The organism is Niallia circulans NBRC 13626 (assembly GCF_001591585.1).
GTDB lineage: Bacteria > Bacillota > Bacilli > Bacillales > Cytobacillaceae > Niallia > Niallia circulans.
Window position 1 is genome coordinate 1 of the sequence record NZ_BCVE01000023.1, and the last position, 56367, is coordinate 56367.

At 37.5% G+C, this 56367-nt stretch carries 71 protein-coding genes and 1 other annotated feature (1 of these 72 only partly in view); of the genes, 5 read left to right on the top strand and 66 right to left on the bottom strand.

Translation table 11 applies throughout. From position 1 onward, the window contains the following. Nucleotides 1-150: 150 nt before the first annotated feature. A complete protein-coding gene (locus BCI01S_RS20320) occupies nucleotides 151-390 on the bottom strand; it encodes a hypothetical protein (RefSeq protein ID WP_047943748.1) in 240 nt (79 codons plus the stop codon). A 140-nt stretch (nucleotides 391-530) separates the two neighbouring features. On the opposite strand from BCI01S_RS20320, the gene pdaB reads away from it, so the two are divergent. Then, on the top strand, nucleotides 531-1280 hold the full coding sequence (pdaB, locus tag BCI01S_RS20325) for a polysaccharide deacetylase family sporulation protein PdaB (RefSeq protein WP_047943747.1): 750 nt from the start codon (nucleotides 531-533) through the stop codon (nucleotides 1278-1280). Between the two features lie 175 nt (nucleotides 1281-1455). Beyond that, entirely contained in the window at nucleotides 1456-2025 is a 570-nt protein-coding gene (gene gerD, locus BCI01S_RS20330) for a spore germination lipoprotein GerD (protein WP_047943746.1), read from the top strand. Nucleotides 2026-2068: 43 nt separating this feature from the next. On the opposite strand, the gene salA is transcribed toward gerD, so the two are convergent. The 5 genes from salA to BCI01S_RS20355 form a co-directional block, all read right to left on the bottom strand. After that, on the bottom strand, nucleotides 2069-3124 hold the full coding sequence (gene salA, locus BCI01S_RS20335) for an iron-sulfur carrier protein/transcriptional regulator SalA (protein WP_047943745.1): 1056 nt from the start codon (nucleotides 3122-3124) through the stop codon (nucleotides 2069-2071). Nucleotides 3125-3267: 143 nt separating this feature from the next. After that, complete coding sequence (gene cwlD, locus BCI01S_RS20340; RefSeq protein ID WP_047943750.1) at nucleotides 3268-3987, bottom strand: N-acetylmuramoyl-L-alanine amidase CwlD; 720 nt, start codon at nucleotides 3985-3987, stop codon at nucleotides 3268-3270. Between the two features lie 121 nt (nucleotides 3988-4108). Then, complete coding sequence (locus tag BCI01S_RS20345) at nucleotides 4109-4549, bottom strand: DUF2521 family protein (RefSeq protein ID WP_047943744.1); 441 nt, start codon at nucleotides 4547-4549, stop codon at nucleotides 4109-4111. Between the two features lie 92 nt (nucleotides 4550-4641). Next, nucleotides 4642-6144, bottom strand: a complete 1503-nt coding sequence (locus BCI01S_RS20350; RefSeq protein WP_061800902.1) for a PH domain-containing protein — start codon at nucleotides 6142-6144, stop codon at nucleotides 4642-4644. Beyond that, nucleotides 6144-6638, bottom strand: coding sequence for a PH domain-containing protein (locus BCI01S_RS20355; RefSeq protein ID WP_061800903.1), 495 nt, complete (start codon nucleotides 6636-6638; stop codon nucleotides 6144-6146). The genes BCI01S_RS20350 and BCI01S_RS20355 overlap by 1 nt, the downstream gene beginning before the upstream one ends. Before the next feature lie 225 nt (nucleotides 6639-6863). Here BCI01S_RS20355 and BCI01S_RS20360 point away from each other — a divergent pair, with 225 nt between their 5' ends. Together BCI01S_RS20360 and BCI01S_RS26480 are read left to right on the top strand one after the other, a co-directional pair. Then, the gene (locus BCI01S_RS20360; RefSeq protein ID WP_061800904.1) at nucleotides 6864-7136 is read left to right on the top strand and encodes a hypothetical protein; all 273 of its coding nucleotides are present in this window, start codon (nucleotides 6864-6866) and stop codon (nucleotides 7134-7136) included. Then, complete coding sequence (locus BCI01S_RS26480) at nucleotides 7069-7263, top strand: YdeJ family lipoprotein (protein ID WP_488168462.1); 195 nt, start codon at nucleotides 7069-7071, stop codon at nucleotides 7261-7263. The genes BCI01S_RS20360 and BCI01S_RS26480 overlap by 68 nt, the downstream gene beginning before the upstream one ends. A gap of 505 nt (nucleotides 7264-7768) precedes the next feature. Here BCI01S_RS26480 and BCI01S_RS20365 read toward each other — a convergent pair. From BCI01S_RS20365 to BCI01S_RS20380, 4 genes are all read right to left on the bottom strand, one after another. After that, nucleotides 7769-8692 (bottom strand): YobF C-terminal domain-containing protein, encoded by a 924-nt coding sequence (locus tag BCI01S_RS20365; protein ID WP_095259485.1) that lies wholly within the window; start codon nucleotides 8690-8692, stop codon nucleotides 7769-7771. A 778-nt stretch (nucleotides 8693-9470) separates the two neighbouring features. Further along, nucleotides 9471-10877, bottom strand: a complete 1407-nt coding sequence (locus BCI01S_RS20370; RefSeq protein WP_061800906.1) for a M24 family metallopeptidase — start codon at nucleotides 10875-10877, stop codon at nucleotides 9471-9473. A 204-nt stretch (nucleotides 10878-11081) separates the two neighbouring features. Then, nucleotides 11082-12470: a serine hydrolase domain-containing protein gene (locus BCI01S_RS20375; protein WP_061800907.1), complete on the bottom strand. Its 1389-nt coding sequence runs from the start codon at nucleotides 12468-12470 to the stop codon at nucleotides 11082-11084. A gap of 104 nt (nucleotides 12471-12574) precedes the next feature. Then, nucleotides 12575-13348 (bottom strand): MerR family transcriptional regulator, encoded by a 774-nt coding sequence (locus BCI01S_RS20380; RefSeq protein WP_061800908.1) that lies wholly within the window; start codon nucleotides 13346-13348, stop codon nucleotides 12575-12577. 553 nt (nucleotides 13349-13901) lie between these two features. Here BCI01S_RS20380 and BCI01S_RS20385 point away from each other — a divergent pair. Next, the gene (locus BCI01S_RS20385) at nucleotides 13902-14105 is read left to right on the top strand and encodes a hypothetical protein (protein ID WP_061800909.1); all 204 of its coding nucleotides are present in this window, start codon (nucleotides 13902-13904) and stop codon (nucleotides 14103-14105) included. Between the two features lie 158 nt (nucleotides 14106-14263). On the opposite strand, the gene BCI01S_RS20390 is transcribed toward BCI01S_RS20385, so the two are convergent. From BCI01S_RS20390 to rlmB, 56 genes are all read right to left on the bottom strand, one after another. Further along, on the bottom strand, nucleotides 14264-14641 hold the full coding sequence (locus tag BCI01S_RS20390; protein ID WP_061800910.1) for a VOC family protein: 378 nt from the start codon (nucleotides 14639-14641) through the stop codon (nucleotides 14264-14266). A 161-nt stretch (nucleotides 14642-14802) separates the two neighbouring features. After that, nucleotides 14803-15180 (bottom strand): iron chaperone, encoded by a 378-nt coding sequence (locus tag BCI01S_RS20395; protein ID WP_047943738.1) that lies wholly within the window; start codon nucleotides 15178-15180, stop codon nucleotides 14803-14805. Between the two features lie 169 nt (nucleotides 15181-15349). Beyond that, a complete protein-coding gene (locus BCI01S_RS20400) occupies nucleotides 15350-16165 on the bottom strand; it encodes a CPBP family intramembrane glutamic endopeptidase (RefSeq protein ID WP_061800911.1) in 816 nt (271 codons plus the stop codon). 989 nt (nucleotides 16166-17154) lie between these two features. Next, entirely contained in the window at nucleotides 17155-17547 is a 393-nt protein-coding gene (rpsI, locus tag BCI01S_RS20405) for a 30S ribosomal protein S9 (RefSeq protein WP_047943731.1), read from the bottom strand. Nucleotides 17548-17569: 22 nt separating this feature from the next. Continuing rightward, nucleotides 17570-18007: a 50S ribosomal protein L13 gene (gene rplM / locus BCI01S_RS20410; protein ID WP_047943730.1), complete on the bottom strand. Its 438-nt coding sequence runs from the start codon at nucleotides 18005-18007 to the stop codon at nucleotides 17570-17572. Between the two features lie 329 nt (nucleotides 18008-18336). Next, nucleotides 18337-19074 carry a tRNA pseudouridine(38-40) synthase TruA gene (truA, locus tag BCI01S_RS20415; RefSeq protein WP_305781558.1) on the bottom strand — a complete coding sequence of 246 codons (738 nt, stop codon included), beginning with the start codon at nucleotides 19072-19074 and terminating at the stop codon, nucleotides 18337-18339. Nucleotides 19075-19085: 11 nt separating this feature from the next. Then, entirely contained in the window at nucleotides 19086-19880 is a 795-nt protein-coding gene (locus tag BCI01S_RS20420; protein ID WP_047943728.1) for an energy-coupling factor transporter transmembrane component T family protein, read from the bottom strand. Beyond that, entirely contained in the window at nucleotides 19880-20752 is an 873-nt protein-coding gene (locus BCI01S_RS20425; RefSeq protein ID WP_047943727.1) for an energy-coupling factor ABC transporter ATP-binding protein, read from the bottom strand. Before BCI01S_RS20425 ends, BCI01S_RS20420 begins: the two co-directional genes overlap by 1 nt. Continuing rightward, nucleotides 20728-21567 carry an energy-coupling factor ABC transporter ATP-binding protein gene (locus BCI01S_RS20430; RefSeq protein WP_047943726.1) on the bottom strand — a complete coding sequence of 280 codons (840 nt, stop codon included), beginning with the start codon at nucleotides 21565-21567 and terminating at the stop codon, nucleotides 20728-20730. The genes BCI01S_RS20425 and BCI01S_RS20430 overlap by 25 nt, the downstream gene beginning before the upstream one ends. Before the next feature lie 495 nt (nucleotides 21568-22062). Continuing rightward, on the bottom strand, nucleotides 22063-22425 hold the full coding sequence (gene rplQ, locus BCI01S_RS20435) for a 50S ribosomal protein L17 (protein ID WP_016204582.1): 363 nt from the start codon (nucleotides 22423-22425) through the stop codon (nucleotides 22063-22065). Between the two features lie 64 nt (nucleotides 22426-22489). Continuing rightward, entirely contained in the window at nucleotides 22490-23434 is a 945-nt protein-coding gene (locus tag BCI01S_RS20440; RefSeq protein WP_016204581.1) for a DNA-directed RNA polymerase subunit alpha, read from the bottom strand. A 172-nt stretch (nucleotides 23435-23606) separates the two neighbouring features. Next, entirely contained in the window at nucleotides 23607-23996 is a 390-nt protein-coding gene (rpsK, locus tag BCI01S_RS20445; protein WP_016204580.1) for a 30S ribosomal protein S11, read from the bottom strand. 22 nt (nucleotides 23997-24018) lie between these two features. Further along, complete coding sequence (gene rpsM, locus BCI01S_RS20450) at nucleotides 24019-24384, bottom strand: 30S ribosomal protein S13 (protein ID WP_016204579.1); 366 nt, start codon at nucleotides 24382-24384, stop codon at nucleotides 24019-24021. Nucleotides 24385-24406: 22 nt separating this feature from the next. Further along, the gene (gene rpmJ, locus BCI01S_RS20455; RefSeq protein ID WP_000868344.1) at nucleotides 24407-24520 is read right to left on the bottom strand and encodes a 50S ribosomal protein L36; all 114 of its coding nucleotides are present in this window, start codon (nucleotides 24518-24520) and stop codon (nucleotides 24407-24409) included. A 37-nt stretch (nucleotides 24521-24557) separates the two neighbouring features. After that, entirely contained in the window at nucleotides 24558-24776 is a 219-nt protein-coding gene (infA, locus tag BCI01S_RS20460; protein ID WP_016204578.1) for a translation initiation factor IF-1, read from the bottom strand. 834 nt (nucleotides 24777-25610) lie between these two features. Further along, nucleotides 25611-26261, bottom strand: coding sequence for an adenylate kinase (locus BCI01S_RS20465; protein WP_061800912.1), 651 nt, complete (start codon nucleotides 26259-26261; stop codon nucleotides 25611-25613). A gap of 61 nt (nucleotides 26262-26322) precedes the next feature. Then, the gene (gene secY, locus BCI01S_RS20470; protein WP_047943724.1) at nucleotides 26323-27618 is read right to left on the bottom strand and encodes a preprotein translocase subunit SecY; all 1296 of its coding nucleotides are present in this window, start codon (nucleotides 27616-27618) and stop codon (nucleotides 26323-26325) included. Beyond that, on the bottom strand, nucleotides 27618-28058 hold the full coding sequence (gene rplO, locus BCI01S_RS20475) for a 50S ribosomal protein L15 (RefSeq protein ID WP_047943723.1): 441 nt from the start codon (nucleotides 28056-28058) through the stop codon (nucleotides 27618-27620). Before rplO ends, secY begins: the two co-directional genes overlap by 1 nt. A gap of 32 nt (nucleotides 28059-28090) precedes the next feature. Beyond that, nucleotides 28091-28273, bottom strand: a complete 183-nt coding sequence (gene rpmD, locus BCI01S_RS20480) for a 50S ribosomal protein L30 (RefSeq protein WP_016204574.1) — start codon at nucleotides 28271-28273, stop codon at nucleotides 28091-28093. A gap of 13 nt (nucleotides 28274-28286) precedes the next feature. Further along, a complete protein-coding gene (gene rpsE, locus BCI01S_RS20485; RefSeq protein WP_047943722.1) occupies nucleotides 28287-28787 on the bottom strand; it encodes a 30S ribosomal protein S5 in 501 nt (166 codons plus the stop codon). 24 nt (nucleotides 28788-28811) lie between these two features. Continuing rightward, nucleotides 28812-29174, bottom strand: a complete 363-nt coding sequence (gene rplR, locus BCI01S_RS20490; RefSeq protein ID WP_047943721.1) for a 50S ribosomal protein L18 — start codon at nucleotides 29172-29174, stop codon at nucleotides 28812-28814. Nucleotides 29175-29206: 32 nt separating this feature from the next. Continuing rightward, a complete protein-coding gene (rplF, locus tag BCI01S_RS20495) occupies nucleotides 29207-29743 on the bottom strand; it encodes a 50S ribosomal protein L6 (RefSeq protein WP_047943720.1) in 537 nt (178 codons plus the stop codon). 31 nt (nucleotides 29744-29774) lie between these two features. After that, entirely contained in the window at nucleotides 29775-30173 is a 399-nt protein-coding gene (gene rpsH, locus BCI01S_RS20500) for a 30S ribosomal protein S8 (protein WP_016204570.1), read from the bottom strand. A gap of 30 nt (nucleotides 30174-30203) precedes the next feature. Next, nucleotides 30204-30389: a 30S ribosomal protein S14 gene (rpsN, locus tag BCI01S_RS20505; protein WP_009499044.1), complete on the bottom strand. Its 186-nt coding sequence runs from the start codon at nucleotides 30387-30389 to the stop codon at nucleotides 30204-30206. A 25-nt stretch (nucleotides 30390-30414) separates the two neighbouring features. Further along, nucleotides 30415-30954 (bottom strand): 50S ribosomal protein L5, encoded by a 540-nt coding sequence (gene rplE, locus BCI01S_RS20510; RefSeq protein ID WP_047943719.1) that lies wholly within the window; start codon nucleotides 30952-30954, stop codon nucleotides 30415-30417. Between the two features lie 27 nt (nucleotides 30955-30981). Beyond that, entirely contained in the window at nucleotides 30982-31293 is a 312-nt protein-coding gene (gene rplX, locus BCI01S_RS20515; RefSeq protein ID WP_016204568.1) for a 50S ribosomal protein L24, read from the bottom strand. A 36-nt stretch (nucleotides 31294-31329) separates the two neighbouring features. Further along, the gene (rplN, locus tag BCI01S_RS20520; protein ID WP_016204567.1) at nucleotides 31330-31698 is read right to left on the bottom strand and encodes a 50S ribosomal protein L14; all 369 of its coding nucleotides are present in this window, start codon (nucleotides 31696-31698) and stop codon (nucleotides 31330-31332) included. Nucleotides 31699-31736: 38 nt separating this feature from the next. Continuing rightward, the gene (gene rpsQ / locus BCI01S_RS20525; RefSeq protein ID WP_031537905.1) at nucleotides 31737-32000 is read right to left on the bottom strand and encodes a 30S ribosomal protein S17; all 264 of its coding nucleotides are present in this window, start codon (nucleotides 31998-32000) and stop codon (nucleotides 31737-31739) included. A gap of 20 nt (nucleotides 32001-32020) precedes the next feature. Further along, nucleotides 32021-32224 (bottom strand): 50S ribosomal protein L29, encoded by a 204-nt coding sequence (gene rpmC / locus BCI01S_RS20530; RefSeq protein WP_003351417.1) that lies wholly within the window; start codon nucleotides 32222-32224, stop codon nucleotides 32021-32023. Then, complete coding sequence (gene rplP, locus BCI01S_RS20535; RefSeq protein WP_016204565.1) at nucleotides 32214-32648, bottom strand: 50S ribosomal protein L16; 435 nt, start codon at nucleotides 32646-32648, stop codon at nucleotides 32214-32216. Before rplP ends, rpmC begins: the two co-directional genes overlap by 11 nt. A 1-nt stretch (nucleotide 32649) precedes the next feature. After that, nucleotides 32650-33306 carry a 30S ribosomal protein S3 gene (gene rpsC, locus BCI01S_RS20540; RefSeq protein ID WP_047943718.1) on the bottom strand — a complete coding sequence of 219 codons (657 nt, stop codon included), beginning with the start codon at nucleotides 33304-33306 and terminating at the stop codon, nucleotides 32650-32652. A 3-nt stretch (nucleotides 33307-33309) separates the two neighbouring features. After that, nucleotides 33310-33651: a 50S ribosomal protein L22 gene (gene rplV, locus BCI01S_RS20545; protein WP_047943717.1), complete on the bottom strand. Its 342-nt coding sequence runs from the start codon at nucleotides 33649-33651 to the stop codon at nucleotides 33310-33312. Nucleotides 33652-33669: 18 nt separating this feature from the next. Further along, the gene (rpsS, locus tag BCI01S_RS20550) at nucleotides 33670-33948 is read right to left on the bottom strand and encodes a 30S ribosomal protein S19 (protein WP_016204562.1); all 279 of its coding nucleotides are present in this window, start codon (nucleotides 33946-33948) and stop codon (nucleotides 33670-33672) included. Nucleotides 33949-34008: 60 nt separating this feature from the next. Next, entirely contained in the window at nucleotides 34009-34839 is an 831-nt protein-coding gene (gene rplB / locus BCI01S_RS20555) for a 50S ribosomal protein L2 (protein ID WP_016204561.1), read from the bottom strand. 30 nt (nucleotides 34840-34869) lie between these two features. After that, nucleotides 34870-35154, bottom strand: a complete 285-nt coding sequence (rplW, locus tag BCI01S_RS20560; RefSeq protein ID WP_016204560.1) for a 50S ribosomal protein L23 — start codon at nucleotides 35152-35154, stop codon at nucleotides 34870-34872. Then, nucleotides 35154-35777: a 50S ribosomal protein L4 gene (gene rplD, locus BCI01S_RS20565; RefSeq protein WP_047943716.1), complete on the bottom strand. Its 624-nt coding sequence runs from the start codon at nucleotides 35775-35777 to the stop codon at nucleotides 35154-35156. Before rplD ends, rplW begins: the two co-directional genes overlap by 1 nt. A 28-nt stretch (nucleotides 35778-35805) precedes the next feature. Further along, a complete protein-coding gene (rplC, locus tag BCI01S_RS20570) occupies nucleotides 35806-36432 on the bottom strand; it encodes a 50S ribosomal protein L3 (RefSeq protein WP_047943715.1) in 627 nt (208 codons plus the stop codon). A 39-nt stretch (nucleotides 36433-36471) separates the two neighbouring features. Beyond that, on the bottom strand, nucleotides 36472-36780 hold the full coding sequence (gene rpsJ, locus BCI01S_RS20575) for a 30S ribosomal protein S10 (RefSeq protein WP_009336571.1): 309 nt from the start codon (nucleotides 36778-36780) through the stop codon (nucleotides 36472-36474). A gap of 544 nt (nucleotides 36781-37324) precedes the next feature. Continuing rightward, the gene (gene tuf, locus BCI01S_RS20580) at nucleotides 37325-38512 is read right to left on the bottom strand and encodes an elongation factor Tu (RefSeq protein ID WP_047943714.1); all 1188 of its coding nucleotides are present in this window, start codon (nucleotides 38510-38512) and stop codon (nucleotides 37325-37327) included. Between the two features lie 117 nt (nucleotides 38513-38629). After that, the gene (gene fusA / locus BCI01S_RS20585) at nucleotides 38630-40705 is read right to left on the bottom strand and encodes an elongation factor G (RefSeq protein ID WP_047943713.1); all 2076 of its coding nucleotides are present in this window, start codon (nucleotides 40703-40705) and stop codon (nucleotides 38630-38632) included. 47 nt (nucleotides 40706-40752) lie between these two features. Continuing rightward, nucleotides 40753-41223, bottom strand: a complete 471-nt coding sequence (gene rpsG, locus BCI01S_RS20590; protein ID WP_016204554.1) for a 30S ribosomal protein S7 — start codon at nucleotides 41221-41223, stop codon at nucleotides 40753-40755. A gap of 40 nt (nucleotides 41224-41263) precedes the next feature. Then, a complete protein-coding gene (gene rpsL / locus BCI01S_RS20595) occupies nucleotides 41264-41686 on the bottom strand; it encodes a 30S ribosomal protein S12 (RefSeq protein WP_047943712.1) in 423 nt (140 codons plus the stop codon). Nucleotides 41687-41786: 100 nt separating this feature from the next. Continuing rightward, nucleotides 41787-42035 carry a 50S ribosomal protein L7ae-like protein gene (locus BCI01S_RS20600; protein ID WP_047943711.1) on the bottom strand — a complete coding sequence of 83 codons (249 nt, stop codon included), beginning with the start codon at nucleotides 42033-42035 and terminating at the stop codon, nucleotides 41787-41789. A gap of 216 nt (nucleotides 42036-42251) precedes the next feature. Then, complete coding sequence (rpoC, locus tag BCI01S_RS20605; RefSeq protein WP_061800913.1) at nucleotides 42252-45851, bottom strand: DNA-directed RNA polymerase subunit beta'; 3600 nt, start codon at nucleotides 45849-45851, stop codon at nucleotides 42252-42254. Between the two features lie 205 nt (nucleotides 45852-46056). Then, a complete protein-coding gene (gene rpoB, locus BCI01S_RS20610; protein WP_047943709.1) occupies nucleotides 46057-49617 on the bottom strand; it encodes a DNA-directed RNA polymerase subunit beta in 3561 nt (1186 codons plus the stop codon). A 248-nt stretch (nucleotides 49618-49865) separates the two neighbouring features. After that, complete coding sequence (locus BCI01S_RS20615) at nucleotides 49866-50471, bottom strand: class I SAM-dependent methyltransferase (RefSeq protein WP_061800914.1); 606 nt, start codon at nucleotides 50469-50471, stop codon at nucleotides 49866-49868. A gap of 270 nt (nucleotides 50472-50741) precedes the next feature. Then, the gene (rplL, locus tag BCI01S_RS20620) at nucleotides 50742-51101 is read right to left on the bottom strand and encodes a 50S ribosomal protein L7/L12 (RefSeq protein ID WP_047943707.1); all 360 of its coding nucleotides are present in this window, start codon (nucleotides 51099-51101) and stop codon (nucleotides 50742-50744) included. 54 nt (nucleotides 51102-51155) lie between these two features. Further along, entirely contained in the window at nucleotides 51156-51656 is a 501-nt protein-coding gene (rplJ, locus tag BCI01S_RS20625; protein ID WP_047943706.1) for a 50S ribosomal protein L10, read from the bottom strand. Between the two features lie 32 nt (nucleotides 51657-51688). Further along, nucleotides 51689-51840: a sequence feature (ribosomal protein L10 leader region), on the bottom strand. A 56-nt stretch (nucleotides 51841-51896) separates the two neighbouring features. Then, nucleotides 51897-52586, bottom strand: coding sequence for a 50S ribosomal protein L1 (rplA, locus tag BCI01S_RS20630; RefSeq protein ID WP_047943705.1), 690 nt, complete (start codon nucleotides 52584-52586; stop codon nucleotides 51897-51899). Nucleotides 52587-52700: 114 nt separating this feature from the next. Beyond that, complete coding sequence (rplK, locus tag BCI01S_RS20635; RefSeq protein WP_031537888.1) at nucleotides 52701-53126, bottom strand: 50S ribosomal protein L11; 426 nt, start codon at nucleotides 53124-53126, stop codon at nucleotides 52701-52703. 167 nt (nucleotides 53127-53293) lie between these two features. Further along, the gene (gene nusG / locus BCI01S_RS20640) at nucleotides 53294-53827 is read right to left on the bottom strand and encodes a transcription termination/antitermination protein NusG (RefSeq protein ID WP_016204544.1); all 534 of its coding nucleotides are present in this window, start codon (nucleotides 53825-53827) and stop codon (nucleotides 53294-53296) included. Between the two features lie 171 nt (nucleotides 53828-53998). After that, nucleotides 53999-54181 carry a preprotein translocase subunit SecE gene (secE, locus tag BCI01S_RS20645; protein ID WP_047943704.1) on the bottom strand — a complete coding sequence of 61 codons (183 nt, stop codon included), beginning with the start codon at nucleotides 54179-54181 and terminating at the stop codon, nucleotides 53999-54001. Between the two features lie 43 nt (nucleotides 54182-54224). Beyond that, nucleotides 54225-54368: a 50S ribosomal protein L33 gene (gene rpmG / locus BCI01S_RS20650; RefSeq protein WP_047943703.1), complete on the bottom strand. Its 144-nt coding sequence runs from the start codon at nucleotides 54366-54368 to the stop codon at nucleotides 54225-54227. Nucleotides 54369-54470: 102 nt separating this feature from the next. After that, on the bottom strand, nucleotides 54471-55130 hold the full coding sequence (gene sigH, locus BCI01S_RS20655; RefSeq protein ID WP_047943702.1) for an RNA polymerase sporulation sigma factor SigH: 660 nt from the start codon (nucleotides 55128-55130) through the stop codon (nucleotides 54471-54473). A 70-nt stretch (nucleotides 55131-55200) separates the two neighbouring features. Beyond that, nucleotides 55201-55710: an NYN domain-containing protein gene (locus tag BCI01S_RS20660; protein WP_061800915.1), complete on the bottom strand. Its 510-nt coding sequence runs from the start codon at nucleotides 55708-55710 to the stop codon at nucleotides 55201-55203. 2 nt (nucleotides 55711-55712) lie between these two features. Further along, on the bottom strand, nucleotides 55713-56367 hold the 3' portion of the coding sequence (gene rlmB, locus BCI01S_RS20665; protein WP_047943700.1) for a 23S rRNA (guanosine(2251)-2'-O)-methyltransferase RlmB. 89 nt of this gene lie beyond the right edge of the window; 655 of the gene's 744 nt are visible here — the last part of the coding sequence; its start codon lies off the right edge, out of view; the stop codon is at nucleotides 55713-55715.

Consider the following 56367-nt stretch of genomic DNA (forward strand, 5'->3'; position numbering starts at 1 on the left):
GATTGGCCGCTCAACAAGCGACTTTATTAATTTAACACACCCAAACCTAAGAGTCAACTACTTTTTTATTTTCTTATTCATTGATTTCTCTCATGTCGAAGTGACGTTTATTAATATACCAAGATAACTATTATTCGTCAACAGTTTTTTTCACATTTTATATTTTTCATCCAACAGTTTACTTTCTGGCAGGATATATGCCAGACATTCTTTAGGGGAAGCCACTCTTTTAAGTAAAATAAATAAATTCTTATACCTTTCAACCATCGCCTTTTTCACAGCAAGATCAATTCTTTTATCTCCTAAATCTAATAAAATTTCATCCAATTCCCTTTTTATTAGATATTCAATCTCTTTTATTTCCTTTTTATTTAATAATAATCCAATCATTACTAATCCTCCTGCTGCATCCATATTTTGGTCTCTGTATTATGTACTAGTTTTTCTTTTTTTATAAAAGTTTTGTCATTATTTTTTTCTTTTCAACATAAATATGAGACGAGCAGTAAAGTGGACGAGGTGACAAACAGATGAATATTTTCTATGTTCTTAACAGTAAATCCTTAAAACAAATGGCATTGATAGTTGTAGTATCCTTCTTCACAGCCTGGTTTTTGTATGTGGAAAATATTGTCCAAATCCCTGTATTTTCTTCAAAGGATGGACCAAAGGCTGTTTATAAAGGGGAAAAGGGAGTTGCACTCACCTTTAATATTGGATGGGGTGACAAAAAAGCAGAACCAATTCTTGATATCTTGAAAGAAAAGAAAGTGAACGCAACATTTTTTCTTGCTGGTTCATGGGCAGAAAGGCATCCTGAATTAGTCAGCAGAATGGTAAAGGAAGGACATGAAATTGGAATACTAGGTTATGACTATGTGGACTATTCTGAAGTAAAAGAAGAAAAAATTCGCCAAGACATATCTAAAGCAAAAACGGCATTTCAAAAATTAAAAGTCGAAAATATTTTATTAGCTAGAGCCCCAACTGGTCATTTCAGCCAATCTACCTTAACTATTGCAGACCAATATGATTATACATTAGTCCACTGGAGCATCGACTCTAAGGATTGGACCAATCCCGGAGCACAACAAATCATTAAAAAAGCTGCTTCAGCTAAAAAAGGGGACATTGTTTTATTACATGCTTCTGATTCTGCCAAACAAACTGCAAAAGCCCTACCAGAGATTATTGGTAAATTACAAAAAAAGAACTTAAAGTTTGTTACTGTTTCAGAAATGATTTCCAACGCTGATTCCAAATCGAAAGAAGTACATTAAATCAAAAAAGCTGTGCCTTAAGTTAGAGGGAATCGATTGAATAAAGATCGAGAAACTCTTTTAGGGTCAGTTTTTTTCTTTCTTATTTCATTATCTTTTCCTTACCATCAGGAATAAAAATTCAAAAAGAATCCATTCTACTTAATAGATATCTTTAATGAAAGAGGTAATTATCATGCTAAAAAAAGGGATTACCCTCCTGCTAGTCATTTCTTTATTAAGCGGATGCTCAGAAAGTGAAAATTCTCAACAAATGGACTATGATCAAACGAAAAAAATGATTGTGGATATATTAAAAACAGATGAAGGGAAAAAAGCTATTCGTGAAGTAATGAACGATGAAGAAATAAAACAAAACTTGGTTATGAATGAAAAAGCAGTAACAAACACAATAGAAAAAACACTTGTTTCTGACAAGGCGGCTGAATTTTGGCAAAAGAAATTCAAAGATCCTGAGTTTGCTGAAACAATGGCAAAAAGCATGAAATCCGAAAATGAAAAATTGATCAAAGACCTAATGAAGGATCCAGGATATCGGAAAATGATGGTCGAGTTGCTGCAAGATCCTTCACTAGAATCAGAAATGAAGAACATTTTAAAAAGCACAGAATATAGAGAGCATGTAGAACAAATCCTCCAAGAAACAATGGAAACACCTGAATTCAAGTCCAAATTTAAAGAATTACTAGATAAAGCTGCGAAAGAAGCCTCTTCCTCTTTATTATCTGAAGAAAATAAAATATAAAAAGAGGTACCTTCAAAGGAAGGTACCTCTTTGCTATCAGCAGTTAGTTTTCTACTCTATCTACTGCCATCTCTAACACTTCTACTATTTGTTCAGCAATCCCCTTATATCTTTCACCAATAGGATGCGTTTCTTTATAGACGGATGGAGCAAAATCCTCTTCATTCCAATCTGGCTGCCCCAATGGCAGTTCTCCAAGTAAGGGTACCTCCAAATCCTTTGCTAATTTCTTTCCTCCCCCCTTGCCAAACACATATTCCTTTTCCCCTGTTAAACGGCTTTCAAAATAAGACATATTTTCTATGACACCTAATATCTCATGTTCTGTTCTTAATGCCATCGCTCCAGCACGTGCTGCAACAAACGCAGCAGTTGGATGAGGTGTTGTTACGATAATTTCTTTACTTGTCGGCAGCATAGAGTGGACATCTAGGGCCACATCACCTGTTCCTGGTGGTAAATCTAATAGGAGATAATCAAGCTCTCCCCATTCTACTTCATCCATAAAGCTTGTCAGCATTTTACCAAGCATTGGCCCTCTCCAGATAATAGGCGTATTATCTTCAACAAAGAATCCCATCGAAATAACTTTAACCCCAAAACGCTCAACCGGAATAATACGCTCCTTTATTACTTCTGGTCTATTCGTGATCCCCATCATATCTGGAACACTAAAACCATAAATGTCAGCATCCAGTAACCCAACTTTTTTCCCCATCCTTGCTAAAGAGACAGCTAAATTTACGGAAACCGTTGATTTTCCTACTCCACCTTTCCCACTAGCAATGGCAATATAAATTGGCTTCTTCTCTTCAGATTCTGTTTCCTTTATTATTTCCTCTACAAGCGCACTAGATAATTCCGTAAAACGTAACCCAACACTTTCTACTCCTCTTTCTTTAAGCGCGCTGACAATTTGATTTTGCAACTCGATTTGATAGGCGGAACCAAGCTTTGCTACAGCAACCTTTAAACTGGCATGCCCTTTTTCTTCATTCCATTTGACATCTTTCACTGCGCTCAGTTCAAGCAATGATTTATGTAAAAAAGGATCGATCATATTCTCCACTATCTTCTCAATTTCTTCTTTTGTTATCATGACGCAATCCCCTTTCCTATTTTTACTAACAGTATAGCATAAAAATAGTTATCGTTTACATTCTGAAGATTCAAACGTTATTACCAGCATTTATTTCCCGGGAATAGAATCGACAAAAATAAGAATAGAGACATGATTCGTCTCTATTCTTGAATTTCAAGTTCCTCTTCATTTGTAAAAAAGCGATTAACCCCTTTATAAATAGACGCTGCTATTTTCTCCTGATAGTCTTCTTTCATAAGATTTGCCTTTTCTTGTGGATTTGATAAGAAACCTACCTCCACTAGCACTCCTGGTCTCTCGGCATATTTAAGTATGTATACACTCTCCAGCGTTTTTGCCTTTCGGGTAGTATTCTCTAAGTTATCAATTAATTCGTCTTGAATAAACTTGGCAGCTCTATCGTTTCCTTCTTGCTTAGAGGAATAGAAGGTTTGTGCTCCACTCCATTTCGATGAAGGGATAGCATTTAAATGAATACTCAAGAATAAATCCGCATCCGATTTATTGATAATGCTTATTCTTTCTTTTAAATCCTCAACTTTTCGATTGCGATAGCCTTTCGTACTTTCACTAGCCAAATCCTTATCCACTTCTCTTGTCATGATGACTAACGCTCCTTGCTCTTGCAGATAATCTCGAAGCTTTAAGGAAACGCTTAAGGCAATATCCTTTTCCAATACCTCATTATCCCCTGCACCACCATCAGGCCCGCCGTGTCCAGGATCAATAATGATTACTTTTCCGGTTAATGGCAAATTCCAGGCATCCCATGAATCATCATTTGAGAAATCAAGTTGCAAAATAAAGAAAAGGAGTGCTAGTCCTAGGATATATATACTTATTTTCCACTTTTTACTCACAGTTAACCTCATTCCCCCCTATGCCCGTCCTTATTCATACTATATGGAGGAATACGAGGTTTTAGAACAGCAAGTCCTTCTTTCAGGTCATAACAAAAAGATGGCATCCTCATGCCATCTTTCAATGTAAGCGAAGCTTTCTTCTCTTATTCGCTTTCATATAACCTTCCAGCCACCATTCATCAACAAATTGTTCGCATAAATAGTAAAGGGATTCATTTTTATTGCTTTCCTCACTGCCCCAATAAAGAAGAAAATGATAAAGTGTTTCTTTTAAATGAACATCTTCTTCCTTGCATCTATTTTTTATAGCTTGAATTTCTTCGCCATATTCACTAAATTTACTGTAATTCGCTCCTAAAAGAAAGGCCTCTATTGCCACATCATAACATGCCTCTTCTATACCACTGTTCATTAAGATACTAGAAGTAAGGTTAGAGGAGCCAAAATAGTGAGCTACCTTTTCTTTTAATTCTTTAACGGATATTTCCTTAAGAACTGCTCTTTCATATTTTATTTGTTTCTCGCGTTTTTTTATATCAAAGCTGGTAATGACTGCCAATTGATTTCACCTCTTGCTGTTATTTTTCAACCAACAAGATGAGACGATACTAGTCTAACAAACCTTTTAGCATCCAATTAAAAGAATAGTTGCTATTTCAGTGCTTTCTTACCATTTTCATCTTCGTTGTTCTCTATATAACCTTTTACATGTATGTCACGCAGTCGCTTATTATACCAATGATAAAATTCACTAGCATCTGAAGCTGGAACATCGATTAAATCCGTTTGCTCAATCGGCTGCGATCGATTGATGAATTCAATAGTGGCAAGACCAAAATTCCTCTGTAACCGGGATCTCTTCACATTAACTTCCATAACCTTTGCTCTTTTTGTCAAAATTAATGTTGATTGCAGGGTCCCCTTCTTCACTTGAATAAATTCTTCATTTTGGATGTACCTGCTATTAAAGTAATCCAATACTCTCAACAAATAAATCCAAATAAACAATAATATCGCTATATACCATATCTCTGGCTTCCAATAGACAAGACCAATTGCTGAGATTATCCCAAAATAACTAGGTCTAAGCAGTCTGGCATATAGAGCTTTCTTAGGCAGCTTCTTCATTTGCTTTTTCAATCGATACGCCGGCAGAATCTTTTCTATGATTTCATATGCTTGGTTCACTGGCATATATGGGAACAAGGAGTTTACCTCTAAATCTTCATCCCCGATATCCCCGGCACTCACCAATTTCACCTCAGCTATTTTCAAAAGTCTTTGCATTGGAAGTTGGATCACTTTCACCGCCTGCACTTTCTCCTTTTGAATGGAAAAGGACGTTTCGGAAACTAGTCCTTTTTTTATATAAATCTTATCCTTATCAGAGGTTATTTGAAAACGGCCATATTTCCAGAAGGTCACACCAAGACCAAATAGAACCCCTATAATCAAAAGAGCAATGCTTACGCCAATTATCATCCAGATATGATCCAATAGATAAGTAAGAACCTTACTTGTCTCCACTTCCATTTGAAAGATTGATTCTATATTGGAGAAAAAAGAAATTAATAATGGAATTAGCGCTAAAAAGCTCAAAGAAGAAAAAGAAGCCTTCACTAAGTCTCTTCTTGTTACCTGAAAATGAACCGTTCTTTCGCTTCCAGCAACTGTTTTAGCTTCTTCTCCGTCTCCTGCTGAGACATTTTCCGGTTGATGGATATAAGACTCTAACCAATCTGCCTCTTTCTTGCGAATAACTGTTAAAGGTATAGAACTAGAATCTCCGGTCTCTCCTGTTTCCAATGTTAAGGAAGTTAGGTGGAGCCCTTTATGAAAAACAGAGGTGTGTCGATGTATATTTTGAATTTTATAAAAGGGGATTACTCGATGCGACTTTGTAAAAACCCCAGACCTTATATGTAGCGCTTCCTCTTCTACTGAATAAGTATGTGTAAACCAATCCAGTATGATGCTAAGAAGCTGCACAATTGCATAGAGGAGAAAGAGAACTTGGAATATCTTCATATACATTTTTTCAGATCCAAAATGTGACACAAATAAAATAATAAATAAGAAAAAATTACTTTTTACAAATCCAACTATATCAAAAACTATTTTAATCGGATGCTGCCGCTTCCTGATACCTTCCATTACTCCACTTCCTTAATCTTTGCAAAATGAGCAATTTGATCACGTAAACGATAAGCCTCTTCCTTTGGAATGGCAGGAATTTCATGCGAAGTGCCCATCGTCCCCACCGTTATGGAATATAATTGATATTTCCTTTGCAGTGGTCCTTGTGTTAATTCAACCGACTGTACTTTTGTCATCGGGATTAATTGATGATTCTCGACCATTACTCCCCATTTCAGTTGAATAAACTCTTCACTGACGTCATAACGCCAATAACGCTGTTTTAATGGCGGTGCAATAAAAATTCCCCATAATGCCGCCAAGATTGTTAATACGCCAAGACCTATAATGATTGGACCTATCCACGCCTTCCATGAAAAATAGAAATAGAGGAAGTAGCAGACACCCAATACCACAAGAATCGTACTATTAGATATCACCTCCGATATCCGCCATACTTTCACAGCCTCTTTAGATACTTTTTTTGTTGGTTCAGGGATAGAAAAATACATGTAAACACGCTCCTTAAATATTCTACTTATCTACGTTGCTTTAATGAAAAAAGTTTCCTCCAATGACAAAAAAATCTCCTTTTTCAAGGAGATTTCTTTATCATATTGACCTATGACCACGCATCCAAGCTTTTAGCTCTGTAAGAGAAGGAGTCTCATCCTCTTACTGCCACATAATTTCTTATCGTAACATCCTCGTATTTTTTTTCAAAGGGAGAGAAGAAAATGATAAAGTACTTAAAACTTATAGCTATACTTGCGACAATGTCATTTATTCTCATAGCCTGCAGTAATGATAAAAGTAAAATCAAGAGCAACTCGGAAAATAGCTCTATAGAAGAAAAACAGAATAACTCAGATGAGGATGACAACCAAGCAAGTGAACCAGATGATACAACAGCTGAGTCAGAAGGGAATAAAACCGACAGTAATGAGTTTAACGATAAACCTTCAAATAATAATAGTTCTAATAATCAGCCAGAAGAAAAAAAAGGGTAGTATATTATCTGCCTATTCTTCTAAAGAGATTGAGTATGCTCGCGTTTGGTTACAACTTATTAAAAAGGGGGATATTGAAGAATTACGCGTTCAGCATATTGCAGCTGGAGAACCAGTAAATCCTTAGGGTGAGAATAGTGTCCAATATCTGAAAGACATTATATCGTTATCAGGGAAAACAATGGCTGATGGTGCCATCACATAAGCGGGAATGGGGATGGCACCATCAATAAATATGATATTCCTTCCCATTAGCCGACTGCAGAACAAATAAAAGAACCTATGCAGGAATATACGAAAAACATTATTGAGTATCCAAAGGAAATCTATATTCAACCTGGTAATGACGAAGAAGTCGAAAAATTGATTAAAATAATTAAAACTGAATTCTAAAAGAATCCACTGATAATAGAATACTCTATTCACATACACGCAACCCTGTTCTGTCTACTTGTTTCCCGGTAATTAAAGTAGATAAGAACGGCAAGTTGCGTGCTAGCATTTAGCATTCCGAATGTATTAAAACTAACTTTAATTTAATAAATTTGCAGTAATGCTGCCCTTTAAAGGGAGGTTAACCCTTCTTATATCAACGCACTCGTTTGTTAAAGTGGAAATCTCTATAATTATAATTAGTTGCCGACTTTTAAAAGTTCCAATCTAAATTCCTCCTCTAAATCGGCTAGCCTCATTAACTTCTCCGATATACCTTTCCAATCTTTATTTACAGACATAGAATGACACATCCCAAGAACCTTAGCCTGTTCAATCTTCAACTCTGATAGACGTGAATGCCTATCTTTAAAATACACTGCATAATCGTTGGCTCTTCTTGCACTTAATTGGAAAAGGAAGAATGTTGTATGCCCTATAGTATCAGCTGTAATAGGGGCATTTAATAACTGATCCGCATAAAAACAAATTGCTTCCCTTCCAATTAACCCTATATCCGCTTTTTCGAATTCCCGATAAGTTCTCTTAAAGTAATCAATTGCTCTCTCATATATTTCGTTATTGTCTAATGTGACAACCTTTTTTGCTGTAGACCAATATTTATTGATTCCCTTCCTATATGGAATCCCTTCCGCCATCCAAGCCTTCTTAAATTGGTCCAGTGATAATGGAACAAATGGAAAGCCAGCTGGATCTTGTACATAAATATTTTTATTATCCATTTGATAAGCTAGCACATAATGGTCTGAACCATGTAAATTTTTATGATTCGGATGGTATGTTAGCTCCCCCATATCTAAAGGGCCTAGAATGACAGGGTTTTGTTTGATTTGCTTTTTTAACAACGTAAATGAGTCATCTAAGTCACTAGCTTGCTGATGCTCTTCTGCAGTAAATCCAAGGATGTTTAGAGCATAATTGATACCATCATCGGGATCTCTCATACTAAAAAAAAGGTTTTTTTCATTTTCTATCATGGCACCTAATCCAACACCAGTTAATACTTCTACAAGTTGAGGAGATACATTTTCTCCTATTGATGAAAGAAACATTGCAGTTGAATTTGAATAACAGTAATGGCCATTTCCTATATACATTAACATCACCTCCGAGTAGATAAGTTGATCTTACAATTTTGAAAATTGAAAAACAACATCAAACGTTATAATATTTCTTCTTGTATATCTTTTGTTTTGCCTTCTCGTCAAACTTCTTCGAGCTGTATACTTATACAATCTTGTATCGATAAAAATAAGGAAACTTCAGTATGAGAAACGGGATGCAACATGGAGAACTGCTAGCAATACAACCATAGTTAGACATTTAATTAGTTCTACTTTTGATATCACTTCGTTAAAAACACAAAATTCAAAATTAATGTTTCTATTTGCCCATGATATAGATATTACATATGTATCGAAACGTTTAGGACACAAAAATATTCAAACCACACCAAAATTATTATTTGGAATTAATGCAAAAAAGCACCAGCAAGCTGCTATATAATTATAACTGTGTCGGCATCCGGTAAATTCGCAGAATTATCACTTGATTTTGTTAAAAGTTTGCGAGGATATAAATTCTTAATAACTGGTAATCAGGACAAGAGTATAAAAATTGCTTATGAAAATATATTTTATATAAGCAAAAATAGCATTTCAAATGACTATCTTAGTATTTATGGAAAATATGGTATTACCTATATTTTAGATTTAATTTCTATGCAATATTTATTTTTATATGCTTAATTGATTTATTAATAATAAAACCTCCTTGTAATAAGTTTTCTGACAAGAAAATTTGGCTACAAGGAGGTGATAAGTATCCTATATTCAATTACATTACATGACTTTTTAAACTACTTTACGAAGAATCTTAAATTCAGCCATTATGATTGTAACAAAATGCAAGTTTTTTATTTAATAGATACGGTCTTAGATAAGCAACCGTACTGCATAATGGTAAAACATCATTACTCAATTTAATTCCAAGGAAATCATTAATATATTCTTTTCTTTTTTGAATCCTCATCCAAAGTTCAGGATAACTTTTTCTTATATCCTCTTTTAATGCATCGTCAGCTAGTGCAATTGTACTTTCAGCTGATACTCCATCATATCCAGCGACACGTGGTATTATATCAGTTTGAAAAATCATTCCGCTTTTAATAATTTCATCCGAGTTCTCATAAATCGGAGAGGCCAGCCACTCTTCATCAGCCGTCAAGTGTCCTGGGCATAGCTCCCAATGAAACACTTCTTTAGGAAGAACAGAATTAATAAAGCTATACATGTCCCCACCAGACATCCCAATTCGAATATTCTCAAGCCATGCTACAATAGCAGTGTAATAAGGAGCAGCTAAGTCTTCTACATAATTTTTTTTACTTTCTGGTAACTCAGAGCGTTCCATAACAGCATATCCTGCCCTACTGGATAATCCTCCTTTGTATCCCACAGTTAAAGAAATGGCATCTCCTTTCGTCACCTTTTTAGACATAGGGTATAAATTTCCCTTTTCAAATCTTTTACCCGTGGATGCTATCGTCACTACACTATTTCTTTGGCCTAAATCATTCAGTTCTTTACCTAGTTCCATTTCAGAGACACCAACATCTAATTTATTTATAGTACGCAAGATGCAATCCGACGCAAGAGATGCTCCAAACTCATAGTGTGCTATTTCATTTGCATTATTCACTCTCCGTACTCCACGGTTTCCAGCAATGAAAATATCTGTTCTATTAGTTAGGGAACCCTCCTTCCCAACAATATCTCTGATCGTATCCACAATAAAAGAAGGTGTATCAAAGAAATTTCGATTATTCTCAACTTTACTTGTGAAGTGCTTCCACCCCACTAAACCAATTTTCATCGATTCTCGGATTCCTGCTTTAAGAAAGACGCTTGAAAATGGAGTATCTGGTTCCATAGGCTGATTCGGTAAGGAAAAGTGCGGGCAATGTATTCCTTGGGCTGGAATTCTAGAGTATTGTGCCTTATTAAAGTTTTCATTTCCTAAGATTAGAAAGGCATTGCCTTTAGAGTGAAGAACCAATATAGCTTCTTCAAATCTTGGAACAAATCCCACTAAATATTCAAAGTTCCCACCATGTTCAAGATCTGCATATACCAATAACGCATCAAGCCCATCCATTCTCATCTCTTGCAATACATTTTCATATCTAGTCTTTATCGTTTCATCATCGATTAATAACGGTTCTCTACTGCAATCAGGCATTGGTGCTTCGATTTCTCTCAACTGTACATTTCTTGATTTATACTTCATATGTATATCCTTTCTCCATTTACTTTATTAGTAACAGTAAGTTTCTACTATAATACATTTTGCATATTCAATCATGCCCCGCTGCATGTCCATTTATCTACCATTTATTTTTTATTATTAAAAGTGACTATTTACTGTAACTGCCAAGATTGTCTCTTTAACTATAGTAATCTTTCCTGCCTATAAAAAGAGACCTTTTTGACTTCAATCAATACCTACCCTTTCCGCTACTTCCGGCTTAGCATTTGAATGCCAAATTAGACGCATGCCCTTGCCATCTTCATCGCTCTGAAACTCAAGTTCTGTAGCCGTTTGTTCCTCATAGTAGCATGTTGATGATAATGGCAGTAACTTTAGCAACATCCCATTTTCCATCCTCATATATAACTTGCCCTGCTCTACAAATACATCTAAATCAGAAGGATCTCCCTGTTCATTTGCAAATCTGTATTTTCCAAGCAATATCTCAGCATTTTTCAGATCAAGTGGAATGATTATCTTACTCTCTAAAGGCTTTGGTACCGTGTAAGCCTCCCCGCTCATAATCTGTTCAATGCTATTTACCAGCTGCTGTGTATAAGCATGATCCCGCTCGCCATTTTGCAGCATAATCAATGTGATATCACGCTCAATATAACGTTTAAACAATGTCGAGTATCCTGGCCAACCTCCACTGTGGTGGACGCTTTTCCCAAATCGCTCATCATCCTCGAGCAGCCAACCCATTCCATAATCAAATGACTCACCATTATTCATCATAACTGGAGAAAAAATCAACTGGCGCACGATCGGACTAATAAAATTATCATCATATAGGGCCATATCCAGTCGCAATAAGTCATCAGCAGTACTGTTGACCATCCCATCTCCTTGTAACCCATCTAAATATTTTACATAATTCAGTTCCGGAATATCATCAGGCAATACATATCCATCATGTTCAATTCTATAAACATACCCAAAAGCGTAATCATTTGGAACATCCCTTAGATCGACTCGACGATTATAGACCAGCGTTCGCTTCATCCGGAGAGGTTGAAAGATTTGTTCGTCCAAAAAGTCGCCGTAACTCTGACCACTTATCCGCTCTATGAGGATAGCTAGCAAAATATAACCAGTGTTGCTGTACAGCCAGTGCTCATTAGGAGCAAACAACGGCTCTGGCTGATGCTCAATCAGCATACGCAACACATCCTCATTGCAAGCATAACGCATAGGATCCCATTTCTTTGCAAATAACTCCATATAATCAGGTAAGCCCGATGTATGACAGAGTAAATGACGTACTGTAATTCCTGGATACGGCAGTTCAGGAATCCAGTTAGCTATCGGATCATCCCAATCCAATTTCCCCTGTTGCTGCAAAAAGACAATACCTAGAGCAGTAATTGGTTTGGAAACAGAGGCCAGCTCGAACATAGAGCCTATCGTCAAGCGGCGGGCGCTACTATCATTGTATTCCGCTATCCCTATCGCTTCACATAACACTTTTTCCCCTTGAACAGCTACAAGAACCACACCATTGAAAATTTCTTGCTTTTTAACCTCTGTAAATAATGATGTGAATTGCTGCACCAACTCTTCTTTTTTCATTATTTTTCCACCTCAATTTATAATGATTTAAACAATTTGTCGCCTTCTTCCCGGGTCACACTCCACGAAATCGTCCATTATTCCGTTTTAAGTATCAGCCGTCTTTACAATTTTAGCTCTCCTTGTTCAGACATCATATATTTCGAAAAATAATGTTCCATTGCCTTGTCCAGCCAAGCGCTCTCCTTTTCATTGAAAGGCATCTCCACTAAATGCTCAAGTTTGGCATAATGCTCCTCATCCAAATTTCTTAAATTATCCATTGCCTTCTGATCAAAATTTGCCAGCGCCCAATTCACATATGCACAGATCACCGCCTCGGCCTCCTCCGAATCGATCGGACCTTCTGATAACCGTCTTACTGCTCGGGAGAATTGAACAGTTTTCGCATCCATTTTCGTCTGCGCCTCCGCTGACCGCTCAAACAGGGTTTGTACTGTATAATCGGATAGATGGTTCTCCACCCACTCCCGTTGCAAGCTTTCTTGATTCATATTATGAATTAAACTGAACATTAGTGGATGATCCAGCTGCTTTTCAGCTTGAATGATTGCAATCAAACGTCCTATTAACTCAAGAGATTCTTCCATCTTAACAAGCTTTAATTCCAATGCCTGTTGTTGCAAACTCAACATCTCAACAAGTGATTGATCATATTGGGGGACTTTGAGCAGTTCACCTATTTGATTTAAACTAAAGCCAAGTGACTTCAAACTTAATATTTTCTGTAGTTCCACCATGTCCTCGAGTTTATATATCCGATGCCCACTTGCCTGTCTATGAGGTTTTATAAGACCCATCTCCTCATAATAATGTAGCGTTCTTACCGGTATTCCCGTCAATTCAGAAAATTTACCAACTGAATAAGTTTCCTTCATAAGAATCGCCTCCCTTTGTTCCCATTGTAATACCTACAGTAACTGTAGGTGCAAGCCTTAATCATCAAAATGTTCATCCTTAGCCGATTAGCTGGATTTAGCAAGGCTTGTTAGAAAAACTGGGAGTCTAGAGACTCGGTAAGATTCGGTTATCTTTTCTAGCAGTATGGGATTATTGCGTTTATCGTTGTCCATATGTTATTTCACGTAATATGGTATCCATGGGATAAAGTACACAACTCATTAATCCAACTGATATCCACCTTGTCACTTTTTGGAAAGCGAAACAGACTCGTGCTTATATTTTTTCAGTGGCCTCAATGAGAGATGTATTCGGACTGAACAAATGAAACGTGAAAGGCTCCTGTCCAAATAAGAGGTCTATTCGACCGGAACTAGTGAAACTTTTAAGAACCTAGTCCGAATAAGCTCCCAATTCGACCGGAACAAATGAGGTCTGCAAGAGTTCAATCCGATTAATAGCACCAATATAAAACAAACTGCCGGAACCAACATCAGTTGCTTTCTACCCAGACAGGAGATAAGTTGCATATTGGATTTTTTTATTGATCCCAATCGAAGAAAAATACATGAATTTCTGCAGTCATCTTGTTTACCATCTACTAAATCATCAACTGTTGAAAGAGAAAAAGGCTTGGATGAGATCATTGCTGTCAGTAAAAAAATGATCCTGCCAAATAAGGAGCGATACAGGAACATTGATGGAGAGCTCCTTAAGAACAATGTAACTAGATAACTATTTTTTAACTTTTAGTATGGAAACTCCTTAACAAGTCTCTCTTTGCATTCATTCACTTGTATAGTGATCGCCTTTCAACAAGTGGACATTAAAAACAATATTAATGGGTCAGTCCCCCGATTCTCTAACTATGCAGAGCGGGAGACTGACCCTTATTATTTATCTTCCCTTAACATATACTCGTTTCCATCTTGGTCATAAAATACGAACATATTTCCATATGGCATTTTTAATAACTCATCCACTTTTATCCCCTTTTGCTTCATATCCTCATAAGCCGCTTCAATATCAGCGGTACTGAAGAGAACAGATGGATGAGCAACTTTAGAGGGCTGTTGCTTCTCCATTAATGATTTAGAATAAAGGATTAACGTAGTAAATTCATCTTCATTAGGACCGACTTCGATCCACGTCGCATTAGGCCCCATCGGTTGTTCTAGCTTTAATATAAAGCCAAGCTTTTCTATCCAGAACGATTTTGCTTGTTCTTGGTCTTCTACATAGATGGTGATTTTACCAATTTTATTAATCATATAAATCTCCTCACTTACCTAAATTCTGAATCCCTGAACCGCTATTTTCAAGCTTTTGCATAATTTCTTCATCAGTTATCTTTTAACTAGCGGTCTTGTTCTATACTGTTGCAGCTGTCCATAAATATTTCAGCTCACAAAAAAGCTTCCATCCTATATGGCTAACATGCCGTATCTTCACCGGCACGCCACCTATCGACGGTTTTGTGGATAAATTGTGCCAACCCCGTATCTTCCATCTTTATCGATTTTTTAATGCGAATGCAGCCTTTCCCGTAATTATAGCCCGCTAGTAAGGCCTCTGCATTTTCGATTTTTTCTATTGTACCCACATAGAGACTGACATAATGTTTTTGGGCATTTAATGCAAAAATATAGTTATCTTCTTTACCATAATTCAACATCTTATAGCGGATGACCTCTCCTAGTTCTGGTGCGTATGAAAAAATCATTTGTCGAATCGCGAGCAGTTTCTCTTTTCTCCAATCATCTTCAAGCATTTCCAAATATTCTTCAGCATTCTTTGCATCATATTGCATGTTAAAGTTTCACTCCTGTATTTATGTTCTATTTTACTACTAACGTGTTCAGTTTAGTTTTTTTCATCTCTAGGTCATTCTATATCCATTAAAAATTTAAAGTCAGGCATTTAAAAATTCCTTTAACTATTCTTCGTTAAAGTGGTTAAACCGCGGAATTACAATCATGCTATAGCTTTCTAACTTGCATTATTGTCATGCTCTTTTTTTCATATATCACAACGGTTAAAATGGACACAAGAACGATCGCAGCATTTGCAGCAATAGTTCCCATCCAGGTCATCGTCATGGTGCCAAAGATAGGGGATGCTGCATTGAACATGGTGTGGAATAATACGGACATAAAGACAAAGCCTTTTCCTGAAATTTTGTAGATTGCCCCGTGGAAAAATCGAAAGGCCATGAGTTGAACTACAAACATCCAAAAGTTAATGAGCCCTTCACCATGATTCGTCCCCGGAATGAAGAAAAGAGGGATGTGCCATACAGTCCATATAATTCCGGTAAAAACAGAAGATAAAACAAAGCCGTATTTTTTGTCGAGTTTAGACTGCAATATGTACATCCAGCCAGCTTCCTCCAAGCCACCAATAATAAGATTACCAGGAAGTGAAAGAAAAAACGTATAAAATGGCAGCATCATTTCTAGGCGGTCTGAAACTACAATATGGATCAAGAAATACAGTGCAAGCCCTGCAACAACAAACAAATAGACAAATATGTTGTTTCTGACGTAGAAAACAGTTTTCAACCATTCCTTAAAATCAGCTATTTTTTTATTTTTCTTTAAAACGACATACGAAGCAATTGCAGGCGACAAAATATAGATTGCAAAAGGAATATTCATTAAGAATTGCTTGAATGTGTGAACCCAATTGTAAACCGAATATCCAAATGGTTCAAGAACAATCAAAGCACCAGACACAAAATAGGCTATGCTAAAAGTCAGTAGCGTAAATTGTACTGTGGTTTTTTTATCTATCATGGTATCTTCACCTCACATTATAGAGTATATTTTTTAAGGATTACACTTAATCTAGCATCAATGTGAATTAGCTTTTTTGTATTTACAAATTTTGAATTTAGCCTTGAATCCCAAAAGCTGCCTCTGTTGTCGTAAATGTAAGAAATCTAAATTTCGATTCAGCCTTTCCTTTACTTAAGAACAGTCAATCTTAATTCTGACCATAACATTTTTTCAATACTTCATCCTCCAAAAAATTTGCTCTCGCCAATTAAAGTTACCCTCTCAGTGTCTTTAAAGTAACAAACCCAATCTTTGAAATTATGTTCCAAGTATGTGAAGATATGAATGATTGGATGTAATAAAAAATATTTCTTTAAACCCCTGATTACAAAACATAGTATTAAACATGTTCTAGGGTACTCCGCTCTATAAATGAGGTAAGTGTGCAATGAGCAGAAAATCTACTTTGTTCCTTATATCTTTGATAAGATCACCTGCAGCACACCATTTACATTCAAAATATACAATGGACTCTCATGGTTAACAATATCCCTTCCTCATTCCATGCTCTTTAACATTGATAAACTGCAGTGGTTGATCCCCCATAAAAACTCATAACTATTATTCATCTCGCTCAATTGCGCCTCCCATTAAGCTCTAATATAACACTTTTCTCAATTTCATTATAATAATAAAAAAAGTCTGTGGTTCAAAAATGGAACAATTTGAGACTAATTTTATCCATTTGTCCAATTTATACAGAAACAGCGCAACTCTCGTTCTAAATAATTCTTCATTTTTCAATAAAAATTGGGCAATAATCTAGTTTAATGAGGAGTAAGGTGGAAAATTACACTCCATCGTTTCGCTGGAGAAAAATAATAGTATATAGTCTGAGGTTCATGAAGGATTCTGTTATGAGGTGTCATCAAATATAATAACAGACAACTTTTAGACATAAAAAAACTCCTTCCACCGAAGTGAAAAGAGTCTTTGAACCCCATTGATTAACGTTTTGAGAACTGAGGTGCACGACGAGCGCCTTTAAGACCGTATTTTTTACGTTCTTTCATACGAGCGTCACGAGTTAATAATCCTGCGCGTTTTAATGTTGGACGGTATTCAGGATCTACTTGAAGTAAAGCACGAGCGATACCATGACGGATAGCGCCAGCTTGACCAGTATAACCTCCACCGTTAACATTTACTAAAATATTGTAGCTTCCAGTTGTTTCAGTAGCCACTAATGGTTGTTTAACAACTTCGCGTAAAGCTGCAAACGGGATATAATTTTCGATTTCACGACCATTGATGATAATTTGTCCGTCACCTGGAACTAAACGTACACGAGCAACAGAGCTTTTACGACGACCAGTACCGATATATTGAACCTGTGCCATTTGTTTTACCTCCCTTTATTAATTATCCACGAAGTTCGTAAACTTCTGGTTGTTGAGCTTGGTGCGGATGTTCGCTACCAGCATATACGTGTAATTTTCTAAACATTTGACGACCAAGAGAATTCTTTGGAAGCATACCTTTGATTGCAAGTTCTAACATTTGCTCTGGATATTTAGTACGCATTTCTAAAGCAGTTCTTTGCTTTAATCCACCTGGGTGCATAGAGTGACGGTAGTAAATTTTGTCAGTTAATTTTTTACCAGTCAATTCAATTTTTGAAGCATTTAAAATAATTACATGATCACCAGTATCCACATGAGGTGTGAAAGTTGGTTTATGTTTACCACGTAGAATTGATGCAATCTCACTAGCAAGACGCCCTAAAGTTTGGCCTTCAGCATCAATCACGTACCATTTACGATCAACATTGTTTGAATTAGCCATAAACGTTGTACGCATGAGTTTCCCTCCTGAAATGTTAAAGTTATAGTTTGTTTTAAAATATAAATGTCTGTTCTTACGTCTATATGTTCACACAATTAAGTTCCGGGGCTTAATGTGGGTTTAAAATACATACCATATTATGATATATCCTAGAGTAGCATATGTCAAGGGAATGTTACACCAGGTTTAGTTGTTATGAGAAAAAAATCTTTTTTTCGTGACTTTTACTCAAAGAACAACACTTTTTACTTATAAGAAAAGGATTCCTTGGTCACTTTCTGTACTCTTTTTGGAAAAGGAGGAAAGCATTAGTCTCCTCTCCCCAGCGTCGCAAGAATCATGGTTTAATACCATACCTTCCAAAGATACAATCCATTTGCAGAGGCTGTTTTTCCTGCTGCCTTTCTATCCTTTTTCTCTAAAATTACGGGAATATCTTGTGGTAACTTTTTCCCTCTTCCTACATCTAATAAGGTACCGACCATAATCCGCACCATATTATAAAGGAATCCATTCCCTTGGAAAGAAAAAATTAACATATTGTCTTCCTCTGTAAGCTTTACTCCAGTAATCGTTCTTACTTTTCTTTCTTTGTCTGTTTTAGCAGAGCAAAAACTAGTAAAATCATACTCTCCAATAAAATAACTTAGTGCTTCCCTCATCGCCTCCATATTTAGAGCATATGGATAATAATAGGCATAATTACGTTTAAAGGGATCTCTCCGCTCTCCTAATTGAATAAAATAGCGATACTCTTTCGCCGTTACATTATATCTGGCATGAAAGGAGTCGGGTACTGTCTCTGCATCTGCAACCACAATATCGTGAGGTAAAAGAGTATTTAGGGCAATCGGCCACTTATCTGCAGGTATATCAAGAGAGCTATCAAAATGAATAACTTGTCCCTTTGCATGTACGCCAGCATCCGTTCTACCCGAAGCTTGAATCTTTACTTCTACTCCTTTATGGAGCTTTTTTAAAGCCTTTTCGATTTCCCCTTGTATGGTTCGATCCTTTGGCTGGATTTGAAACCCACTATAATTCGATCCATCATAGCTAATTGTACATTTATATCTTTGCATCGCATTCTCCATTATGTTCTTAACACAAACAGCATAGCTGTTATTAGTAACAGAATAATAATCATTATGGTATCAATAGGATTCCAGATTAATTGGCGGTATTTCGTTCTTCCTTCTCCACCTTGATAGCCACGTGCCTCCATCGCAATAGCAAGCTCCTCTGCTCTTTTAAAGGAATTAACAAATAAAGGGATCAATAAAGGAATAATTGCTTGTACACGGCTTTTAATGGAGCCACTAGAGAATTCTACCCCTCTTGCCATCTGAGCCTTCATAATCTTTTCTGTCTCATCCATTAAAGTCGGAATAAATCGCAAGGAGATAGACATCATAAGCGCCAGCTCATAAACAGGAAATTTCACCTTTTTTAGTGGACCTAATAATGTTTCAATTGCATCCGTTAACTCAATTGGCGTAGTTGTCAGCGTAAGCAAGGATGTCATGATAATGAGCAAGAAGAAGCGAATAGAAATGAGAATCCCCATTCTAATACCTTCTTTATAAATCGTAATCCATCCCCATTCAAACAATAGCTCTCCATTCTTCGTGAAAAAAATATGCAAAATAAACGTAAAAATAATTAACCAAAAAATTGGCCTCAGTCCTAAATAAATGTACTTAATCGGTACATTGGAGATGGCGACTAAAGTACCTACATATACAATCAATAGCAAATAGCTCCAAATATTATTAGCCAAAAATACAATACAAATAAATAGGAAAACAAGTAGTAACTTGGAACGAGGATCCATTCTGTGTAATGTAGAATCAACGGGAATAAAACGCCCTATAATCATTTTTCCCATTAACTGCTCCCTACTTTCTTCTGAAGATACACTGCTAACTCATCCGTAAAATCTTCCATGTTTAAGTGAACCCGTTCCATCTTCATTCCGAATTTTGCTTCTACTTTCTTTTGGAATCGTACAACTTCAGGAACATTCAATCCAATAGCAGCTAAATCCTCTGCTTCTTTAAAAATTTCTATTGGAGTCCCTTGACGATGAACTTTCCCTTTATTCATAATGACTATTTGATCTGCATAATGAGCAGCATCCTCCATACTATGTGTAACTAGAACAGTCGTTAAATTTCGCTCTTTATGAAGCTTATAAAACATATCCATAATTTCTCGTCTGCCTCTTGGATCTAAGCCAGCTGTCGGCTCGTCTAATACAAGTACATCTGGTTCCATAGCCAGCACACCAGCAATAGCTATTCTTCTCATCTGACCGCCTGATAAATCAAACGGAGATTTCATAAGAAAATCTTCCGACAATCCTACCTCACTTAATGCCTTCACAGCTCTGATCTTTGCTTCTGATTCAGGAATACCAAAATTGAGAGGACCAAAACAGATATCCTTTTCTACTGTTTCTTCAAACAACTGTTGTTCTGGAAACTGAAAAACAATGCCCACTCTTTGCCGGATACTCCGTAAGTTCTTATGTTTCTGTCCACCCTCAAGTATACGGTCACCTATTACCACTTTCCCTTTAGACGGGGTTAAAAGAGCATTAAGATGCTGTAAAATGGTAGATTTACCTGAACCAGTATGACCTATAACGGCAACATAACTTCCAGAAGGAATATTAAAACTTACATCCTCTATCGCCAAGCGCTCAAACGGAGAATTTTCCTGGTAACGATACTCTACTTTTTGAAGTGAGATGTCCATATGCCTGTCACCAACTCTTCTTCTGTTAAATATATTTCCTCTAATGAAATACCTTTGTTTATTAAGCTTTCTCTAACCTTAATAGTAAAAGGTATATCTAAACCTATTTCAACAAGTTCCTTCTGCAGTTTAAATATTTCCTTAGGACTACCTTCCTTATATACCCTACCCTTATTCATTACGATAATCCGGTCTGCCTTAGCAGCTTCATCTAGGTCATGAGTAATCGAGATAATGGTCATATTTTCTTTTTGCAGCTCTCTCATAATATCAAAGACTTCTTCTCTTCCCTGAGGATCAAGCATAGAGGTAGCCTCATCTAATATGATAATTTCAGGTTTCAATGCAATTATTCCTGCAATAGCAACTCTCTGTTTTTGTCCTCCAGACAGATGGTGCGGCTCTTGATCAAGAAAAGATAACATCTTTACTTTTTCCAAAGAACGCTCTACTCTTGTTACCATCTCACTTCTTGGAACAGCGTTATTTTCTAAACCAAAAGCCACATCATCCTTCACCGTTGTACCAACAAACTGGTTATCAGGATTCTGGAATACCATTCCTACCTTTTTCCTTATGTCCCACACAGACTCCTCCGTTATCGGAATACCATCGATGACTATAGAACCTTCATGAGAGTATTGTAATCCATTTAATAACTTCGCTAACGTAGATTTACCTGAACCATTATGTCCAACTATCGCAACCCACTCACCAGCGTTTACATGAAAAGAAACATGATTAAGGGCAAATTCTGTCTGCTCCTCATATTTAAAAGATACATCTTCTACCTTTACTAAAATCTTTTGGTCCATTACATTCCCACCATTTACCTGCCAGATATTGTTGATTATAAATAAAGTAAAATTACTACATTCCTATTAATGACTATCAACCTGCATGTAATAACCCACTGAAAATATTTCAATTTTTTATTCTAACTCATTGTTAAAGCAAGATAAAAAAATAAACTCGCCAATTGGGCGAGCTTTGAATTGGTTTAACATAAGATTATTTGTATAATCTTTGATATCCTTTTTCTATGCTTGTTAAATATATCTTATGGTATTCCACTTCTTAGCACCCTGCAGTTCTAATAAAACATGAAAAAAGCCCGCACCTCTTTCTAACGATTTAAATCCAAAGAAGAGGTGCACGAGCTAGACGAGTCATTAAAAAAGATAAATGCTCATCATAACACTCTATATTGGCTTGATCTAAAAGTGAGGATTATTAAAGAAAAAGGGCACTTGAACAAGTTTCATAACAATATAAACTGTCCCGCACCCTAAGTTTCTTTGAAAATCCTATTACACTAACTCGATAATTACCATTGGTGCTCCGTCTCCACGACGAGGTCCCATTTTCATGATACGAGTGTAACCACCTTGACGATCAGTATAACGAGCAGCAACATCACTGAACAACTTTTGTACAGCATCTTGGTTTGTTTCAGCATTAGCAACTTCATGACGTACATAAGCAGCTGCTTGACGACGTGCATGTAGATCTCCACGTTTACCAAGTGTAATCATTTTTTCTACAACAGAACGAAGTTCTTTTGCACGAGCTTCAGTTGTTTCAATGCGCTCATTGATGATTAAGTCTGTAGTTAAGTCACGTAACATAGCTTTACGTTGTGCGCTTGTGCGTCCTAACTTTCTGTAACCCATGTGAGATTCCCTCCTTTTGTTAAAATACAAGCTTTATAGATATCGTTCATAATCAAGAGACTTCTCAGTCGTCTTTTCTTAATCCTAATCCAAGCTCTTCTAATTTATGTTTTACTTCTTCAAGAGATTTTCTACCTAAGTTTCGAACTTTCATCATATCTTCTTCCGTCTTATTCGCTAATTCTTGTACGGTATTAATACCAGCACGTTTTAAGCAGTTATAAGAACGAACAGAAAGATCTAATTCTTCGATTGTCATCTCAAGAACTTTTTCTTTTTGATCTTCTTCTTTTTCTACCATAATCTCAGCATTCTGTGCTTCGTCAGTTAATCCAACAAAGATATTCAAATGCTCAGTTAAAATCTTTGCACCAAGTGCGATAGCATCTTGAGGACCTGTACTACCGTCAGTCCACACGTCAAAAGTTAACTTATCATAATTAGTCAATTGACCAACACGAGTATTCTCTACTTGATAAGAAACACGAGATACTGGCGTAAAGATAGAGTCAATAGGAATTACACCAATAGGTTGATCTTCACGTTTATTTTGCTCTGCTGGTGTGTATCCACGGCCACGCTTTGCAGTTAAACGCATGCGGAAATTTCCGTTACTACCTAATGTTGCGATATGAAGATCTGGATTTAAGATCTCTACATCACTATCATGTGTAATGTCTGCTGCTGTTACTACCCCTGCACCTTGCATATCAATCTCTAAAGTTTTTTCATCATCAGAGTATATTTTCAATGCTAGCTTTTTGATATTTAATATGATAGCTGTAACATCTTCTACGACGCCTTCAATAGTTGAGAACTCATGAAGTACCCCATCAATTTGAATGGATGTGACAGCGGCACCTGGCAGTGAGGATAGTAGAATACGACGTAAGGAGTTACCCAAAGTAGTACCATATCCACGCTCAAGTGGCTCTACGACGAACTTACCATATTTGGCATCATCGTTGATCTCAACCGTTTCGATTTTTGGTTTTTCTATTTCGATCATCAAGATATACCCTCCTTCAAAACGTCGAAACCTCGGCAATTTTTACCGAAATTCCCCATGTTTACGTTCCCGCTTGTGCACAACAACTGGGTTAGTTAATAAATCTGTACGGGTTCTAAAAGTTTTAGTCATATCCCATTATAGACAAGGATAGAAAATTTATACAGAAAAATTAAACTCGGCGACGTTTAGGTGGTCGGCAACCATTATGAGGAACTGGAGTTACGTCTCTGATCGCTGTAACTTCTAGTCCTGCAGCTTGAAGAGCACGAATAGCAGCTTCACGACCTGCACCTGGTCCTTTAACTGTTACTTCTAAAGTTTTCATACCGTGTTCCATAGATGCTTTTGCAGCAGTTTCAGCAGCCATTTGTGCAGCGAATGGAGTAGATTTACGAGAACCTCTGAATCCAAGTGCACCAGCGCTTGACCATGAAAGAGCATTTCCATGAACGTCTGTAATAGTTACGATAGTATTGTTGAAAGTAGAACGAATATGAGCAACACCAGACTCAATATTCTTTTTAACACGACGTTTACGTGTATTAGTTTTACGTGCCATTATAATGTACCTCCTTTACCGATTATTTTTTCTTATTAGCTACAGTCTTACGAGGACCTTTGCGAGTACGAGCGTTGTTTTTCGTGTTTTGTCCACGAACTGGTAAACCACGACGGTGACGAAGGCCACGGTAGCAACCAATTTCCATTAGACGCTTAATATTTAAAGAAATCTCACGACGAAGATCCCCTTCTACTTTTAAACCGTCAATGATATCACGGATCTTGTTTAATTCATCTTCCGTTAAATCACGAACGCGTGTATCTTCAGAAACACCAGCTTCTGCTAATACTTTTTGTGCAGTATTTTTTCCAATACCGTAAATGTAAGTTAAAGATATTACTACACGTTTTTCACGTGGAATATCCACACCAGCAATACGTGCCATCTATATGCGCACCTCCTTGTTATTAACCTTGTTTTTGTTTGTGTTTAGGGTTTTCACAGATAACCATAACTTTACCACGTCTGCGGATAACTTTACATTTTTCGCAGATTGGTTTAACAGATGGTCTAACTTTCATTATCCTAACCTCCTTGATAGTACGGAGTGCAATCAGATTATTTAAAGCGGTAAGTAATTCTTCCGCGAGTTAAGTCATATGGAGATAACTCAACCGTTACTTTATCACCAGGTAAAATACGGATGAAATGCATGCGAATTTTACCAGAAACGTGAGCCAATACAGTATGACCATTTTCTAATTCTACCTTAAACATGGCGTTCGGCAAAGTTTCAGTGATTGTGCCTTCAATTTCGATTACATCGTCTTTAGCCATCGAAAATCTCTCCTTTCCATAAAAAAATACGAGATCCATCTTAACTAATATAGCAAAGTGTAGCTCTTCTTGTCACACGATCGGTGTACATTAAACTACTCTGAACTGCTCCTATAATATAATATAACTGCATTTAACTGCAACTAATTGATTATACCATAAGAGAAGGTACTTCGTCCGCTATTAATTATAAAAAAATATAATAATAGGCAAAGAAATAGAAAAAGGTTTAATGCTACCAACTAAACTTAGCATTGCTAGATCATTCATTTTAAGAAAGAAATGATCTTTCCTCTCATTACGAATATTCTATCAACAGCCTTGTGTCTTATCGTATCGAAGTATACAAGCATTTATATGACCTTTTTCAAGAAAAATTATCATTCTTCATGAGTCTAGCCTTAAAACTTCCCACTCATACTTGGTTTCACTTGAAAAGCCACATAGATTTCGTATTTCAAGGATTTCGTAGACTGTTCGACAACTGCACACCTGTTTCTAATACCAATCGTCATAATAGAAAGAATAATAGTTACATTACCTTCTTCACTACTAGATAAAAAAGCAATTCAAGCGGAGTTACCATGAAATCCAAAATACTCTGCACCAATTATCTAAATTGATTAATCTTTTAACGAAGATAAACATGTCAAAATAACACGGTTATGCTTTTTTTGTTACAGATATAACCATGAAAATTATTATACCTTTTGAAAAAAGGAAATGCATCATGTTTAGGAATAAACTCCTCAGCCATTTCATCCCAATTCTTCTATTTATTATCTCTGATTTATTCCATGCTAGAGAACAGATTAGTCAAAGCAAAAGTTACTCTTATTTTAAAGTACTTAATAATTCGTCAAGATCTACGAATACTTTATTAATATCTTGTTGTCCATTGATATTACGAAGATAACCTTTTGACTCATAGAAATCAAGTAATGGTTGAGACTGCTTGATATTAACTTCTAAACGATTTTTCACTGTTGCTTCATTATCATCAGCGCGTTGGTATAATTCGCCTCCACAACGATCACATGTATCTGGCTTGGTTGGCGGATTAAACACTAGATGATAGGTCGCACCACAGCTTTTACAAATACGTCTGCCTGTTAAACGCTCCATTAATATCTCTTGATCCACTTGAACATTGATACAAAAGTCTAGTTTCTTATTCAAATCAGACAAAATATTTTCTAAAGCTTCTGCTTGAGGAACTGTACGAGGAAAACCATCTAAAAGAAAACCTTTTTCACAGTCATCCTTGCTAAGTCTTTCGCGAACAATACCAATTGTCACTTCATCTGGTACTAATTCACCTTTATCCATAAAAGATTTTGCCTTTAGTCCAAGTTCTGTTTCGTCTTTCATAGCCGCACGGAACATGTCGCCAGTTGAAATATGAGGGATGTCGTACTTCGCGACAATCTTCTCAGCTTGTGTACCTTTACCTGCGCCAGGGAGCCCCATTAAGACTAAATTCATGCGTATTCCCCCTCAAGTTCTCTTACATAAAATTCAAGGGACAAGCGTCCCCTAAATTATACTATTTAATAAAACCTTTATAGTGTCGTTTTACTAATTGAGATTCTAATTGCTTCATTGTTTCCAATGCCACCCCAACCACGATTATAATACTTGTTCCGCCAATCTGAGCCGATTGTGGAAGCCCTGCAATATTAATGAAAAATACAGGAAGTATTGCAATAATGGCTAAGAATAGAGCTCCAACTAGTGTTAAACGAGATAGAACACGTGATAAATAATCTTGCGTACTTTTACCAGGTCGAATACCTGGAATATATCCACCTTGTTTTTTCAGGTTTTCAGAAACTTGTTCTGGATTCACCTGAATGAAAGCATAGAAATAAGTAAAAGCAAGGATTAATACCGTATATATAATCATTCCTATTGGATGAGTATAGTCAAATACTCTTTGTATCCAGGAAGTAACGTCGTTTTGCGGTAAGAATGATGCAATAGTTCTCGGTGTAACCAAGAAGGAAACTGCAAAGATAACTGGAATAACACCAGCAGAGTTTACTTTCAACGGTAAATGTGTTGATTGTCCACCTGTGCTGCTATTTCCGTTTACCATTCTTTTAGCATATTGAATTGGTATCTTTCTAAGAGCTTGCTGAATGAAAATTACTCCTACTACTATTGCAATGACAGCTAGAACGATTAAAGCTAACGTAACAATATTAAGGAATAATTGATCACCCGGGTTGTCAAACTGCTGAGCATAGATTTGATTAGCAATAGAAGGAATTCCGGCTGCGATACCAGCAAAAATGATAATAGAAATACCATTCCCAACCCCTTTAGAAGTAATTAGTTCTCCTAACCACATTAAAAAGGCTGTACCAGCTGTTAACACAAGAGAAATTACCAAATACGATGAAAATCCAGGTTTTGTAATCAATGCACCACCAGCAAGATTATTAAAACCGTATGACATACCAAAACCTTGGATAAGTGCTAGAACGATTGTAAAGTAACGCGTAAACTGCGTTAATTTTCTTCGTCCAGCCTCACCCTGTTTTGACCATTCCGTAAATTTTGGTACAACATCCATTTGTAATAAGCTTACAATAATAGACGCTGTAATATACGGCATGATTCCCATTGCAAGAATAGAAAAATTCTTTAGTGCTCCACCACCGAAAGTATTTAAAATTCCGAAGGCGCTAAAAGCATCTTGTGCTTTTAAAAAGTCTGCATTCACATACGGTACAGGAATAAATGTACCAAGACGAAATATAATCAACATTAATAGGGTGAATATGATTTTTCGTCTTATTTCACCCACGCGCATAAAATTGGAGATTGTCTGAAACATCAGATCACCTCTGTTTGACCGCCGGCAGCTTCAATAGCTTCCTTTGCAGCAGAGGAGAATTTATGAGCTTTAACAGTAAGCTTTTTCTCTACGTTGCCTTTTGCAAGAATCTTAATTCCTGCTTTTTCGTTGCTAACAACTCCTGTTTCGATAAGAAGTTCTGGAGTTACTTCAGTTCCCTCTTCAAAACGATTTAGAGTATCTAAATTAACAATAGCGTATTCTTTACGGTTGATATTAGTAAAACCACGTTTAGGTAAACGACGGAATAAAGGCGTTTGACCACCTTCGAATCCAGGTCTTACACCCCCACCTGAACGTGCGTTTTGACCTTTATGACCTTTACCAGCAGTTTTACCATTACCTGAACCGATACCGCGCCCTTTGCGTTTACGTTCTTGACGAGAACCTTCTGCAGGTTTTAATTCATGAAGTTTCATTTTGGCACCTCCTTATTGAAGAAGAATGATTTTTAATTTTCTTTTACAGTTACAAGATGTGATACTTTATTGATCATACCGCGAATTGCAGCATTATCTTGTTGAACAACTGTTTGATTTACCTTACGTAATCCTAAAGCTTTAACTGTTTCGCGTTGGTCTTGCGGACGACCAATTACGCTTCTAGTGAGGGTAATTTCCAGATTGTTTGCCATTTAATTTCCCTCCTTATCCTAACAGTTCTTCTACTGATTTTCCACGTAACTTCGCTACGTCTTCAGCACGTTTTAATTGTTTTAAACCGTCTAAAGTGGCACGAACCATGTTAATTGGTGTGTTAGTACCTAATGACTTAGATAAGATATCAGCTACACCAGCTAATTCAAGCACAGCACGTACTGGACCACCAGCGATAACCCCTGTACCTGCAGAAGCAGGCTTCAATAGGATTTCACCAGCTCCGAAATGTCCGATAATTTCGTGTGGAATTGTTGTACCAACCATTGGTACTTCAATAAGATTTTTCTTCGCATCTTCAACCGCTTTGCGAATTGCATCAGGTACTTCTTGAGCTTTACCAGTACCAAAACCAACGTTACCATTTTTGTCCCCAACTACTACTAGAGCAGAGAAACGAAAACGACGTCCACCTTTAACAACTTTCGCTACACGGTTAACTGTAACTACGCGTTCTTCAAGTTCAAGTTTGTTTGGATCAATACGACGCATCTTTTTATGTCCCTCCTTTGTCTATTAAAATTCTAGGCCGTTCTCACGAGCAGCATCAGCTAAAGCTTTTACGCGACCATGATATAAATATCCTCCGCGGTCAAATACTACTGATTTAATTCCTTTTTCTACAGCACGTTTAGCTACTAATTCACCGATCTTAACTGCAGCTTCTAAATTACCAGTAGATTCAAGGTTAAGCTCTTTATCTAATGAAGATGCACTTGCGATTGTTACACCATTAACATCATCAATTAATTGAGCGTAAATGTGTTTGTTTGAACGGAACACATTTAAACGAGGACGAGCTTCAGTTCCGCTAAGTTTAGAACGCACACGTGCGTGTCTTTTCTTACGAACTTGATTTTTATCAGCCTTCGTAATCATTTAGGTCACTCCTTTCGTTTACCTATGCGGCATTACTTACCAGTTTTACCTTCTTTTCTACGTACATATTCGCCTTCATAACGGATACCTTTCCCTTTATAAGGTTCTGGTGGACGAACGTCACGAATGTTAGCAGCAAGTGCTCCAACACGCTCTTTACTAGTTCCTTTTACAACTACTTTCGTAGCAGATGGTACTTCGATTTCAATACCAGCTTCTGGTTCGATTTCTACTGGATGAGAGTAACCTACGTTCAATACAAGTTTGTTTCCTTGTTTTTGAGCACGGTAACCGACACCGATTAATTCAAGACCTCTTTCAAAGCCTTTTGAAACACCCTCCACCATGTTAGATAACAATGCACGAGTTGTTCCATGTAATGCACGATGTTCCTTCACATCAGAAGGACGAGTTACATTAATCACGTTTTCTTCTAAGCTGATCGCAATATCAGAATTAAAAGTACGAGTTAATTCACCTTTAGGACCTTTCACCGTTACAGTACTTTTATCAATAGTAACTGTAACGCCTGCTGGTACTTCGATTGGTTTTTTACCTACACGAGACATTTAGTTGCACCTCCATTCATTAAACCTATTATTACCAAACGTATGCTAATACTTCTCCGCCAACTTGTTTCGCACGAGCTTCTTTATCAGTAAGTACTCCTTGAGAAGTAGAAACTAATGCAATTCCAAGACCGTTTAATACACGAGGTACTTCTGTTGCTTTCGCATAAACACGAAGACCAGGTTTACTAATTCTTTTAAGTCCAGTAATTACACGCTCGTTGCTTGAACCGTATTTTAAGAAAATGCGGATAATACCTTGTTTGTTGTCTTCGATATATTCTACATCACGTACAAAACCTTCACGCTTTAGGATTTCAGCGATCTCTTTTTTGATGTTAGAAGCAGGAACTTCTAATTTTTCGTGACGAACCATATTCGCATTACGGATTCTTGTAAGCAAATCTGCAATTGGATCTGTCATAACCATTTGTATTTACCTCCTTCCCAATATCGGGTTTTACCAGCTAGCTTTTTTCACACCAGGAATTTGTCCCTTATACGCTAATTCGCGGAAACAAATACGGCAAAGCTTAAATTTACGGTACACAGAATGTGGACGACCACAACGTTCGCAACGTGTGTATTCTTGTACTTTATATTTAGGCGTGCGTTTTTGTTTCGCAATCATTGACTTCTTAGCCACATCTTCGCCTCCCTCTAATTAGAGATTACTTTTGGAACGGCATTCCAAATTGAGTTAACAGTTCACGAGCTTCTTCATCTGTTTTTGCAGTTGTAACGATAACAATGTCCATTCCTCTAACTTTGTTTACTTTATCGTAATCAATTTCAGGGAAAATCAATTGTTCTTTAACACCTAAAGTGTAGTTACCGCGTCCGTCAAATGATTTTTTAGATACACCACGGAAGTCACGTACACGTGGAAGAGAAACAGATACAAGTTTATCAAGGAATTGATACATGCGTTCTCCACGAAGAGTAACTTTTGCTCCGATAGGCATTCCTTCACGCAGACGGAAACCTGCAATTGACTTCTTAGCACGAGTGATTACTGGCTTTTGACCTGTAATTTGTGCTAATTCTTCAACAGCAACATCTAATGCTTTAGCATTTGCTACAGCATCACCGACACCCATGTTAACAACGATTTTTTCCAGTTTTGGAACTTCCATAACTGATTTATAATTGAACTTGCTCATAAGAGCAGGAGTAGTTTCTTTAACAAATTTTTCTTTTAGGCGGTTCATTCATTGTACCTCCCTTCTTCATTTGAACTATTTATCTAGAATTTCACCGGATTTTTTCGCTACGCGTACTTTTTTACCATCAACCGTTTTTGATCCTACACGAGTAGGTTCACCAGTTTTAGGGTCGATAGGCATAACGTTGGATACATGAATAGCAGCTTCCTGGTCATTGATTCCACCTTGTGGATTCAATTGGGATGGCTTAGAGTGCTTCTTAACAATGTTGATTCCTTCAACGATCACGCGATCTTTTTTAGGGAATGCAGCAAGAACAACACCAGTTTTGCCTTTATCCTTACCAGAGATGACCATTACTTTGTCACCTTTTTTAACATGCATCTTTTCGCACCTCCTTAAAGGCAATTAAAATTTATATTATAGTACTTCTGGAGCTAATGATACAATCTTCATAAAGTTGTTATCGCGAAGTTCGCGTGCAACTGGTCCAAAGATACGTGTTCCACGTGGACTCTTATCATCACGGATAATTACACATGCGTTTTCATCGAAACGAATGTAAGTACCGTCTGCACGACGAACACCACTTTTAGTTCTAACGACTACTGCTTTAACTACGTCACCTTTTTTAACAACGCCACCTGGTGTTGCTTGTTTCACAGTAACGACGATGATATCACCGATGTTTGCAGTTTTACGTCCTGAACCACCAAGAACTTTAATAGTAAGTACTTCACGAGCACCAGAGTTGTCAGCAACTTTCAAACGTGATTCTTGTTGAATCATGTGTGTAACCTCCCTTCGGGATGCTTAATTCCGAACAATTATATAATAACTGCTTTTTCTACTACTTCTACAAGACGGAAACGTTTTGTAGCTGATAACGGGCGAGTTTCCATAATGCGTACGATATCGCCAGTTTTTGCTGTGTTTTGCTCATCATGAGCTTTATACTTCTTAGAGTATTTCACGCGTTTGCCATATAAAGGGTGTTTTTTGTATGTTTCAACAACAACTGTAATGGTTTTATCCATTTTATCAGATACAACACGACCAGTATAGACTTTGCGTTGATTGCGTTCGCTCATTCTACGAACCTCCTCTCAACTTATCGATTATTGACGCCGATTTCTCTCTCACGAATGACAGTTTTCATTCGAGCGATCGCTTTGCGTACTTCACGAATGCGAGCTGTATTTTCAAGTTGTCCAGTCGCTAATTGAAAGCGAAGGTTGAAAAGCTCTTCTTTTAAGGATTTAACTTTTTGTTCAATTTCAGCAGTGGTAAGGTCACGAATTTCATTAGCTTTCATTAGTTTCACCACCAATTTCTTCACGTTTTACAAACTTACATTTAACAGGAAGTTTGTGCGCTGCAAGACGAAGAGCTTCACGAGCGATCTCTTCAGATACACCAGCTACTTCGAACATAATTTTTCCAGGCTTAACTACTGCTACCCAACCTTCAGGAGCACCCTTACCGGAACCCATTCGGACTTCAAGAGGCTTAGCAGTGTAAGGCTTATGAGGGAAAATTTTAATCCAAACTTTACCGCCACGTTTCATGTAACGTGTCATTGCAATACGAGCAGACTCGATTTGACGGTTTGTAATCCAAGAAGCTTCTAAAGATTGTAAACCGTATTCACCGAATGCAACTTCTGTACCACCTTTTGCTTGACCACGCATTTTACCACGATGAACACGACGATATTTTACACGTTTAGGTAGTAACATATTATTTGCCTCCTTCCTCAGTTTTCTTCTTCGTTGGAAGGATCTCTCCACGATAGATCCAAACTTTTACACCTAATTTACCATAAGTTGTATCAGCTTCAGCAGTTGCATAGTCGATATCTGCGCGTAGAGTGTGCAATGGAACAGTTCCTTCGCTATAAGACTCTGAACGTGCAATATCTGCGCCGCCTAGACGACCTGATACCATTGTTTTGATACCTTTAGCACCAGCACGCATTGAACGTTGGATTGCTTGTTTTTGAGCACGGCGGAAAGATACACGGTTTTCTAATTGACGAGCAATGTTCTCAGCAACTAGTTTTGCATCCATATCTGCTCTTTTAATTTCTAAAATATTGATGTGTACACGTTTGCCAGTAAGTGAGTTAAGAGCTTTACGTAAAGCTTCAACTTCTGTACCACCTTTACCAATAACCATACCTGGTTTAGCAGTGTGGATAGTAACATTTAAGCGGTTAGCAGCACGCTCGATTTCTACTTTAGAAACAGAAGCATCACTTAGGCGTTTTGTAATATACTCACGTACCTTTAGGTCTTCGTGTAAAAGATCAGCATAATCTTTACCTGCGAACCATTTAGATTCCCAGTCACGAATGATCCCAACACGTAAACCGACTGGATTTACTTTTTGACCCACTAATTACCCCTCCTTCTTTTCTGATACAACGATAGTGATGTGGCTAGTACGTTTGTTGATTTGACTTGCACGACCTTGTGCACGTGGACGGAATCTCTTTAGAGTTGGTCCTTCATTAACGTATGCTTGCTCAACCACTAGGTTATTAATATCCATTTCGTAGTTATGCTCTGCGTTAGCAATAGCAGATTTTAAAACTTTCTCTACGATTGGAGAAGCTGCTTTTGGAGTTAACTTCAAAATAGCTACCGCTTCACCAACTTGCTTTCCTCGAATTAAATCTACGACTAAACGAGCTTTACGAGGAGCAATACGAACTGTATTTGCAACAGCTTTTGCTTGCATTAGAATGCCCTCCTCTCATTAACGTCTTGTTTTCTTATCGTCACTTGCATGACCTTTGTAAGTACGAGTTGGAGCAAATTCTCCAAGTTTGTGACCTACCATGTCTTCAGTAACATAAACTGGAACATGTTTACGACCATCATAAACAGCGATTGTTTGACCGATGAATTGTGGGAAGATCGTAGAACGACGAGACCAAGTTTTCACAACTTGCTTCTTATCACTATCACTTAATTTTTCGATCTTTGTTAGTAAATGATCATCAACAAAAGGTCCTTTTTTTAAGCTGCGACCCATAATGGAACCTCCCTTCGTGATTGTTCTACGGTTCTATCATTGAACCGTAGTTCAACCCCGTTATTTTTTACGGCTACGTACAATAAATTTATCAGATTTATTTTTCTTGCTACGCGTTTTGTAACCAAGTGTTGGTTTACCCCATGGAGACATTGGTGATTTACGTCCGATTGGAGCGCGTCCTTCACCACCACCGTGTGGATGGTCATTAGGGTTCATTACAGATCCACGTACAGTTGGGCGTTTACCTAACCAACGATTACGACCTGCTTTACCAATGTTGATTAATTCGTGTTGTTCATTACCAACTTGACCGATTGATGCACGGCAAGTAGCAAGAATTAAACGAACTTCACCAGAATTTAAACGTACAAGTACGTATTTTCCTTCTTTACCAAGCACTTGAGCGCTTGTTCCAGCAGAGCGAACTAATTGTCCACCTTTACCTGGTTTTAACTCGATGTTGTGGATTACTGTACCAACTGGAATGTTAGCAAGTGGTAATGCATTACCTGGCTTGATATCAGCCTCAGGTCCTGACATAACTTCTAATCCAACTTCTAAATTTTTCGGTGCAAGAATGTAGCGTTTTTCACCGTCTACATAATTGATTAACGCGATATTAGCAGATCTGTTTGGATCGTACTCAATTGTAGCAACGCGTCCTGGAATGCCATCTTTGTCACGTTTAAAATCGATTACACGATATTGACGCTTATGACCTCCACCTTGATGACGAACAGTTAACTTACCTTGGTTATTACGGCCGCCTTTTCTGTGTAAAGGAGCAAGTAATGACTTTTCAGGAGTACTTGTAGTGATTTCACTAAAGTCTGAAGATGTCATATTACGTCGACCATTGGAGGTAGGTTTATATTTTTTAATCGCCATTTGTGTTCCCTCCTCTTCTAAATATTATTATTAAGCTTCAAAGAATTCGATTTCTTTGCTGTCAGCTGTTAATTTAACAATTGCCTTACGACGTTTGTTTGTGTATCCACCAAAACGTCCCATACGCTTGAATTTACCTTTGTAGTTCATGATGTTAACTTTTTCAACTTTAACGCCAAAGATTTCTTCAACAGCATCTTTAACTTGAGTTTTATTAGCTCTTACATCAACTTCAAACGTGTATTTTTTATCAACCATTAAATCAGTAGAACGTTCAGTGATAACGGGGCGCTTAATCGTATCGCGTGCATCCATTATGCAAGCACCTCCTCTACTTTTTCAACCGCTGCTTTTGTCATGATTAATTTATCATGGTTTAAAACATCTAATACTGTAATTCCAGAAGCAGTAACAACTGTTACCCCCGGGATGTTACGAGCAGATAATGCTACGTTTTCATCAAGGTCAGCTGTAACGATTAATGCTTTCTTTTCTACAGAAAGATTACCTAATACGGCTTTGAAATCTTTAGTTTTAGGTGCCTCAAAAGCAAGGCTTTGTAATACTAAAATATTTTCTTCTAATACTTTAGTAGATAATGCAGACTTAATTGCTAATCTACGAACTTTTTTAGGTAATTTATAGCTGTAGCTACGCGGTACCGGTCCAAATACCGTACCACCACCACGCCATTGTGGAGATCTGATAGATCCTTGACGTGCACGTCCTGTACCTTTTTGGCGCCATGGCTTACGTCCACCACCAGCAACCTCAGAACGAATTTTAGTTTTATGAGTTCCTTGACGTAAAGAAGCTCTTTGCATAACAACTGCTTCAAATAAAACACTTTTGTTAGGCTCGATACCAAATACTGATTCATTTAATTCGATATCTCCAGCTTGCTTACCGTCTTGGTTGAATAATGCAACTTTAGGCATTCTTATTTCCTCCTTTCCAGATTAATAATTATGCTTTAACAGCAGTTTTAATTTTTAATAAAGCTTTTCTAGCTCCAGGTACATTACCTTTGATTAATAGTAGATTGCGCTCTGCATCCACTTTAACAATTTCTAAGTTTTGAACAGTAATCTGTTCTCCACCCATACGTCCTGGTAATGCTTTACCTTTGAATACACGGTTTGGCGCTACAGGTCCCATTGAACCTGGACGACGATGGTAACGAGAACCGTGAGCCATTGGTCCGCGAGATTGTCCATGGCGCTTGATTGAACCTTGGAAACCTTTCCCTTTAGAGATACCTGTTACATCCACTATATCGCCTTCAGCGAAAATACTTACATTGACTTCTTGACCAACCTCATACTCTTCCACGCTAACATCTCTAAATTCACGAACGAAGCGCTTAGGAGCAGTACTTGCTTTAGCAACATGTCCTTGTTCAGGTTTGTTAGCTAACTTTTCACGTTTGTTTTCAAAACCGATTTGTACTGCTGCATAGCCATCAGCTTCAACAGTTTTCTTTTGAAGAACAACGTTTTCAGCAGCTTCCACTACTGTTACAGGGATAAGATTGCCGTTATCAGCGAATACTTGAGTCATACCTATTTTTCTTCCTAAGATTCCTTTGGTCATTTAAGTCACACCTCCTGATTGTTTAAATGTTTATTTCAATTATAATTTAATTTCGATATCTACACCTGACGGTAAATCCAGACGCATTAGTGAATCAACTGTTTGTGGAGTTGGGTTCACGATGTCGATTAGACGTTTATGCGTACGCATTTCAAACTGTTCACGAGAATCTTTATATTTATGAACCGCACGTAGGATTGTGTATATAGACTTCTCTGTTGGTAACGGAATCGGTCCAGATACAGCAGCACCAGAACGTTTTGCAGTTTCAACGATTTTCTCAGCTGATTGATCTAAAATTCTATGATCATACGCTTTTAAACGAATACGAATTTTTTGTTTTGCCATTATTTTCCCTCCTTTTCGCCTATTTTAGAATAGACATTCTCCGCAGGAATTTCCCACACACTCGCCATGGCAAAGCGGCCGGGTGTGTCAGCAACCTCCCACATCATCGCAAGTCAAAGACCAACATTGTCTATTATACATAAAAACGCCTAGAAAAGCAACAACATTTATTATTTTTCTTTCGTTTTAGTACACTCAGATTATTATACATATTCCATGATCATATTTCAACCCAATGTATAATTGTCAGTCAATTGGTAATGAACCATTTAGATTTAAGAAAACTATTAGTAAGACTTTTATATTCTAACAAAAAGTAGTAAAAGATTATATAGAAAGATTTTGGAAAACCACTTTCTTCTATATTAATAACTCTATCTATTATAGCTAACCTTAATAATTAAACATATTTACTTCGACTAACATTTATCTCTATCTTCAAATATTAAAATTACCATTTACATACCTGTATCAATTTTAATAACAATAGATTTAATTACAAAAAAAACAAGCTGACGAATCAGCTTGTTTTTATCAAAGGTTATTATTCAACGATAGTAGCAACTACACCAGCGCCTACTGTACGTCCACCTTCACGAATAGAGAATTTAGTTCCTTCTTCGATAGCGATAGAAGAAATTAATTCAACATCCATTTCAATGTTGTCACCAGGCATAACCATTTCTACGCCTTCAGGTAAGTTACAAATACCAGTTACATCAGTTGTACGGAAGTAGAACTGAGGACGGTAGTTAGTGAAGAATGGAGTGTGACGTCCACCTTCTTCTTTTGATAATACGTAAACTTCAGCTTTGAATTTTACGTGTGGAGTAATTGTACCTGGTTTTGCTAATACTTGACCACGTTGGATTTCTTCACGAGCAACCCCACGAAGAAGTGCACCAATGTTATCTCCAGCTTCAGCATAATCAAGTAATTTACGGAACATTTCAACACCAGTTACAGTAGTTGATTTTTTCTCTTCAGCTAAACCGATGATGTCTACAACGTCACCAACTTTAACTTGTCCACGCTCAACACGACCAGTTGCAACTGTACCACGACCAGTAATTGAGAATACATCCTCAACTGGCATCATGAATGGTTTGTCAGTGTCACGAGTTGGAGTTGGGATATATTCATCAACTGCAGCCATAAGCTCAGTGATTTTTTCTTCCCAAGCAGCATCTCCTTCAAGAGCTTTAAGAGCAGAACCTTTAATTACAGGAATATCATCACCAGGGAATTCATATTCTGATAATAGGTCGCGTACTTCCATTTCTACTAATTCTAATAGTTCTTCGTCATCAACCATATCACATTTGTTTAAGAATACTACTAAGTGAGGTACACCAACTTGACGAGAAAGAAGGATGTGCTCACGAGTTTGTGGCATTGGACCATCAGTAGCAGATACTACTAAGATACCGCCATCCATTTGAGCAGCACCAGTGATCATGTTTTTAACATAGTCAGCATGTCCTGGGCAGTCAACGTGTGCATAGTGACGAGTAGCAGTTTCGTACTCAACGTGTGCAGTAGAGATTGTGATTCCACGCTCACGCTCTTCTGGAGCAGCGTCGATTTGATCATAACCGCGAGCTTCACCGCCACCAACTTTAGAAAGTACAGTTGTGATAGCAGCTGTCAATGTAGTTTTACCATGGTCAACGTGACCAATTGTTCCAATATTTACGTGTGGCTTAGAACGATCGTATTTAGCTTTTGCCATTAGGAAAATCCTCCTTTGATTTGTAAAAAATAAGTATTTTTATAGAGCTGTGATTAATGATCACAGCTTTATTGCCTACATAGTAGTTATACTTCATTAAAAAGGTAAAATCAACAATTACCCTTTATTTTTTTTGATGATCTCTTCAGAGATTGATTTTGGTACTTCTTCATAGTGATCAAACACCATTGAGAATACTCCACGACCTTGCGTGCTTGAACGTAATGTCGTAGCATAACCAAACATTTCAGAAAGAGGAACCATCGCACGAACAACTTGTGCGTTACCACGAGCTTCCATACCTTCAACACGTCCACGACGTGAAGTGATATTACCCATGATATCACCCATGTATTCTTCTGGAATGATAACTTCTACCTTCATAACAGGCTCAAGAATTACAGGATTACATTTAGATGCTGCATTTTTCAATGCCATTGAAGCAGCGATTTTGAACGCCATCTCAGATGAGTCAACATCATGGTATGATCCATCAAATAATTTAGCTTTGATGTCTACCATTGGATAACCAGCAAGCACTCCTCTTTGTAACGCATCTTCTAAACCAGCTTGAACTGGAGCGATGTATTCACGTGGAACAACACCACCGACGATAGCATTTTCAAATTCGAATCCTTTACCTTCTTCATTTGGTGAGAACTCAATCCAAACGTGTCCATATTGTCCACGTCCACCAGATTGACGTGTGAATTTCCCTTCAACTGCTGCAGAAGAACGGAATGTTTCACGGTAAGCAACCTGAGGAGCACCAACATTAGCTTCAACTTTGAATTCACGACGCATACGATCTACAAGAATATCTAAGTGAAGTTCACCCATACCAGCGATGATAACTTGACCAGTCTCCTGGTTAGTATGCGCACGGAACGTTGGATCTTCTTCTTGTAATTTTTGTAGTGCAGTTGTCATTTTATCTTGGTCAGCTTTTGATTTAGGTTCAATAGACAATTCGATAACCGGCTCTGGGAATTCCATTGATTCTAAGATTACTAAATCCTTTTCATCACATAGAGTATCTCCAGTAGTAGTATCTTTTAAACCTACAGCCGCTGCGATATCACCAGCATATACTTCTGTAATCTCTTGACGGCTGTTTGCGTGCATTTGCAGAATACGTCCTACGCGCTCACGCTTACCTTTTGTAGAGTTTTGTACATATGAACCAGAGCTCAATGTACCAGAGTATACACGGAAGAATGTCAGTTTACCAACGAATGGATCTGTCATTACTTTGAACGCAAGAGCAGCGAATGGCTCATCATCACTTGAGTGCTTTTCGATTACTTCATCTGAATCAGGAGCAGTACCTTTAATTGCAGGTACGTCTAATGGAGATGGTAAGTACTCAATAACAGCATCAAGCATTTTTTGTACACCTTTGTTTTTGAAAGCTGAACCACAGATTACTGGGTAGAATTCAACGTTAACTGTACCTTTACGGATAGCAGCTTTTAATTCATCAGTAGTGATTTCCTCACCACCAAGATATTTTTCCATTAACTCTTCATCAAGTTCAGCTACAGCCTCAACCAATTTCTCATGGTATTCTTCTGCTAACTCTCTGTAGTCTTCTGGAATTTCACGTTCTTGAATATCTGTTCCTAGGTCATTTCCGTAGAAAGTTGCTTTCATTTCAACTAAGTCAATGATACCTTCGAATTGATCTTCAGCACCAATTGGTAGTTGAATTGCATGAGCGTTTGCTTGTAAACGTTCATGTAAAGTTTTTAATGAATAAAGGAAGTCTGCACCGATTTTATCCATTTTGTTTACGAATACTACACGAGGTACACCATATGTTGTAGCTTGACGCCAAACTGTTTCTGTTTGTGGTTCAACACCAGATTGTGCATCAAGTACTGCAACAGCACCATCAAGTACGCGTAGGGAACGTTCAACTTCAACAGTGAAGTCTACGTGTCCTGGAGTATCGATGATGTTTACACGGTTACCTTTCCATTGTGCAGTTGTTGCTGCTGATGTGATGGTAATTCCACGCTCTTGTTCTTGCTCCATCCAGTCCATTTGAGATGCACCTTCGTGAGTTTCACCAATTTTGTGGATACGACCAGTGTAGTAAAGTACACGCTCAGTTGTAGTCGTTTTACCAGCATCAATATGTGCCATGATACCAATATTACGAGTGTTTTCTAAGGAGAACTCTCTTGCCATTTGGTCTTTCTCCTTTCATAATGAAAGTATTTTTGTAAATTATAATATTACCAACGGTAGTGAGCAAACGCTTTGTTCGCTTCTGCCATTTTGTGTGTATCTTCACGTTTCTTAACTGATGCACCAGTGTTGTTAGCTGCATCTAAGATTTCGTTAGCTAATCTCTCTTCCATTGTTTTCTCTCCGCGAAGACGAGCATAGTTAACTAACCAGCGAAGACCTAAAGTAGTACGTCTTTCAGGACGAACCTCCACTGGAACTTGATAGTTAGAACCACCAACACGGCGTGCTCTTACTTCAAGAACTGGCATGATATTCTTTAATGCTTGATCAAATACTTCAATCGCTTCTTTTCCAGAACGCTCAGCAACGATTTCGAATGCTGAATATAGGATAGCTTGCGATTTCCCTCTTTTACCATCAATCATCATTTTGTTGATTAAACGAGATACAAGCTTTGAATTGTAAATCGGATCTGGTAATACGTCTCTTTTTGCTACAGGACCTTTACGTGGCATTTGATTTCCTCCTTTCAATTATGCTATAAATTCTATTTTATTATTTTTTTGCTGCTTTTGGTTTTTTAGTACCGTATTTAGAACGACCTTGCATACGGTTGTTAACTCCAGCAGTATCAAGCGCACCGCGTACGATATGATAACGTACCCCCGGTAAGTCTTTTACACGTCCTCCACGGATTAGTACAACACTATGTTCTTGTAGGTTGTGACCAATACCAGGAATGTATGCTGTTACTTCGATACCGTTTGTTAAACGAACACGTGCATATTTACGTAATGCAGAGTTTGGTTTTTTCGGTGTCATTGTACCAACACGAGTACATACCCCACGTTTTTGAGGTGAAGATACGTTTGTTTGTGCTTTTTTGAAACTGTTATAACCTTTGTTTAACGCAGGAGACTTCGACTTCTCTTCAGTAGATTGACGAGGCTTGCGCACTAATTGGTTAATTGTTGGCATTTCTTTTTCCTCCCTTCCTTTATGTTTGAAGCCCACACATCCAGGTGGTTCATATTAGGGCAAAAACAAAGTTCTCATGGTTAATTCCATAAAAACAGTTTTAAATAATTATGGCAACAGTTGCTGCGCCTACTTCTATTCCGCATGATTCGCCAAGCTTCTTCATGGATTCAACAAGTATAATAGGAATATTCACTTCTTCAGCTACCTCAGATACCTTTCTAATGATCATCGGATCGGCATCCTCTGCAACGATAACCTCAGTTGCAATCCCTTTTTTTAACGCTTTTACTGTTTGCTTTGTTCCTACTACTATTTTACTTGCCTGTCGTACTTTTTCATAAGACATTTTTATATCCTCCAAAGCAACAGGTGAATAGGAGCACCTTTGATATAGTATCATCTATAAAATTAGATGTCAATTATTTTCCTAAAAAACTTTCCTTTAATACCTAGATCTGTTTATCAAAGCTATGGATGTTGACCTATCTATTAATTCATAAATGATAGATAGGTCAACATAATAACCATATGACTTTTTAGGAAAGATTCTAATTTATCGCTATTACTCTACAGTAACAGACTCTTCTGTCAGTTCTTCTGCAGTAATAGGTTCAGCATGACGATATCTTGGCATACCAGTACCAGCAGGAACTAATTTACCAATAATTACATTCTCTTTCAATCCTAGTAATTCATCGCGTTTACCTTTAATCGCAGCATCTGTCAGAACTCTTGTAGTTTCTTGGAAAGATGCAGCTGATAAGAATGAATCTGTTTCCAAAGATGCTTTTGTGATACCAAGTAATATCGGTCTTCCTGTTGCAGGAAGTTTTCCTTCTCTTAAAGCTTTTGCGTTTGCATCAGTGAATTGGTGAATATCTAATAGAGTACCTGGTAATACATCTGTCTCACCAGCGTCTACTACTCTGATTTTGCGAAGCATTTGGCGAACCATTACTTCTACGTGTTTATCACCAATTTCTACCCCTTGCATACGATAAACCTTTTGTACTTCACGAAGTAGATATTCTTGTACTGCTGTAACGTTTTTCACTTTAATTAATTCTTTCGGATCAATAGAACCTTCTGTTAATTCCTGCCCTTGCTCTACTACATCATCAACTTTTACTTTAAGCCTTGCTGTATAAGGAGCAGTATATGTTCTAGTTTCTAATTCACCTTGAACAACAATCTCATGTTGACGGTCTCTGCCTTCGTTGATACCAACAACAACCCCTGCCATTTCCGTAATAACCGCTTGCCCTTTTGGATTACGAGCTTCGAATATTTCTTGGATACGAGGTAAACCTTGTGTGATATCGTCTCCAGCAACCCCACCAGTATGGAATGTACGCATTGTTAACTGTGTACCCGGTTCCCCGATAGATTGTGCTGCAATAATACCAACAGCTTCTCCTACTTCCACTTCTTGACCAGTTGCTAGGTTGCGACCATAACATTTTTTACATACACCATGACGAGTATTACATGTAAACGCAGAACGGATCCATACTTCTTCGATATTAGCTTCAACAATTTCTACTGCTAAATCTTCTGTAATAAGTCCATTTTCTGGAACAATAACTTCATTCGTTTCTGGGTGTTTAATTGATCTTCTTGCATATCTTCCGATTAAACGCTCATCTAGTGATTCGATAATTTCTGTACCTTCTTTAAGCGCAGAAACTAATAATCCTCTGTCCGTACCACAATCATCCTCACGAACAATGACATCCTGTGCTACGTCAACAAGACGACGAGTTAAGTAACCAGAGTCTGCTGTTTTCAGTGCTGTATCGGCAAGACCTTTACGCGCACCATGTGTAGAGATAAAGTACTCTAATACAGTTAAACCTTCACGGAAACTTGAGATAATCGGTAATTCGATGATTCTACCAGCCGGGTTGGCCATCAAACCACGCATACCAGCAAGCTGTGTGAAGTTAGATGCATTACCACGGGCTCCAGAGTCACTCATCATAAAGATTGGATTACGTTTATCTAAAGATTTCATCAGTTTTGCCTGGATAGTATCTTTTGCAGCACTCCAGATAGAAATAACGCGATCATAGCGCTCTTCTTCTGTGATTAATCCACGTCTAAACTGTTTCATTACATTATCTACTTTACTTTGTGCTTCTTCGATAATTTCTTGTTTTTCGCCTAATACTACAATGTCAGCTACACCAACAGTAATACCAGCTTTAGTAGAATGCTTAAATCCTAAGTCTTTCATTCTGTCCAACATCTTAGAAGTTTCCGTTATCTTGAAACGTTTAAATACTTCAGCAATTATATTACCTAAAATTTTCTTTTTGAACGGTTCGATAATTGGCAGCTCCCTAATTGCGGCAGGTACATCTACACCTGGCTCAACAAAGTATCTTTCAGGAGTTTTTTCTTCTAAGTTTGTTTTCGTTGGTTCGTTAATGTACGGGAAAGATTTTGGTAAAATTTCATTGAACACTAACTTACCTACTGTTGTTAATAACAATTGTTTATTCTGTTCTTCTGTAAATGTTTCGTTATTTAAAGAACTAGCACGTACTGCCACACGAGTGTGTAGATGCACGTAACCATTTTGATAAGCTAATAAAGCCTCATTTGTATCATTGAAGATCATACCTTCTCCAACTGCACCCTCACGCTCTAATGTTAGGTAGTAGTTTCCTAATACCATATCTTGTGAAGGAGTAACAACTGGCTTACCATCTTTAGGGTTCAAGATGTTTTGAGCCGCAAGCATAAGTAAACGAGCTTCTGCTTGTGCTTCAGATGATAATGGAACGTGAACCGCCATTTGGTCTCCGTCAAAGTCCGCGTTGTAAGCTGTACATACTAACGGATGAAGACGAATTGCACGGCCTTCTACTAGTGTTGGTTCAAATGCTTGAATACCTAATCTGTGTAAAGTCGGTGCACGGTTAAGTAAAACAGGGTGCTCCTTAATAACTTCTTCCAGCACATCCCAAACTTCCGGTTGAAGTCTTTCGATTTTTCTTTTCGCAGATTTGATATTGTGAGCAATACCCTTTTCTACTAACTCTTTCATTACGAAAGGCTTAAATAATTCAATCGCCATTTCTCTAGGCAGACCACATTGATACATCTTTAAGTTCGGACCTACAACAATAACAGAACGCCCAGAGTAATCAACACGTTTTCCTAATAAGTTTTGACGGAAACGCCCTTGTTTACCTTTAAGCATATGTGACAATGATTTAAGTGGTCTATTACCAGGACCAGTTACCGGTCGTCCACGACGGCCATTATCAATCAACGCATCTACAGCTTCTTGGAGCATACGTTTTTCGTTTTGCACGATAATGCTTGGTGCACCTAAGTCTAATAATCTTTTCAGACGATTATTACGGTTAATAACACGGCGGTATAAATCATTTAGGTCAGAAGTCGCAAAGCGGCCACCATCTAATTGAACCATCGGGCGCAATTCTGGAGGAATCACTGGAAGTACGTCAAGAATCATCCAAGAAGGCTCATTCCCAGAACCACGGAACGCTTCTAATACTTCTAGTCTTTTAATCGCACGAGTTCTTCTTTGCCCTTGTGCCGTTTTTAATTCTTCCTTTAAAGCATCTACTTCTTTATTTAAATCAATATCTGATAATAACTTCTTAATAGATTCAGCACCCATTGAAGCTTGGAACTTCACACCGTATTTATCACGGTATGCTCTATACTCTTTCTCTGAAAGAAGTTGTTTCTTCTCAAGAGCAGTGTCACCTGGATCTGTTACAACATAAGAAGCAAAGTAAATAACTTCTTCCAGTGCACGTGGAGACATATCTAACACTAGACCCATACGGCTTGGGATTCCTTTGAAATACCAAATATGTGATACTGGAGCCGCTAATTCAATGTGTCCCATACGTTCACGACGAACCTTTGCACGGGTAACTTCTACTCCACAACGGTCACAGACTACTCCTTTGTATCTAACACGCTTGTATTTACCACAGTGACATTCCCAGTCTTTTGTAGGACCAAAAATACGCTCACAGAACAAGCCATCTTTTTCCGGTTTTAAAGTACGATAGTTAATTGTTTCTGGCTTTTTAACTTCACCAAATGACCATGAACGGATTTTATCTGGCGAAGCTAGGCCTATTTTCATATATTCAAAATTATTAACATCCAACAAGGGTCCTACCTCCCTTTCGATCTTCAGGCTTTTGCCTTACTTAAAAACTTCTAAAAACTTATATAATCAAAGACAGGCCGTCACAAAAGGGTCTGACTTCACTTGAATAATCTATTTTAAAAGATATAAAAGGATCTTCTATTTAGATGTCTTCGCAGTGGAGTCTGACCCTTTCGTTTTTAGACAGGCCATGTTCATTACTTTATTATTCTTGCATGCCTACCTTTTCTGACTCAGGCTCTTGTGTTTCGGAAACAATTGTCAGAGATTCAGCTTGATGAATATCATCATCATCGTCTGTGTCTCTCATTTCAATTTCTTCTTCCGTGCTAGATAAGATTTTTACATCTAACCCTAAACTTTGCAACTCTTTCATTAATACGCGGAATGATTCAGGAACTCCAGGTTCTGGAACGTTTTCTCCTTTAACAATAGCTTCATATGTTTTCACACGACCAACAACGTCATCTGATTTAACAGTAAGAATTTCTTGTAAAGTATAAGCAGCTCCATAAGCCTCAAGCGCCCAAACCTCCATCTCTCCAAAACGCTGACCACCGAATTGAGCTTTTCCTCCTAGTGGTTGTTGCGTTACTAAAGAATATGGTCCTGTTGAACGAGCATGTAGCTTATCATCAACCATATGAGCAAGTTTGATCATATACATAACTCCAACGGATACACGGTTATCAAAAGGTTCACCTGAACGTCCGTCATATAGTACTGTTTTCGCATCTTGCGCCATTCCGGCTTCTCTAATTGTTTCCCATACATCTTCCTCACGAGCACCATCGAATACTGGAGATGCAACATGGATATTTAAGCTTCTTGCAGCCATTCCAAGATGCAATTCTAACACCTGACCGATATTCATACGTGATGGTACACCTAGTGGATTTAACATGATATCAACTGGTGTTCCGTCTGGTAAGTATGGCATATCTTCTTCAGGTAGAATTCGGGAGATAACCCCTTTATTACCGTGACGACCTGCCATCTTATCGCCTTCATGGATTTTACGTTTTTGAACAATATATACACGTACTAATTGGTTAACACCTGGTGGTAATTCGTCTCCATCTTCTCTATTGAAGACTTTAACATCGTGGACGATACCGCCGCCACCATGTGGAACACGTAAACTTGTATCACGTACTTCACGTGCTTTTTCACCAAAGATAGCATGTAATAATCGTTCTTCTGCCGTTAATTCAGTTACCCCTTTAGGTGTAACTTTACCAACAAGCAAGTCACCATCTTTTACTTCAGCACCGATGCGAATAATTCCGCGATCATCTAAGTTGCGTAAAGCATCTTCTCCGACATTCGGAATATCACGCGTAATTTCTTCCGGTCCTAATTTTGTATCACGAGATTCTGATTCATATTCTTCAATATGAATAGAAGTATAAACATCATCTTTTACCAAGCGTTCGCTCATGATAATAGCATCCTCGTAGTTGTATCCGTCCCATGTCATAAAGGCAACTAATACGTTACGTCCAAGGGCTAATTCACCAAGTTCCATAGAAGGACCATCAGCTAAAACCTCGCCTTTTGTTACTTTATCACCTACAGCAACAATCGGGCGTTGATTATAACAAGTACCTTGGTTTGAACGAACAAACTTAAGCATTTTATATTTATCAAGATTTCCTTTTACTTCTTGACCATCTACTTCAGAAATACGTCTAACCCACACTTCACGTGCTTCTACATGTTCAACAATACCAGGATGCTTACAGATAACAGCTGCACCTGAGTCTTTTCCTGAAACATATTCCATTCCAGTTCCTACTCTTGGAGCTTCCGGCTGCATTAAAGGTACTGCTTGACGCTGCATGTTCGCACCCATTAAGGCACGGTTAGAGTCATCATTTTCTAAGAATGGGATACACGCTGTCGCAGCAGATACAACCTGCTTTGGAGATACGTCCATATAGTCTACACGATCACGCTTAACAACAACGTTCTCATCACGGAAACGTGCTACAACATCTTCATCTAAGAAGGAACCATCTTCACCTAAACGAGCGTTCGCTTGGGCAACAACATAGTTATCTTGTTCATCAGCTGTTAAATAATCTATTCGCGACGATACTTTACCTGTCTCAGGATCAACACGTCTGTACGGTGTTTCGATAAATCCGAAACGATTTACTTTTGCATAAGAAGATAAGGAGTTAATCAAACCAATGTTTGGCCCCTCAGGTGTTTCAATCGGACACATACGGCCATAGTGAGAATAGTGAACGTCACGAACTTCCATTCCTGCACGCTCTCTTGTTAAACCACCAGGTCCTAACGCAGACAAACGACGTTTGTGTGTTAATTCTGCTAATGGATTTGTTTGGTCCATGAATTGAGAAAGCTGAGAGCTTCCAAAGAATTCTTTGATAGATGCAATAACAGGTCTGATATTAATTAGCTGCTGCGGTGTAATAGTATTCGTGTCTTGAATAGACATTCTTTCGCGAACAACACGCTCCATTCTAGATAAACCAATACGGAATTGGTTTTGCAACAATTCGCCTACAGAACGAAGACGTCTGTTACCTAAATGGTCAATATCATCTGTTAGACCTACTCCATGCAATAAATTAAAGAAATAACTGATAGAAGCAATGATATCTGAAGGAGAGATGTTTTTCACAGCTTCTTCTACATATGCATTACTAATAACATTAATTTCTTTATCCCCTTCATCTAGTGGTGAATATATTTTCACCGATTGTACAACAACATCATCTTCTAATACTCCGCCATATGGGCTCAGCTTTTTAAAGCCGATATTGTTTTCTAGATTAGGAATAATACGGTCAAGCGCACGGCGATCTAAAAGAGTTCCTTTTTCAGCGATAATCTCGCCAGTTTCAGGATCCACTAATGTTTCTGCTAAACGCTGATTAAATAATCTATTTTTAATATGAAGCTTTTTATTAATTTTATAACGACCTACATTCGCAAGATCGTATCTTTTTGGATCGAAAAATCTTGATACCAATAAACTTTTTGCATTTTCCACAGTAGGTGGTTCTCCCGGACGAAGACGCTCATAAATTTCTAATAGCGCTTTGTCTGTTCCTTCTGTGTTATCTTTTTCTAAAGTGTTACGCAAATACTCATTGTCACCAATCAATTCAATAATCTCTTGATCGGAACCAAATCCTAAAGCGCGTAACAGAACAGTAACAGGAAGTTTACGTGTACGATCAATACGTACATATACTACATCCTTTGCATCTGTTTCATACTCTAGCCATGCTCCACGGTTAGGAATTACTGTAGCAGTAAATCCTTTTTTACCGTTCTTATCAAGTTTTCCATTATAATAAACACTTGGAGAACGTACTAATTGAGAAACGATAACCCGTTCCGCACCATTAATAACAAAAGTACCAGTTTCAGTCATAAGCGGGAAATCACCCATGAATACATCTTGGTCTTTTACTTCTCCTGTTTCTTTATTCACAAGACGAACCTTCACACGCAAAGGTGCAGAATATGTAACATCTCGCTCTTTCGATTCTTCCACTGAATACTTAGGATCTCCTAAGCTATAATCAATGAAATCAAGTGATAAATTGCCAGTAAAATCTTCAATAGGTGAAATGTCCTGGAACATTTCTCGCAATCCCTCATCTAAAAACCATTGATAGGAAGAGGTTTGGATTTCAATAAGATTTGGTAATTCTAAAACCTCACTAATTCGTGCGTAGCTTCTCCGCTGGCGGTGTCGTCCATACTGAACAAGTTGACCTGTCAACTGATTCACCCCTCAAATCAAACGTTATAGTACATCTATTAACATCTTATAAAAAAGGATATTAGACCCATTTTTATAAGACAAAAAGAAAAAGGGTTTTCCAATCAAAAAACCACATTTTCATATTTCTAATATTATTCTGTTAGTTTTTCCTTCTTACACCAATTTTATACAGTAACTTAGATAAAATTGCGAGTTTCAGAAAAATATTATATTGGCATTATACAATGATATCACAACAAAAAGGACTAGTCAATCTTTTTTGCTTGAATTATAAAATAGCCTTTTTTCTTTTCTACTACGTTTACCTCTTTAAAGAATTCTTCTAATTTTGCAATAGCAGAGGGTGCTCCTTGTTTCTTTTGAATCACAACCCATAATTCCCCATTAGGTACTAAGCAGTCATAGCTTTGCTCTAAAATATCATGAACTACTTTCTTCCCCGCTCTTATTGGCGGATTGGTTAAAATAGAGGCAAATTTTTTTCCCTTTACACGAAGAAGTCGATCACTTTCATAAATACGAACATTTTCAACGCCGTTTTGTCTGGCATTTTCTTCTGCTAATTCAATAGCACGTAAATTAACATCAACCATATGGACCATTCTATTTGGGGAAGTCTTCGCAATAGATAAACCTATCGGGCCATATCCACAACCTACATCTAATATATCTCCATCTAAATCAGGCAAGGTATACGTCTCTATCAATAATCTGGATCCAAAGTCCACTTCCTTTTTAGAAAAGACTCCATTATCTGTTTTAAAACGTATTGTATTACCTTTAAGCGTAAAATTCCAGTAATTTGGATCGCTATTTACATTTTGGGTTCGGGAATAATAATGTTCCGTCATACGAACACCTCCTTAGGAGAATTTATTTAAGGAAGACTACTTGAGGATTGACTACAAAACTTAGATTGTAATCAATAAAAAAGCGCAGACGACTTATCCTAAAGCTATCATATACCAACAGTAGCTTATTTAGAGACTCCTTAGAAGATAATTCTCCCAGCAGTTCATATTTCACTTCTAACTTGGTAAATTGCGGCTAACTTTTCTTAAGTCCTTCTCACTTTCAGGAAAAAAAGCCCGCTAAAATAGCGAGCTTCTTTTTAACTAACATTACTTAACTTCAACGTTAGCTCCAACTTCTTCAAGTTTAGCTTTGATTTCTTCAGCTTCTTCTTTAGAAGCTCCTTCTTTAACTGCTTTTGGAGTGTTGTCAACAAGTTCTTTTGCTTCTTTAAGACCAAGACCTGTGATTTCACGTACAACTTTGATAACTTTGATTTTTTGATCTCCAGCAGATGCAAGAACTACATCAAACTCAGATTTTTCAGCAGCAGCTTCTCCGCCACCTGCAGCTACAGCTACAGGAGCAGCAGCAGTTACTCCAAATTCTTCTTCAATTGCTTTTACTAAATCGTTTAATTCTAAAACAGTCATATTTTTAACTGCTTCTAAGATTTGTTCTTTAGACATTATATGTTTCCTCCTTGTTTTTTGGGGTTTTATAATACGTTTCCGTATAAAAGATTATGCGCCTTGTTCTTCTTTTTGATCTGCAACTGCTTTTGTAGCAAGAGCAAGGTTGCGGATTGGTGCTTGAAGAACGCTGAGTAACATAGAAAGTAAACCTTCGCGTGATGGAAGTTCAGCTAGAGCTTTTACTTCTTCAACTGTTGCTAAGTTCCCTTCGATTACTCCCGCTTTAATTTCTAATGCTTCATGGTTTTTAGCGAAGTCATTTAGAATTTTTGCTGGTGCAACAACATCCTCATTACTGAACGCAATAGCGTTTGGACCAGTTAAGGATTCGTTTAAACCTGCTAATTCAACAGATTCTGCAGCACGGCGAGTTAAAGAGTTTTTGAAAACTTTAAACTCGATTCCTGCATCACGAAGTTGTTTACGAAGTTCAGTTACTTCTGAAACAGTCAAACCACGGTAGTCAACAACGATAGTTGATTTACTTGCTTTGAATTTCTCCGCAATATCAGATACTATTTGTTTCTTTTGTTCGATTACGCTGCTCATCTTTACACCTCCTGTAGAATTTCTACATTCATACCGACAAATAAAATCCTCCATATCTTTCAGACATGGAGGTGTATACAATAGTCGTTCTCACAACTGATCAAATAATCTATCGTATTACCTCGGCAGGGAATTAAGCTAAAAAATTAGCACCTACTGTCTACGGTACAAATGTTATTTATTTTTTCAACAAGATGAAGTATATGCTATCCATCTTATTTTGTCAAATACCAATTTTTATCAAACAGTAGATGGATCTACTTTTACGCCAGGTCCCATTGTTGAAGTAACAGATACGTTCTTCATGTAAGTACCTTTTGCAGCAGCTGGTTTTGCTTTTGACATTGTATCAAAGATAGTTTTGAAGTTCTCAACTAGTTTAGTTTCATCGAAAGAAACTTTACCGATTGGAACATGTACGTTACCAGCTTTGTCTACACGGTATTCTACTTTACCAGCTTTGATTTCGTTAACTGCTTTTGTTACATCAAATGTAACTGTACCAGTTTTAGGGTTTGGCATTAAACCTTTAGGTCCTAATACACGACCAAGTTTACCAACTTCACCCATCATATCTGGAGTTGCAACGATTACGTCAAAATCAAACCAACCTTGTTGGATTTTATTTATATATTCAGCATCGCCTACATAGTCTGCACCTGCTGCTTCTGCTTCTTTTAATTTTTCACCTTTAGCGAAAACTAAAACGCGTTGAGTTTTACCAGTACCGTTTGGAAGAACTACTGCTCCACGGATTTGTTGGTCTGCTTTCTTAGGATCTACTCCTAGACGGAAAGCAACTTCAACTGATGCATCAAATTTTGTAGTGCTAGTTTTTTTCACTAACTCAATTGCTTCTTGAATTGGGTAAGCTTTAGTACGATCAACAAGTTTGATAGCTTCTAAATACTTCTTACCTTTTTTAGCCATAACTATATTTCCTCCTTGAATTGTGGTTTTAGCGGAATTACCTCCCACGAATAAAGGTTGCGACTAAAGATTCACCGTCGTCACAACCTTAATCAACACTAACCATATATAGGTTTAGTCTTCAATAACAATACCCATGCTGCGGGCAGTACCTTCAACCATGCGCATAGCAGATTCAACACTAGCTGCATTTAAATCAGGCATTTTTGTTTCAGCAATCTCGCGTACTTTATCACGCTTAACAGTTGCTACTTTATTACGATTTGGTTCACCAGAACCAGACTCGATACCAGCTGCTTTTTTAAGTAAAACTGCAGCAGGTGGAGTTTTTGTAATAAATGTAAATGAACGGTCTTCGAAAACCGTAATCTCAACAGGAATGATTAAACCAGCTTGTTCAGCTGTACGAGCGTTAAACTCCTTACAGAATCCCATAATATTTACGCCAGCTTGACCCAATGCAGGACCAACTGGTGGTGCCGGATTCGCTTTAGCTGCTGGGATTTGCAATTTAACAACTTTAATTACTTTTTTAGCCACGAGACACACCTCCTTAAAGTCCGTGATGTGGTAATAGGGGTTTCCCCTCCCACTCAACTTATCGTCTTTATATGAAATAAAGAAATTTGACAATATCTTATCTCTTTATGAGATATACTGACCTATGAAATAGTAACACTTTTTCAATACCATTTCAAGTTTTCTAGTTAAAATTTTTCAATTTGTGTAAAATCGAGCTCTACAGGAGTATCTCTACCAAACATATTTACTAGTACTTTAACCTTTGCTTTATCCTTATCAATTTCCTCAACTGTACCAGTGAAATTAGCAAATGGACCTTCATTTACTTTTACTGTTTCTCCTAATTCAAACTCAATTTCAATTCTTTGTTCTTCTACGCCCATTCTTTTCAGAATTACTTGGACTTCTTCTGGTAAAAGCGGCGTTGGTTTTGATCCAGACCCAGCGGAACCAACGAATCCAGTTACACCAGGGGTATTACGTACGACATACCAAGAATCATCGGTCATAACAATTTCTACCAACACATAACCTGGGAATACTTTTCTTTTTACTACTTTTGTTTTACCGTTTCTGATATCTGTTTCTTCTTCTTCAGGTACAACCACGCGAAAAATTTTATCTTGCATCGCCATTGTTTCTACCCGTTTTTCTAAATTAGCTTTCACCTTATTCTCATATCCAGAGTACGTATGCACTACATACCAGTTTTTTTCCATAAAAGAGGACTACTTCGTCCGTCCCTCCCTGCAACATTATTTTTTTCGTGCTGTTTTTTATAGTATCTGTAAGGAACAAGTCATTTATTTTTCAGCAAATGAAAAAACCCGTTACCGGGCTTTTGTAAATGTTTCCTATCGTTTTACCATTATACCATGAGTAGACAACTGTTATTCAAGTATTAAACGAATAAGTTCGGAAATTCCTAAATCAACAACAGCAAAGAAGATAGCAAAAAAGACAACTGTCACAAGGACTGTGAGTGTATAATTAGTTAACTCCTTTTTTTTCGGCCAGCTAACTTTCTTTAATTCTCTACCAACTTCACGAAAATACTTAACAGCACTTTGCATTTTTGTTACCTCCATCTTTAAGAGCGGGCATTATCCAAAATCATTATTTTGTTTCTTTATGAACAGTATGAGCATTACAATTTTGACAAAATTTCTTTACTTCTAAACGTTCTGTACCATTGTTACTCACAGTAGAATAATTTCTTGACCCACATTTTTCACATGCTAATACAATCTTTTTTCTCATTCGACCTACACCTACTACGTCCTTTATATCTTCTCAAACTGTATCATGGACAGGCGTAAGATGTCAATATCAGTAAATATTTGCTATTTCAACCTTTTACGCTTATAGCGAGAATTCTCTTATTTCTAAATACCGCTCCAATTTTCTTTTCACCCGCTGAAGGGCATTATCAATAGACTTCACATGCCTATTCAATTCCTCAGAAATTTCTTGATAGGATTGACCATCAAGATATAGAGACAATACTTTTCTTTCTAAATCACTCAATAATTCAGACATTTTGATCTCAATGTGATCATATTCTTCCTGATTAATGATCAATTCTTCTGGATCAAGAACCTTTGCTCCAGAGATAATATCCATTAACGTTCGATCAGATTCTTCATCGTAAATGGGCTTGTCCAAAGAGACATAAGAATTTAAAGGAATATGCTTCTGCCTAGTGGCCGTTTTGATCGCAGTAATGATTTGTCTTGTTATACACAATTCAGCAAATGCCTTAAAGGAAGAAAGCTTGTCCTCTTTAAAATCGCGTATTGCCTTATAAAGACCGATCATTCCCTCTTGCACAATATCTTCTTTGTCCGCTCCGATTAAGAAATAGGATCTGGCTTTAGCTCGCACAAAGTTACGATACTTTTGAATTAAATAATCCAAAGCATCACTTTCCCCTTGATGCACCAATTCCACCAACACTTCATCTTCAAGTTCCATATAATTTCCAATATACTTGTTACTCTTAGTCCAGCTGTCAGTACTCATACAGATCCCCCCGACCGTGCAATCATGGATAAATCCATTATACTCTAGCCTTTTTTTGAGCGTCAACAACTCATTTCTCTCCACGTCGCCATTTTTCGAAAATTTCTTCCACTTCTCTTGAAAGCGGAATCTTTGCAGCTGGTTTTTTTTCTTTAATTTTTTTTACTTTCTTTCCGATTTCCTGTTCCATCCCAGCCATTTCTAACAATAATTCGCGCGCTGATTTCCGCAGGGCACCTTGTCCAAAAATAGCCCATTGCTCTGTAAAATCTGAAGTTGCAACATGAATTTGTGTTTTTCTGTTATTTAGTTCAATAGCTAGTTTTTCGATACGCTCGTCAGCCGTTTCATTTTCACGGGTAAAAATGACTTCCACCTTGTAATCTTTATATTTTTTCTCTGTGCCTTTTACATAGTATGCATCAAAAACAACCATTACTCTGTATCCGGAATAGCCCTGATATTCTGCCATTTTCGCTACTAAAGCATCTCTTGCTGCTGCAAGGTCTCTATTCTTTAGTGCATTTAATTCTGGCCAAGCACCAATAATGTTATAGCCGTCAACAATAAGAATGTCCATTATTATCCCTCAAGCGGATGGCGTTTCCGATATACCTCATACATTAAAAGTGCCGCTGCAACAGAAGCATTTAAAGACGTAACAGCTCCAGCCATTGGTAAATGAATAAGAAAATCGCATTTTTCCTTAATCAATCTTCCCATGCCTTTTCCTTCACTGCCAATCACTAATCCTAATGGTATCGTTCCATCAAATTTGCGATAATCTTCACTTCCTTTTGCATCCGTTCCTGCAATCCATATTCCTCTCGTTTTAAGTTCCTCTATCGTCCTTGCCATATTTGTTACTCGTGCAACGGGAATATGCTCGATAGCACCAGTAGATGCCTTTGCAACTGTAGCTGTTAACCCAACCGCTCTTCTCCGTGGAATAATAATTCCATGAGCACCCACCGCATCAGCCGTTCGCATGATGGATCCTAAGTTATGAGGATCCTCAATTTCATCAAGCAACAAGAAAAAAGGCGTTTCCTGCTTCTTTTCTGCTAGTGCAAATAAATCATCTATTTCAGCATATTGATAAGCAGCAACTTGTGCTACTACACCTTGGTGATTTGCGTCTACTAAGCTATCCAATTTCTTTTTAGGAACAAACTGAACAAGCACATTTGCTTGTTTAGCTAAACCAATTACTGTTTGCATTTGGCCTTTTTGGGAA

Excerpts from the sequence above, each read along its gene's own strand:
- BCI01S_RS20320 (WP_047943748.1), bottom strand. The coding sequence starts at position 390 with ATGATTGGATTATTATTAAATAAAAAGGAAATAAAAGAGATTGAATAT.
- pdaB (WP_047943747.1), top strand. The coding sequence starts at position 531 with ATGAATATTTTCTATGTTCTTAACAGTAAATCCTTAAAACAAATGGCA.
- gerD (WP_047943746.1), top strand. The coding sequence starts at position 1,456 with ATGCTAAAAAAAGGGATTACCCTCCTGCTAGTCATTTCTTTATTAAGC.
- salA (WP_047943745.1), bottom strand. The coding sequence starts at position 3,124 with ATGATAACAAAAGAAGAAATTGAGAAGATAGTGGAGAATATGATCGAT.
- BCI01S_RS20350 (WP_061800902.1), bottom strand. The coding sequence starts at position 6,144 with ATGGAAGGTATCAGGAAGCGGCAGCATCCGATTAAAATAGTTTTTGAT.
- BCI01S_RS20355 (WP_061800903.1), bottom strand. The coding sequence starts at position 6,638 with ATGTATTTTTCTATCCCTGAACCAACAAAAAAAGTATCTAAAGAGGCT.
- BCI01S_RS20360 (WP_061800904.1), top strand. The coding sequence starts at position 6,864 with ATGATAAAGTACTTAAAACTTATAGCTATACTTGCGACAATGTCATTT.
- BCI01S_RS26480 (WP_488168462.1), top strand. The coding sequence starts at position 7,069 with ATGAGTTTAACGATAAACCTTCAAATAATAATAGTTCTAATAATCAGC.
- BCI01S_RS20365 (WP_095259485.1), bottom strand. The coding sequence starts at position 8,692 with ATGTTAATGTATATAGGAAATGGCCATTACTGTTATTCAAATTCAACT.
- BCI01S_RS20370 (WP_061800906.1), bottom strand. The coding sequence starts at position 10,877 with ATGAAGTATAAATCAAGAAATGTACAGTTGAGAGAAATCGAAGCACCA.
- BCI01S_RS20375 (WP_061800907.1), bottom strand. The coding sequence starts at position 12,470 with ATGAAAAAAGAAGAGTTGGTGCAGCAATTCACATCATTATTTACAGAG.
- BCI01S_RS20380 (WP_061800908.1), bottom strand. The coding sequence starts at position 13,348 with ATGAAGGAAACTTATTCAGTTGGTAAATTTTCTGAATTGACGGGAATA.
- BCI01S_RS20390 (WP_061800910.1), bottom strand. The coding sequence starts at position 14,641 with ATGATTAATAAAATTGGTAAAATCACCATCTATGTAGAAGACCAAGAA.
- BCI01S_RS20395 (WP_047943738.1), bottom strand. The coding sequence starts at position 15,180 with ATGCAATATGATGCAAAGAATGCTGAAGAATATTTGGAAATGCTTGAA.
- BCI01S_RS20400 (WP_061800911.1), bottom strand. The coding sequence starts at position 16,165 with ATGATAGATAAAAAAACCACAGTACAATTTACGCTACTGACTTTTAGC.
- rpsI (WP_047943731.1), bottom strand. The coding sequence starts at position 17,547 with ATGGCACAGGTTCAATATATCGGTACTGGTCGTCGTAAAAGCTCTGTT.
- rplM (WP_047943730.1), bottom strand. The coding sequence starts at position 18,007 with ATGCGTACAACGTTTATGGCTAATTCAAACAATGTTGATCGTAAATGG.
- truA (WP_305781558.1), bottom strand. The coding sequence starts at position 19,074 with ATGCAAAGATATAAATGTACAATTAGCTATGATGGATCGAATTATAGT.
- BCI01S_RS20420 (WP_047943728.1), bottom strand. The coding sequence starts at position 19,880 with ATGGGAAAAATGATTATAGGGCGTTTTATTCCCGTTGATTCTACATTA.
- BCI01S_RS20425 (WP_047943727.1), bottom strand. The coding sequence starts at position 20,752 with ATGGACATCTCACTTCAAAAAGTAGAGTATCGTTACCAGGAAAATTCT.
- BCI01S_RS20430 (WP_047943726.1), bottom strand. The coding sequence starts at position 21,567 with ATGGACCAAAAGATTTTAGTAAAGGTAGAAGATGTATCTTTTAAATAT.
- rplQ (WP_016204582.1), bottom strand. The coding sequence starts at position 22,425 with ATGGGTTACAGAAAGTTAGGACGCACAAGCGCACAACGTAAAGCTATG.
- BCI01S_RS20440 (WP_016204581.1), bottom strand. The coding sequence starts at position 23,434 with ATGATCGAAATAGAAAAACCAAAAATCGAAACGGTTGAGATCAACGAT.
- rpsK (WP_016204580.1), bottom strand. The coding sequence starts at position 23,996 with ATGGCACGTAAAACTAATACACGTAAACGTCGTGTTAAAAAGAATATT.
- rpsM (WP_016204579.1), bottom strand. The coding sequence starts at position 24,384 with ATGGCACGTATTGCTGGTGTGGATATTCCACGTGAAAAACGTGTAGTA.
- rpmJ (WP_000868344.1), bottom strand. The coding sequence starts at position 24,520 with ATGAAAGTTAGACCATCTGTTAAACCAATCTGCGAAAAATGTAAAGTT.
- infA (WP_016204578.1), bottom strand. The coding sequence starts at position 24,776 with ATGGCTAAAGACGATGTAATCGAAATTGAAGGCACAATCACTGAAACT.
- BCI01S_RS20465 (WP_061800912.1), bottom strand. The coding sequence starts at position 26,261 with ATGAATTTAGTCTTAATGGGGCTCCCTGGCGCAGGTAAAGGTACACAA.
- secY (WP_047943724.1), bottom strand. The coding sequence starts at position 27,618 with ATGTTTCAGACAATCTCCAATTTTATGCGCGTGGGTGAAATAAGACGA.
- rplO (WP_047943723.1), bottom strand. The coding sequence starts at position 28,058 with ATGAAACTTCATGAATTAAAACCTGCAGAAGGTTCTCGTCAAGAACGT.
- rpmD (WP_016204574.1), bottom strand. The coding sequence starts at position 28,273 with ATGGCAAACAATCTGGAAATTACCCTCACTAGAAGCGTAATTGGTCGT.
- rpsE (WP_047943722.1), bottom strand. The coding sequence starts at position 28,787 with ATGCGTCGTATTGATCCAAACAAACTTGAACTTGAAGAACGCGTAGTT.
- rplR (WP_047943721.1), bottom strand. The coding sequence starts at position 29,174 with ATGATTACGAAGGCTGATAAAAATCAAGTTCGTAAGAAAAGACACGCA.
- rplF (WP_047943720.1), bottom strand. The coding sequence starts at position 29,743 with ATGTCTCGTGTAGGTAAAAAACCAATCGAAGTACCAGCAGGCGTTACA.
- rpsH (WP_016204570.1), bottom strand. The coding sequence starts at position 30,173 with ATGGTTATGACAGATCCAATTGCAGATTTGCTTACAAGAATCCGTAAT.
- rplE (WP_047943719.1), bottom strand. The coding sequence starts at position 30,954 with ATGAACCGCCTAAAAGAAAAATTTGTTAAAGAAACTACTCCTGCTCTT.
- rplX (WP_016204568.1), bottom strand. The coding sequence starts at position 31,293 with ATGCATGTTAAAAAAGGTGACAAAGTAATGGTCATCTCTGGTAAGGAT.
- rplN (WP_016204567.1), bottom strand. The coding sequence starts at position 31,698 with ATGATTCAACAAGAATCACGTTTGAAAGTTGCTGACAACTCTGGTGCT.
- rpsQ (WP_031537905.1), bottom strand. The coding sequence starts at position 32,000 with ATGAGCGAACGCAATCAACGCAAAGTCTATACTGGTCGTGTTGTATCT.
- rpmC (WP_003351417.1), bottom strand. The coding sequence starts at position 32,224 with ATGAAAGCTAATGAAATTCGTGACCTTACCACTGCTGAAATTGAACAA.
- rplP (WP_016204565.1), bottom strand. The coding sequence starts at position 32,648 with ATGTTACTACCTAAACGTGTAAAATATCGTCGTGTTCATCGTGGTAAA.
- rplV (WP_047943717.1), bottom strand. The coding sequence starts at position 33,651 with ATGCAAGCAAAAGCTGTTGCAAATACAGTTCGTATTGCTCCTCGTAAA.
- rpsS (WP_016204562.1), bottom strand. The coding sequence starts at position 33,948 with ATGGGTCGCAGCTTAAAAAAAGGACCTTTTGTTGATGATCATTTACTA.
- rplB (WP_016204561.1), bottom strand. The coding sequence starts at position 34,839 with ATGGCGATTAAAAAATATAAACCTACCTCCAATGGTCGACGTAATATG.
- rplW (WP_016204560.1), bottom strand. The coding sequence starts at position 35,154 with ATGGATGCACGCGATACGATTAAGCGCCCCGTTATCACTGAACGTTCT.
- rplD (WP_047943716.1), bottom strand. The coding sequence starts at position 35,777 with ATGCCTAAAGTTGCATTATTCAACCAAGACGGTAAGCAAGCTGGAGAT.
- rplC (WP_047943715.1), bottom strand. The coding sequence starts at position 36,432 with ATGACCAAAGGAATCTTAGGAAGAAAAATAGGTATGACTCAAGTATTC.
- rpsJ (WP_009336571.1), bottom strand. The coding sequence starts at position 36,780 with ATGGCAAAACAAAAAATTCGTATTCGTTTAAAAGCGTATGATCATAGA.
- tuf (WP_047943714.1), bottom strand. The coding sequence starts at position 38,512 with ATGGCAAAAGCTAAATACGATCGTTCTAAGCCACACGTAAATATTGGA.
- fusA (WP_047943713.1), bottom strand. The coding sequence starts at position 40,705 with ATGGCAAGAGAGTTCTCCTTAGAAAACACTCGTAATATTGGTATCATG.
- rpsG (WP_016204554.1), bottom strand. The coding sequence starts at position 41,223 with ATGCCACGTAAAGGTCCTGTAGCAAAAAGAGACGTATTACCAGATCCG.
- rpsL (WP_047943712.1), bottom strand. The coding sequence starts at position 41,686 with ATGCCAACAATTAACCAATTAGTGCGCAAGCCTCGTCAATCTACTGAA.
- BCI01S_RS20600 (WP_047943711.1), bottom strand. The coding sequence starts at position 42,035 with ATGTCTTATGAAAAAGTACGACAGGCAAGTAAAATAGTAGTAGGAACA.
- BCI01S_RS20615 (WP_061800914.1), bottom strand. The coding sequence starts at position 50,471 with ATGACGGAACATTATTATTCCCGAACCCAAAATGTAAATAGCGATCCA.
- rplL (WP_047943707.1), bottom strand. The coding sequence starts at position 51,101 with ATGTCTAAAGAACAAATCTTAGAAGCAGTTAAAAATATGACTGTTTTA.
- rplJ (WP_047943706.1), bottom strand. The coding sequence starts at position 51,656 with ATGAGCAGCGTAATCGAACAAAAGAAACAAATAGTATCTGATATTGCG.
- rplA (WP_047943705.1), bottom strand. The coding sequence starts at position 52,586 with ATGGCTAAAAAAGGTAAGAAGTATTTAGAAGCTATCAAACTTGTTGAT.
- nusG (WP_016204544.1), bottom strand. The coding sequence starts at position 53,827 with ATGGAAAAAAACTGGTATGTAGTGCATACGTACTCTGGATATGAGAAT.
- secE (WP_047943704.1), bottom strand. The coding sequence starts at position 54,181 with ATGCAAAGTGCTGTTAAGTATTTTCGTGAAGTTGGTAGAGAATTAAAG.
- rpmG (WP_047943703.1), bottom strand. The coding sequence starts at position 54,368 with ATGAGAAAAAAGATTGTATTAGCATGTGAAAAATGTGGGTCAAGAAAT.
- sigH (WP_047943702.1), bottom strand. The coding sequence starts at position 55,130 with ATGAGTACTGACAGCTGGACTAAGAGTAACAAGTATATTGGAAATTAT.
- BCI01S_RS20660 (WP_061800915.1), bottom strand. The coding sequence starts at position 55,710 with ATGGACATTCTTATTGTTGACGGCTATAACATTATTGGTGCTTGGCCA.